Origin of the sequence: Pseudomonas putida, from assembly GCF_028682635.1 — a bacterium.
GTDB lineage: Bacteria > Pseudomonadota > Gammaproteobacteria > Pseudomonadales > Pseudomonadaceae > Aquipseudomonas > Aquipseudomonas putida_AE.
In genome coordinates this window covers 1-53,717 of record NZ_JANHLK010000031.1, presented here as the reverse complement: position 1 = coordinate 53,717, position 53,717 = coordinate 1, and the positions used below count along the sequence as shown (strand labels likewise).

Annotated in this window: 63 protein-coding genes and 2 pseudogenes (1 of these 65 running past the window's edge); 38 read left to right on the top strand and 27 right to left on the bottom strand. The window is 61.5% G+C overall.

Annotated features, from left to right (window positions below):
• On the bottom strand, positions 1 to 709 hold the 5' portion of the coding sequence (locus tag NPS56_RS26910; protein ID WP_274077453.1) for a sensor histidine kinase. The gene continues 686 nt to the left of window position 1, outside the view; 709 of the gene's 1,395 nt are visible here — the first part of the coding sequence; its start codon is at positions 707 to 709; its stop codon lies off the left edge, out of view.
• Positions 687 to 1,370, bottom strand: a complete 684-nt coding sequence (locus NPS56_RS26905; protein ID WP_020796732.1) for a response regulator transcription factor — start codon at positions 1,368 to 1,370, stop codon at positions 687 to 689. Before NPS56_RS26905 ends, NPS56_RS26910 begins: the two co-directional genes overlap by 23 nt.
• Positions 1,371 to 1,689: 319 nt before the next feature.
• On the opposite strand from NPS56_RS26905, the gene NPS56_RS26900 reads away from it, so the two are divergent.
• Positions 1,690 to 2,619: a hypothetical protein gene (locus tag NPS56_RS26900; protein WP_274077452.1), complete on the top strand. Its 930-nt coding sequence runs from the start codon at positions 1,690 to 1,692 to the stop codon at positions 2,617 to 2,619.
• 273 nt (positions 2,620 to 2,892) lie between these two features.
• Here the strand turns inward: NPS56_RS26900 and NPS56_RS26895 are convergent, their stop codons facing one another.
• On the bottom strand, positions 2,893 to 3,507 hold the full coding sequence (locus NPS56_RS26895; protein ID WP_274077451.1) for a glutathione S-transferase: 615 nt from the start codon (positions 3,505 to 3,507) through the stop codon (positions 2,893 to 2,895).
• 362 nt (positions 3,508 to 3,869) lie between these two features.
• On the opposite strand from NPS56_RS26895, the gene NPS56_RS26890 reads away from it, so the two are divergent.
• From NPS56_RS26890 to NPS56_RS26880, 3 genes are all read left to right on the top strand, one after another.
• Positions 3,870 to 4,274, top strand: coding sequence for a TraR/DksA family transcriptional regulator (locus NPS56_RS26890; RefSeq protein ID WP_007935965.1), 405 nt, complete (start codon positions 3,870 to 3,872; stop codon positions 4,272 to 4,274).
• Between the two features lie 181 nt (positions 4,275 to 4,455).
• Positions 4,456 to 6,129 carry a methyl-accepting chemotaxis protein gene (locus NPS56_RS26885; RefSeq protein ID WP_425313650.1) on the top strand — a complete coding sequence of 558 codons (1,674 nt, stop codon included), beginning with the start codon at positions 4,456 to 4,458 and terminating at the stop codon, positions 6,127 to 6,129.
• Positions 6,130 to 6,249: 120 nt separating this feature from the next.
• Complete coding sequence (locus NPS56_RS26880; RefSeq protein ID WP_274077449.1) at positions 6,250 to 6,459, top strand: hypothetical protein; 210 nt, start codon at positions 6,250 to 6,252, stop codon at positions 6,457 to 6,459.
• A 2-nt stretch (positions 6,460 to 6,461) separates the two neighbouring features.
• Here NPS56_RS26880 and NPS56_RS26875 read toward each other — a convergent pair whose 3' ends face one another.
• From NPS56_RS26875 to NPS56_RS26865, 3 genes are all read right to left on the bottom strand, one after another.
• On the bottom strand, positions 6,462 to 6,701 hold the full coding sequence (locus tag NPS56_RS26875; RefSeq protein WP_274077448.1) for a DUF2789 domain-containing protein: 240 nt from the start codon (positions 6,699 to 6,701) through the stop codon (positions 6,462 to 6,464).
• Positions 6,702 to 6,840: 139 nt separating this feature from the next.
• Positions 6,841 to 7,071 (bottom strand): hypothetical protein, encoded by a 231-nt coding sequence (locus NPS56_RS26870; RefSeq protein WP_274077447.1) that lies wholly within the window; start codon positions 7,069 to 7,071, stop codon positions 6,841 to 6,843.
• Positions 7,072 to 7,225: 154 nt separating this feature from the next.
• Positions 7,226 to 7,465: a hypothetical protein gene (locus NPS56_RS26865; RefSeq protein WP_274077466.1), complete on the bottom strand. Its 240-nt coding sequence runs from the start codon at positions 7,463 to 7,465 to the stop codon at positions 7,226 to 7,228.
• Between the two features lie 430 nt (positions 7,466 to 7,895).
• On the opposite strand from NPS56_RS26865, the gene NPS56_RS26860 reads away from it, so the two are divergent.
• The 4 genes from NPS56_RS26860 (at position 7,896) to NPS56_RS26845 (ending at position 10,221) form a co-directional block, all read left to right on the top strand.
• Positions 7,896 to 8,345 (top strand): hypothetical protein, encoded by a 450-nt coding sequence (locus NPS56_RS26860; protein WP_274077465.1) that lies wholly within the window; start codon positions 7,896 to 7,898, stop codon positions 8,343 to 8,345.
• The gene (locus NPS56_RS26855) at positions 8,345 to 8,548 is read left to right on the top strand and encodes a hypothetical protein (protein ID WP_274077446.1); all 204 of its coding nucleotides are present in this window, start codon (positions 8,345 to 8,347) and stop codon (positions 8,546 to 8,548) included. The genes NPS56_RS26860 and NPS56_RS26855 overlap by 1 nt, the downstream gene beginning before the upstream one ends.
• 118 nt (positions 8,549 to 8,666) lie before the next feature.
• A complete protein-coding gene (locus NPS56_RS26850) occupies positions 8,667 to 9,680 on the top strand; it encodes an ABC transporter substrate-binding protein (protein ID WP_274077445.1) in 1,014 nt (337 codons plus the stop codon).
• A 103-nt stretch (positions 9,681 to 9,783) separates the two neighbouring features.
• Positions 9,784 to 10,221 (top strand): DUF3995 domain-containing protein, encoded by a 438-nt coding sequence (locus NPS56_RS26845; protein ID WP_274077444.1) that lies wholly within the window; start codon positions 9,784 to 9,786, stop codon positions 10,219 to 10,221.
• 186 nt (positions 10,222 to 10,407) lie between these two features.
• Here NPS56_RS26845 and NPS56_RS26840 read toward each other — a convergent pair whose 3' ends face one another.
• The 7 genes from NPS56_RS26840 to NPS56_RS26810 all read right to left on the bottom strand — a co-directional run bounded on the left by NPS56_RS26840 (position 10,408) and on the right by NPS56_RS26810 (position 17,741).
• Complete coding sequence (locus NPS56_RS26840) at positions 10,408 to 10,767, bottom strand: Na+/H+ antiporter subunit G (protein WP_274077443.1); 360 nt, start codon at positions 10,765 to 10,767, stop codon at positions 10,408 to 10,410.
• Positions 10,764 to 11,042, bottom strand: a complete 279-nt coding sequence (locus tag NPS56_RS26835) for a K+/H+ antiporter subunit F (protein WP_008063386.1) — start codon at positions 11,040 to 11,042, stop codon at positions 10,764 to 10,766. The genes NPS56_RS26840 and NPS56_RS26835 overlap by 4 nt, the downstream gene beginning before the upstream one ends.
• Positions 11,039 to 11,527, bottom strand: a complete 489-nt coding sequence (locus NPS56_RS26830; RefSeq protein ID WP_274077442.1) for a Na+/H+ antiporter subunit E — start codon at positions 11,525 to 11,527, stop codon at positions 11,039 to 11,041. Before NPS56_RS26830 ends, NPS56_RS26835 begins: the two co-directional genes overlap by 4 nt.
• The gene (locus NPS56_RS26825) at positions 11,524 to 13,209 is read right to left on the bottom strand and encodes a monovalent cation/H+ antiporter subunit D (RefSeq protein ID WP_274077441.1); all 1,686 of its coding nucleotides are present in this window, start codon (positions 13,207 to 13,209) and stop codon (positions 11,524 to 11,526) included. The genes NPS56_RS26830 and NPS56_RS26825 overlap by 4 nt, the downstream gene beginning before the upstream one ends.
• On the bottom strand, positions 13,206 to 13,550 hold the full coding sequence (locus tag NPS56_RS26820) for a Na+/H+ antiporter subunit C (RefSeq protein ID WP_007986256.1): 345 nt from the start codon (positions 13,548 to 13,550) through the stop codon (positions 13,206 to 13,208). The genes NPS56_RS26825 and NPS56_RS26820 overlap by 4 nt, the downstream gene beginning before the upstream one ends.
• Positions 13,550 to 16,468, bottom strand: a complete 2,919-nt coding sequence (locus NPS56_RS26815; protein ID WP_274077440.1) for a monovalent cation/H+ antiporter subunit A — start codon at positions 16,466 to 16,468, stop codon at positions 13,550 to 13,552. Before NPS56_RS26815 ends, NPS56_RS26820 begins: the two co-directional genes overlap by 1 nt.
• Positions 16,469 to 16,715: 247 nt before the next feature.
• Complete coding sequence (locus NPS56_RS26810; protein ID WP_274077439.1) at positions 16,716 to 17,741, bottom strand: DMT family transporter; 1,026 nt, start codon at positions 17,739 to 17,741, stop codon at positions 16,716 to 16,718.
• Here NPS56_RS26810 and NPS56_RS26805 point away from each other — a divergent pair.
• A complete protein-coding gene (locus NPS56_RS26805; RefSeq protein WP_274077438.1) occupies positions 17,736 to 18,299 on the top strand; it encodes a helix-turn-helix domain-containing protein in 564 nt (187 codons plus the stop codon). The genes NPS56_RS26810 and NPS56_RS26805 overlap by 6 nt on opposite strands.
• Positions 18,300 to 18,641: 342 nt before the next feature.
• On the top strand, positions 18,642 to 20,072 hold the full coding sequence (locus NPS56_RS26800; protein WP_274077437.1) for an FAD/NAD(P)-binding protein: 1,431 nt from the start codon (positions 18,642 to 18,644) through the stop codon (positions 20,070 to 20,072).
• 68 nt (positions 20,073 to 20,140) lie between these two features.
• Here the strand turns inward: NPS56_RS26800 and NPS56_RS26795 are convergent, their stop codons facing one another.
• From NPS56_RS26795 to NPS56_RS26780, 4 genes are all read right to left on the bottom strand, one after another.
• Positions 20,141 to 20,353 (bottom strand): hypothetical protein, encoded by a 213-nt coding sequence (locus NPS56_RS26795; protein ID WP_274077436.1) that lies wholly within the window; start codon positions 20,351 to 20,353, stop codon positions 20,141 to 20,143.
• Positions 20,354 to 20,706: 353 nt separating this feature from the next.
• Entirely contained in the window at positions 20,707 to 21,447 is a 741-nt protein-coding gene (locus tag NPS56_RS26790; protein ID WP_274077435.1) for a response regulator, read from the bottom strand.
• Between the two features lie 384 nt (positions 21,448 to 21,831).
• Positions 21,832 to 23,205, bottom strand: a complete 1,374-nt coding sequence (gene ppnN, locus NPS56_RS26785; RefSeq protein WP_274077434.1) for a nucleotide 5'-monophosphate nucleosidase PpnN — start codon at positions 23,203 to 23,205, stop codon at positions 21,832 to 21,834.
• Positions 23,202 to 23,441 (bottom strand): hypothetical protein, encoded by a 240-nt coding sequence (locus NPS56_RS26780; RefSeq protein ID WP_274077433.1) that lies wholly within the window; start codon positions 23,439 to 23,441, stop codon positions 23,202 to 23,204. Before NPS56_RS26780 ends, ppnN begins: the two co-directional genes overlap by 4 nt.
• Here NPS56_RS26780 and NPS56_RS26775 point away from each other — a divergent pair.
• A complete protein-coding gene (locus NPS56_RS26775; protein ID WP_274077432.1) occupies positions 23,440 to 23,967 on the top strand; it encodes a DUF3087 family protein in 528 nt (175 codons plus the stop codon). The genes NPS56_RS26780 and NPS56_RS26775 overlap by 2 nt on opposite strands.
• Positions 23,968 to 23,973: 6 nt before the next feature.
• Here the strand turns inward: NPS56_RS26775 and NPS56_RS26770 are convergent, their stop codons facing one another.
• A complete protein-coding gene (locus tag NPS56_RS26770; RefSeq protein WP_274077431.1) occupies positions 23,974 to 24,927 on the bottom strand; it encodes a LysR substrate-binding domain-containing protein in 954 nt (317 codons plus the stop codon).
• A gap of 132 nt (positions 24,928 to 25,059) precedes the next feature.
• Here NPS56_RS26770 and NPS56_RS26765 point away from each other — a divergent pair, with 132 nt between their 5' ends.
• The 6 genes and pseudogenes from NPS56_RS26765 to NPS56_RS26740 all read left to right on the top strand — a co-directional run bounded on the left by NPS56_RS26765 (position 25,060) and on the right by NPS56_RS26740 (position 30,972).
• A complete protein-coding gene (locus NPS56_RS26765; RefSeq protein ID WP_274077430.1) occupies positions 25,060 to 26,229 on the top strand; it encodes a M20 aminoacylase family protein in 1,170 nt (389 codons plus the stop codon).
• Between the two features lie 60 nt (positions 26,230 to 26,289).
• Positions 26,290 to 27,078 carry an ABC transporter substrate-binding protein gene (locus NPS56_RS26760; protein WP_274077429.1) on the top strand — a complete coding sequence of 263 codons (789 nt, stop codon included), beginning with the start codon at positions 26,290 to 26,292 and terminating at the stop codon, positions 27,076 to 27,078.
• 58 nt (positions 27,079 to 27,136) lie between these two features.
• Positions 27,137 to 27,826 carry an ABC transporter permease gene (locus NPS56_RS26755; protein WP_274077428.1) on the top strand — a complete coding sequence of 230 codons (690 nt, stop codon included), beginning with the start codon at positions 27,137 to 27,139 and terminating at the stop codon, positions 27,824 to 27,826.
• Complete coding sequence (locus tag NPS56_RS26750) at positions 27,823 to 28,536, top strand: ABC transporter permease (protein ID WP_274077427.1); 714 nt, start codon at positions 27,823 to 27,825, stop codon at positions 28,534 to 28,536. The genes NPS56_RS26755 and NPS56_RS26750 overlap by 4 nt, the downstream gene beginning before the upstream one ends.
• Before the next feature lie 20 nt (positions 28,537 to 28,556).
• Positions 28,557 to 29,323, top strand: a pseudogene (locus NPS56_RS26745) (ABC transporter ATP-binding protein).
• 95 nt (positions 29,324 to 29,418) lie between these two features.
• Positions 29,419 to 30,972 carry a sensor domain-containing diguanylate cyclase gene (locus NPS56_RS26740; RefSeq protein ID WP_274077426.1) on the top strand — a complete coding sequence of 518 codons (1,554 nt, stop codon included), beginning with the start codon at positions 29,419 to 29,421 and terminating at the stop codon, positions 30,970 to 30,972.
• A 3-nt stretch (positions 30,973 to 30,975) separates the two neighbouring features.
• Here the strand turns inward: NPS56_RS26740 and NPS56_RS31230 are convergent.
• The 3 genes and pseudogenes from NPS56_RS31230 to dapA all read right to left on the bottom strand — a co-directional run bounded on the left by NPS56_RS31230 (position 30,976) and on the right by dapA (position 32,739).
• A pseudogene (locus NPS56_RS31230) lies at positions 30,976 to 31,405 on the bottom strand (LysR family transcriptional regulator).
• 29 nt (positions 31,406 to 31,434) lie between these two features.
• Positions 31,435 to 31,803 (bottom strand): DUF2784 domain-containing protein, encoded by a 369-nt coding sequence (locus tag NPS56_RS26725; RefSeq protein ID WP_274077424.1) that lies wholly within the window; start codon positions 31,801 to 31,803, stop codon positions 31,435 to 31,437.
• A 60-nt stretch (positions 31,804 to 31,863) separates the two neighbouring features.
• Positions 31,864 to 32,739 (bottom strand): 4-hydroxy-tetrahydrodipicolinate synthase, encoded by an 876-nt coding sequence (dapA, locus tag NPS56_RS26720; RefSeq protein WP_274077423.1) that lies wholly within the window; start codon positions 32,737 to 32,739, stop codon positions 31,864 to 31,866.
• Positions 32,740 to 33,151: 412 nt separating this feature from the next.
• Here dapA and NPS56_RS26715 point away from each other — a divergent pair, with 412 nt between their 5' ends.
• The 3 genes from NPS56_RS26715 (at position 33,152) to NPS56_RS26705 (ending at position 34,378) form a co-directional block, all read left to right on the top strand.
• On the top strand, positions 33,152 to 33,850 hold the full coding sequence (locus NPS56_RS26715) for an AzlC family ABC transporter permease (protein ID WP_274077422.1): 699 nt from the start codon (positions 33,152 to 33,154) through the stop codon (positions 33,848 to 33,850).
• Complete coding sequence (locus tag NPS56_RS26710; RefSeq protein WP_175649005.1) at positions 33,850 to 34,161, top strand: AzlD domain-containing protein; 312 nt, start codon at positions 33,850 to 33,852, stop codon at positions 34,159 to 34,161. Before NPS56_RS26715 ends, NPS56_RS26710 begins: the two co-directional genes overlap by 1 nt.
• Before the next feature lie 70 nt (positions 34,162 to 34,231).
• Complete coding sequence (locus tag NPS56_RS26705) at positions 34,232 to 34,378, top strand: hypothetical protein (RefSeq protein ID WP_274077421.1); 147 nt, start codon at positions 34,232 to 34,234, stop codon at positions 34,376 to 34,378.
• 132 nt (positions 34,379 to 34,510) lie between these two features.
• On the opposite strand, the gene NPS56_RS26700 is transcribed toward NPS56_RS26705, so the two are convergent.
• Positions 34,511 to 34,780 (bottom strand): hypothetical protein, encoded by a 270-nt coding sequence (locus NPS56_RS26700; RefSeq protein WP_274077420.1) that lies wholly within the window; start codon positions 34,778 to 34,780, stop codon positions 34,511 to 34,513.
• Positions 34,781 to 34,958: 178 nt separating this feature from the next.
• The gene (locus NPS56_RS26695) at positions 34,959 to 35,642 is read right to left on the bottom strand and encodes an SOS response-associated peptidase (RefSeq protein ID WP_274077419.1); all 684 of its coding nucleotides are present in this window, start codon (positions 35,640 to 35,642) and stop codon (positions 34,959 to 34,961) included.
• A 229-nt stretch (positions 35,643 to 35,871) separates the two neighbouring features.
• On the opposite strand from NPS56_RS26695, the gene NPS56_RS26690 reads away from it, so the two are divergent.
• Positions 35,872 to 36,771, top strand: coding sequence for a polysaccharide deacetylase family protein (locus tag NPS56_RS26690; RefSeq protein ID WP_274077418.1), 900 nt, complete (start codon positions 35,872 to 35,874; stop codon positions 36,769 to 36,771).
• A gap of 96 nt (positions 36,772 to 36,867) precedes the next feature.
• Positions 36,868 to 37,107 (top strand): DUF1652 domain-containing protein, encoded by a 240-nt coding sequence (locus tag NPS56_RS26685; RefSeq protein WP_274077417.1) that lies wholly within the window; start codon positions 36,868 to 36,870, stop codon positions 37,105 to 37,107.
• Here the strand turns inward: NPS56_RS26685 and NPS56_RS26680 are convergent.
• Positions 37,104 to 38,003: a LysR family transcriptional regulator gene (locus NPS56_RS26680; RefSeq protein WP_274077416.1), complete on the bottom strand. Its 900-nt coding sequence runs from the start codon at positions 38,001 to 38,003 to the stop codon at positions 37,104 to 37,106. The two genes, NPS56_RS26685 and NPS56_RS26680, sit on opposite strands and share 4 nt — an antisense overlap.
• Positions 38,004 to 38,130: 127 nt before the next feature.
• On the opposite strand from NPS56_RS26680, the gene NPS56_RS26675 reads away from it, so the two are divergent.
• The 8 genes from NPS56_RS26675 to NPS56_RS26640 all read left to right on the top strand — a co-directional run bounded on the left by NPS56_RS26675 (position 38,131) and on the right by NPS56_RS26640 (position 45,725).
• On the top strand, positions 38,131 to 39,270 hold the full coding sequence (locus NPS56_RS26675) for a muconate cycloisomerase family protein (RefSeq protein ID WP_274077415.1): 1,140 nt from the start codon (positions 38,131 to 38,133) through the stop codon (positions 39,268 to 39,270).
• 10 nt (positions 39,271 to 39,280) lie between these two features.
• Positions 39,281 to 39,571 (top strand): muconolactone Delta-isomerase, encoded by a 291-nt coding sequence (catC, locus tag NPS56_RS26670; protein ID WP_274077414.1) that lies wholly within the window; start codon positions 39,281 to 39,283, stop codon positions 39,569 to 39,571.
• Positions 39,572 to 39,621: 50 nt separating this feature from the next.
• Entirely contained in the window at positions 39,622 to 40,551 is a 930-nt protein-coding gene (catA, locus tag NPS56_RS26665) for a catechol 1,2-dioxygenase (protein WP_274077413.1), read from the top strand.
• A gap of 198 nt (positions 40,552 to 40,749) precedes the next feature.
• Positions 40,750 to 41,709, top strand: coding sequence for an AraC family transcriptional regulator (locus NPS56_RS26660; protein ID WP_274077412.1), 960 nt, complete (start codon positions 40,750 to 40,752; stop codon positions 41,707 to 41,709).
• 234 nt (positions 41,710 to 41,943) lie between these two features.
• Entirely contained in the window at positions 41,944 to 43,308 is a 1,365-nt protein-coding gene (gene benA, locus NPS56_RS26655) for a benzoate 1,2-dioxygenase large subunit (RefSeq protein WP_274077411.1), read from the top strand.
• Positions 43,305 to 43,793, top strand: coding sequence for a benzoate 1,2-dioxygenase small subunit (gene benB, locus NPS56_RS26650; RefSeq protein ID WP_274077410.1), 489 nt, complete (start codon positions 43,305 to 43,307; stop codon positions 43,791 to 43,793). Before benA ends, benB begins: the two co-directional genes overlap by 4 nt.
• A 10-nt stretch (positions 43,794 to 43,803) precedes the next feature.
• Positions 43,804 to 44,817, top strand: coding sequence for a benzoate 1,2-dioxygenase electron transfer component BenC (benC, locus tag NPS56_RS26645; protein WP_274077409.1), 1,014 nt, complete (start codon positions 43,804 to 43,806; stop codon positions 44,815 to 44,817).
• A gap of 134 nt (positions 44,818 to 44,951) precedes the next feature.
• Complete coding sequence (locus NPS56_RS26640) at positions 44,952 to 45,725, top strand: 1,6-dihydroxycyclohexa-2,4-diene-1-carboxylate dehydrogenase (protein WP_274077408.1); 774 nt, start codon at positions 44,952 to 44,954, stop codon at positions 45,723 to 45,725.
• A 10-nt stretch (positions 45,726 to 45,735) separates the two neighbouring features.
• On the opposite strand, the gene NPS56_RS26635 is transcribed toward NPS56_RS26640, so the two are convergent.
• Positions 45,736 to 46,098: an NUDIX hydrolase gene (locus tag NPS56_RS26635; protein ID WP_274077407.1), complete on the bottom strand. Its 363-nt coding sequence runs from the start codon at positions 46,096 to 46,098 to the stop codon at positions 45,736 to 45,738.
• Positions 46,099 to 46,317: 219 nt separating this feature from the next.
• Here NPS56_RS26635 and NPS56_RS26630 point away from each other — a divergent pair, with 219 nt between their 5' ends.
• From NPS56_RS26630 to NPS56_RS26610, 5 genes are all read left to right on the top strand, one after another.
• Positions 46,318 to 46,515 (top strand): DUF2188 domain-containing protein, encoded by a 198-nt coding sequence (locus tag NPS56_RS26630; protein WP_274077406.1) that lies wholly within the window; start codon positions 46,318 to 46,320, stop codon positions 46,513 to 46,515.
• A 168-nt stretch (positions 46,516 to 46,683) separates the two neighbouring features.
• On the top strand, positions 46,684 to 47,625 hold the full coding sequence (locus tag NPS56_RS26625; protein ID WP_274077405.1) for a fatty acid desaturase: 942 nt from the start codon (positions 46,684 to 46,686) through the stop codon (positions 47,623 to 47,625).
• 134 nt (positions 47,626 to 47,759) lie between these two features.
• A complete protein-coding gene (locus tag NPS56_RS26620; protein ID WP_274077404.1) occupies positions 47,760 to 48,551 on the top strand; it encodes a phosphate/phosphite/phosphonate ABC transporter substrate-binding protein in 792 nt (263 codons plus the stop codon).
• 167 nt (positions 48,552 to 48,718) lie between these two features.
• Positions 48,719 to 49,261, top strand: a complete 543-nt coding sequence (locus NPS56_RS26615) for a sigma-70 family RNA polymerase sigma factor (protein WP_274077403.1) — start codon at positions 48,719 to 48,721, stop codon at positions 49,259 to 49,261.
• A complete protein-coding gene (locus NPS56_RS26610) occupies positions 49,258 to 50,271 on the top strand; it encodes an ABC transporter substrate-binding protein (RefSeq protein WP_274077402.1) in 1,014 nt (337 codons plus the stop codon). The genes NPS56_RS26615 and NPS56_RS26610 overlap by 4 nt, the downstream gene beginning before the upstream one ends.
• Before the next feature lie 92 nt (positions 50,272 to 50,363).
• Here the strand turns inward: NPS56_RS26610 and NPS56_RS26605 are convergent, their stop codons facing one another.
• Entirely contained in the window at positions 50,364 to 50,600 is a 237-nt protein-coding gene (locus NPS56_RS26605; RefSeq protein ID WP_274077401.1) for a hypothetical protein, read from the bottom strand.
• A gap of 180 nt (positions 50,601 to 50,780) precedes the next feature.
• Here NPS56_RS26605 and NPS56_RS26600 point away from each other — a divergent pair, with 180 nt between their 5' ends.
• On the top strand, positions 50,781 to 50,999 hold the full coding sequence (locus NPS56_RS26600; RefSeq protein WP_274077400.1) for a hypothetical protein: 219 nt from the start codon (positions 50,781 to 50,783) through the stop codon (positions 50,997 to 50,999).
• Between the two features lie 73 nt (positions 51,000 to 51,072).
• Complete coding sequence (locus NPS56_RS26595) at positions 51,073 to 51,411, top strand: hypothetical protein (RefSeq protein ID WP_274077399.1); 339 nt, start codon at positions 51,073 to 51,075, stop codon at positions 51,409 to 51,411.
• A 3-nt stretch (positions 51,412 to 51,414) separates the two neighbouring features.
• Here the strand turns inward: NPS56_RS26595 and NPS56_RS26590 are convergent, their stop codons facing one another.
• A complete protein-coding gene (locus NPS56_RS26590; protein ID WP_274077398.1) occupies positions 51,415 to 51,984 on the bottom strand; it encodes an RrF2 family transcriptional regulator in 570 nt (189 codons plus the stop codon).
• Between the two features lie 290 nt (positions 51,985 to 52,274).
• Here NPS56_RS26590 and NPS56_RS26585 point away from each other — a divergent pair, with 290 nt between their 5' ends.
• Positions 52,275 to 53,477, top strand: coding sequence for an NAD(P)/FAD-dependent oxidoreductase (locus NPS56_RS26585; protein WP_274077397.1), 1,203 nt, complete (start codon positions 52,275 to 52,277; stop codon positions 53,475 to 53,477).
• Positions 53,478 to 53,717 lie beyond the last annotated feature (240 nt).

Sequence of the window (53,717 nt, the reverse complement as noted above, 5' to 3'; positions counted from 1 at the left end):
GCATCAGGCGCTCGATGCGTTCGAGCATGGCGTTGACGATGGCGGCGAGCATGTCCAGTTCGTCGCGGCGATTGGACAGCGGCAAGCGTCGGGTCAGGTCACCGTTGACTATCGCCTCGGCGCTGCCCTGAATCGCGCGAATCCGCCGTAGCGGGCGGCGGCGCAACAGGTGCCAGCCGACGATGCCCGGCAGGATGGTCAGGGTCACCCCCCAGAACAGCGCGTGCAAAATGATCCGCGTCACGGCGAACAGCGAGCCATTGTCACGCACCAGCACCAGCCAGAGACCATCGCGGGTCTGGGTCGCCACGGCGTCGCAGCTGTCGTTGGGCAGCGTCGGGTCGTCGGAGTCGGCGCAGTCGCTGAGCATGTGGATCTTGCCATCGAGGGGCAAGCCGCGCGGGATATGGTTCAGCGCACCGCTGAGGTAGCGATGCTGGCGGTCGAACAGGCCATAGGCGTCGATGCCGCGGATGTCGAAGGTCATGCTGACGGCGAGGGCGTCCACCAGTTGTTCGCCCTGGAAACGCGAGAACAGGTGCTGGCGTTGCATCAGCGAATGCTTGGCCAGGTTGTCCAGGTAAGCGGACACCTCGTAGTACATGACCCCCATGAGGATCCCGCTCCACACCACGAACAGCGCACTGTACAGCGCCAGCAAGCGACTGCTGGAGGAGCGCCAGCCTTTAGACGGGTTCGGCAATGACATAACCCGAGCCTCGCACGGTTCGAATCAGTGGGACATTGCCAGGTGGGTCGATCTTTTTGCGCAGGCGGCCGATGTGCACGTCGATCAGGTTGGTGCCGGGGTCGAAGTGATAACCCCAGACCTCTTCGAAGATCATCATCCGCGAAAGGATCTGCCCGGTGTTGCGCATGAGGAATTCCAGCAGCTTGTACTCGGTGGGCAACAGCGTCAGCAACTGACCGTCGCGGCTGGCTTCATGGCTGATCAGGTTCAGTTCCAGGTCCGCCACCCGCAACGTGGTGGCTTGCGCGGTCACGGTGTTCTGGCGGCGCAGGAGGACTTCGACCCGGGCGGCCATTTCATCGGTGGCGAAGGGCTTGGTCAGGTAATCGTCGCCCCCGGCACGCAAGCCACGCACGCGCTCGTCGACGTCGGAGAGGGCGCTGATCATCAGGATCGGCGTGGCCACGCCCATGGTGCGCAACGTGGTGACGATCGCCAGGCCGTCGAGCTCGGGCAGCATGCGGTCGAGGGTGATCAGGTCGTAATTGCCGCTGACCGCACGCTCCAGGCCCTCTCGACCGTTGTCGACCCAATCTACGTCAAGGCCGTGGCTGCTCAGTTCGGCGACAATTTCCCGGGCGGTCACGGCGTCGTCTTCGATGGTCAAGATGCGGGTCATAAGGCTGGCCTGATTAGGTGTTCACAACGTTTGTGCGCCATTTTGCCAAGAAATGATCGCAGGCTTACTAAATAAAAGTTCATTTGAAGCACTATCCACCCCAAGGAGCTGCCGAAGGCTGCGATCTTTTGATCTTTCAAATCAATGCATAAAACCCGCTGAACAGACCCCTACGTTGCATATTGCATGGCCCGTGGAAGTTCAAACTTTGTAACTATATGACGGACAACGATTTATTAAAAAAACGCGACTGGCACGGTGACTGCAATTGCTCTTTCGAGACTTGTAACACCATCTTTCTGCCTGGAGCGATACAACAATGAATAGATCCTCTGAGGGTTTCTATCCCGCCACGGATGAGTCGAGCACAGTGTCCGGCGTGTCCTGGGGTGCGATATTCGCCGGGGCCGCGGCTGCCGCGGCGTTGTCGCTGATCCTGGTACTGCTCGGTTTCGGCCTGGGGTTCTCGGCGGTTTCGCCGTGGGCCAATGAAGGCATGAGCGCCAAGGGGCTGGGCATTTCGACGATTGTCTGGCTGGCCGTCACGCAAATCGTTGCGTCCGGGGCCGGTGGCTACATCGCAGGCCGGCTGCGGGTGAAGTGGGCTTACATGCATGGCGATGAAGTCTACTTTCGCGACACCGCCCACGGCTTTCTCGCCTGGTGCGTGGCGACGCTGGTGACGGCGACACTGGTGGCCGGCTCGGTCAGCAGCATCGTCAGTGGCGGGGTGCAAGCCGGGGCGCAGGTCGCCGGTGGCGCCGCCAACGCCGTGACCCAGGCGGCAGGCACCGCGGCAGCCAATACCGACAGCGATCAGTACGGCTACTACATCGACAGCCTGTTTCGCGATGACCGTCCGGCTGCCGTCAGCGATGACGCCGCCCGCGGCACTGTGACGCGCATTTTCGTGCGTTCCCTGAGCGATGGCCAGTTGTCCCCTGAAGACCGCACTTACCTGGCTCAACTGGTGGCGCAGCGGACCAACCTGACGCAAGCGGACGCGGAGCGTCGTGTGGACGAAGTCTATGCCCGTACGCAAAAAGCCGTGGCCGACGCCAAGCTGGCTGCGCAACAGGCTGCTGACACTGCCGCCAAAGTCGCTGCCTGGACCACCTTGTGGATGTTCGTCGCGCTGTTGGCCGGGGCGTTCTTCGCCAGCCTTGCCGCGACCTTTGGTGGCCGTCGTCGGGATGCCGTGGTGTATGTGGAAACCGACACCTACGTCAGCCCCGCACCGATTCGTTAACCCTGGAGAATCATCATGCGTTCATTATTGTTGTTCTTTCTCGGCGTACCTATCCCGATCATCATCCTGATCGCTCTGTTCATGCACTGATCTCTTGAGGCTTGTGCCTCTGCCGCTCCTGCCTTGCGCAGGAGCGGCGTTTTTATTTTCGGCAGTTACATTGATGTTGGCTGTAATTGCCTCTTCGCGAGCAAGCCCGCTCCCACAGTGTGGACCGCATTCCCCTGTGGGAGCGGGCTTGCTCGCGAAGAGGCCTTATCAGGCGCTATAAATTCATCCATCAATCGGCGTAGCAACAAACGCCTCAAGCCCCTCGGCATAAGCGGTAAACGCAGCAATCAGCGGAAACTGCGCGGCATCAACCTGATCCGGCACTACCAGATTGGTAAAACTCCACGCCACGGCGAGGGTAATGCCATCCTGACCAATCAAGCCGTCACTCGGCAGCGCCTGCTTTTCCAACTCCCGTTCCAGCGCCGAATAAGACGCCGCCAGTTGCCCCACGACGCGTTCGACCCAGGGTTGGAACTGGATCTCTGCCGGGCGCAGGTTGCGCTCATAATAAAGCTGCACCGACTTTTCGCTGGCTGCGAGTGCCAGGCCAATCAGGCGCAATGCACGCAGGCGTTGCTCGATACCCTGGGGCATCAGGCTGCGGCCAGGCCCGGCCAGGGCTTCCAGGTAATCGATGATCAGCGTCGAATCCATCAACACCTCGCCATCGTCGAGCACCAGGGTAGGCGCCTTGACCACCGGGTTGATCTGCTTGAACTGCTCGAAGGTCCTGAACACCGACACCGATTGCTGCTCCAGGTCGATGCCCAGGCGCTTGGCCGAAATGGCGACGCGTCGCACGTAAGGTGAGTCCAGCATGCCGATCAGCTTCATATAACCGCTCCTTGAGATAGCCATTTGCCGAGCCACAACCTTAGCTGAGCCCGATCGACCCGCACAGTGGGGCATGCAGCTCAGCGGTTTGTCATGCATATCCCTGTGCATGATTGAATTTCTTGCTATAAACGCACTCCGATATCCGCCTGGATGCCTGTCATAGAGCATTTTCGAGGCCTTGTCGGACAAATTCGCTGTCTTTTCAGTTGCTGAGGCCTCAAGTCGGCCTTAGACTGCCGCCCCTCTTAAATTGAGTGCCGGGTGGCGCTTGGTATAAACGGCGCCTTTGCGATGACCTTCGATGGTCCGCCGCAACGCTCCCTAATTCGCCTTAATGCACGTTTTTTATAGAGATATCAATGACAAAGGACAAGTTGCTGGCCATGCCGGCGGATGACTACATGAATGCCGAGCAACATGCTTTTTTCTCCGAGCTGTTGCAGAACATGAAAGTCGAAACCCACGAGCGCATCGAACAGAACCGCATCGCCATCGAAAGCCTGGACACCCCGGCCGACCCGGCTGACGCCGCTTCCGTCGAAGAAGAGCGCACCTGGCTGGTGAACGCGATCGATCGTGATCAGCGCATGCTGCCCCAGTTGGAACAAGCCCTGGAACGTATCAAGGAAGACAGCTTCGGCTGGTGCGATGACAGCGGCGAGCCGATCGGCCTCAAGCGCCTGCTGATCAGCCCGACCACCAAGTACTGCATCGAAGCTCAAGAACGTCACGAGCAGATCGACAAGCACCAGCGTCAGGCCTGATTCCCGTGAAGTAGCCCATTAAAGGTGGGCTGCTTGAAAAGATCGCAGCCTTCGGCAACTCCTACAGGTTTAAGCGAACCCCTGTAGGAGCTGCCGCAGGCTGCGATCTTTGCTTTTTGACGTCTACACAAATCCCCGCTGACTTCTATTGATCTGCTGCAACGTCCCCGACTAAAGGCTCATGGATAATGGCCTTGTGCCGGCGTTTAATGCGAAGACAACAACTAGAATATTTTGCGGGGTGACAAATATGACGAGAGACGGATCTCGGGATGCGGCATTGCCTGCACCGGTGCTTTTGCCGAAAAACCGCTGGCTGACGCCGACTCTGCAAAGCATCGCCCTGGTGCTGTTGCTGTGTGGCATGACCCTGGGCGGCTGGTCGCTCTACCTGGGCCTGCCTGTGGCGGTGCTGATCATCTGGCTGCCGCGCCTGCGTACTCGCGCATCGCCCGAAGCGGTACCTGCCAATACCTCCAGCGCGCTTTCGGCGCTGACCCGCGAACTTTCCTACACCACCAGTCATAACGCCCTGTCAGCCGCTGGCGTGGCCTTTTCGGTCAAGCAACTGGCGGACAAGTTGCAATCGCAACTGGGCGCGGCGGCGCAAATCGTCGGCAATGCCGAAGTCATGATCGCCACCGAGCAGGCCACCTCCACCCTCAGTCGCCAGGCGCTCAGTGCCGCGAGCGAAGCACATCAGAGCGGCGTGGCAGGGCGCACCGAATTGATCGAGTCCATCGCCCGCATGCACCAGCTCAGCCAGCGGGCCAGCAACAGCCGTGAACTGATTGAGGCCCTGAGCCTGCGCAGCGATGAGATCCAGCGGGTCACGCTGGTGATCCAGTCCATCGCCAGCCAGACCAACCTGCTGGCCTTGAACGCGGCGATTGAAGCGGCGCGGGCTGGAGAACACGGGCGAGGCTTTGCGGTGGTGGCCGATGAGGTCCGCGGGCTTGCCGCGCGCACTGCCACGGCCACCGGCGAAGTCGGGGAGATGGTGGCCGATATCCAGCAACGCACCGCGCAAGTGGTCGAGCAGATCCGCCAGTTGTCGGGCGACCTCGACACCGGGGTCCAGCAGGTCGAACAGACTGGCCAGCACCTGGAAAATATCGCCCGCCTGGCTGCCAGCGTCGAAAGCCAGGTCGGTGAGATCGCCCGCGGTGCGGAAACCAACCGCGAACAACTCGATAGCCTGTTTCACGCCATCGAGCAGATGCGCAGCGACCTGGCCATCAGCGACCAACAGACCCAGCGCCTGGCCCTGGCAGCGGTGCAGATGGAAGGCCAGGCCGAGACCATCAGCGAGCGCCTCGCCGAAGTCGGCCTGGATGACTACCACCAGCGGATCTACGACCTGGCCCGGGAAGGCGCGAGCCAGATCGCCGCGCGTTTCGAGGCCGACATCGAGGCGGGGCAGATCAGCCTCGAAGACCTGTTCGACCGCCATTACCAGGCGATCCCCGATACCCACCCGACCAAATACCGGACGCGTTTTGATCGCTACACCGATCAGGTCTTGCCAGGGATCCAGGAGCCACTGCTGCCACGCCACGAAGGCCTTGTGTTCGCCATCGCCTGCACCCAGCAGGGCTATGTGCCGACGCATAACAAGGCGTTCAGCCAGCCACTGACCGGCGACGTACAGCGCGATACCCTGCAGAACCGCAGCAAACGCAAATTCGCCGACCGCACGGGGATCCGCTGTGGCAGTCATCAGCAGGCGGTGCTGTTGCAGACCTACACCCGCGACACCGGCGAATTGATGCACGACCTGTCGGTGCCGATCATGCTCAAGGGCCGCCATTGGGGTGGTTTGCGCCTGGGCTACAAACCGGAAAACCCTCGATGATGGAAGGCTATTGTTACAATTTTGGTAACGAAGCTATACAAAGTCGATATTGTTTGCGTGCCTGTGAAGTCGTTACCATACCTCTATTAGTTAGGTAGCTAACGGAATTGGAGGCGCAGCATGCACAATAAAGTTGATGTCGCGGTCATGATCGGCAGCGGAGTACCCGCCAGTCTACGGGCTTTGGGCCAAAGCATCTGCTGGGTGGTGCTGCTCAATGGCGAACGCCGTGGCACTGCCTATTCCAGTCGTTATGAAGCCGAAGAGTGCAAGGCTGCCTGGTTGGCGCAATTGCGCGCCGAAACGGCAGGCAGCCGGCACTGTGCCTGAGGCTAGTGAACCTGATGCATGCGCAGGTTCAGGTCGTCGACCACCCGCGCCCAGTCGGCGTCTTCACGCAATTGTTCTTTGAGGAAGCCTGCCTGTTGCGGGGTCCAGAAATCGGCGTCGATGAGTTTTTTGTCGTCGGGCAGGGGGGAATGGTCGGCAATGAAATCGTCAATGGCTCGCTGGCTGGAGTCCAGGCCGAGCTGGTCGAACAGGCCTTTCAGGTCGTGGGTCGGTGATTCCATCTTGATCTCCTTGCGGTCATCGGTCGTGTCGAGTGAAAGATATGAAGCGCGCCTGCGTTACATCTGAGGGAGGCGGGCTTCAGTAAGTTCGAAAACGATGTTCAAACGCAGCAGTGAGCATAGACCGCAAATTCGCCCGTCAGCTTTTCAAGGCGCCCGCATCGACGGCGTCCTTGAGTTCCCTGGCCGATTGCTGGGCGGCGAGGGCGGCGATGTCGGAGGATTTGAACCAGCGATCTTTCTCGACCTGATGATAGGTCACGGTTTTCAGCGGCGGTTTGGCGCGCATCACGATCACGGCCTGGAATTCGCCGTCGATTTCCCTGGCTTCGCCCCTGATGAAAAACTCGCCGATATCAAATTCCGTCACGTTGCAGCCTTCCCATGAAAAATATTGTTGTTTGACGCGCCCGCCACCGGCAGGCGCGTTTGATTGGTCGGGCAGTATGGCAGCAGTTGCAGGCCGGCGGCTGAGTAAAGTCGCCGGCCTGACGAAAGCTTCAAGGGAAAACGGGACGAATGTGTCACATACGTGACTCAAGTGCGCGGGCGAGGGCGCAGGCCTGGTTATGGTCGCCGCGGAAACCTCTTACGTGTCCCGTGGAAGTTTCCTTGATATGGAAGAAAGCGTTGCCCGCCAGGACCACCTGGAATCGTGGCGGCGCAGCATCGGCTTCGCTGGCAAGAAACACCGCGGGGTGCAGGGAAGATGGGGTGTTGGAGTAAGATGCCTGGGGATGGGCAAAGTGTGTCAGTGTGCACATATGAAGTCCTTTTCGTGGTTTGCCGACGTAATGTTCGTCGTTATGGGTAGTCTCGGTGAGCATCGCTGCTCTAGAATCAGCCTTACTGGTGGGTGGACAAGGGTTATCTAAAGCAATTTTCGCCTGGCGATATGTCAGAAAAGTGCTTTTTTATAAGAGTTTTTTCCCTAAAGTTGATAGTCCGTATTTTTCTGGCCGTTCCGAGGGCTTTTTCCTTCAGCCTTTGTCGAACGCCGGGCGAGACGATGTGAACGGCATCCAGTAATCTGCTCAAGCCTCGAGAGGGATCAGCACTCTGCTCATCCCAGGATCTCAACCCGGGTTATCTGGCTTCACCTCGGCATTGCCGCTTTTTTGGCTGCGCGCTTTTTTCGCGTGCGGCGTCATTTTCAGATGTGGGGATGTTTCCTTGGCAGTAAGTAATCTCGATATGCATGCTTTGTTCGTGCTGGGCGATTTGCGCGCAAAGCTGGTTAAACAGTTTCAGTCACGTTTCGTCTACCTTACCGAACAGAGCGCCGAAGGCATTTATGTTGCCGAAATCGACACCGAAGCCGCGCTGGTGGTGGACGATAAACCGGGGCTCAAGCTCAAGGTCGGCGATCATTTCAGCGCGTCGGTGTTGCCCAGCCGCGAAGGCGGCAAGCTGGAAATCAAGTTCCGCGACATCAAGCTGACGGTCTACGGCCTGGGCGACTACGCCTTCGTGACCACCGCCGATGGCCATGCCATCCTGTTCAAGGAAGGCCATAGCGTGGTGACGGTATTCGCCGCCCACCAGCAGTTGCAGGAAGGCCTGACCAAGACCCTCAAGGCCGTGACCGCCAAGGCCGCGAAATGGCGCAAGGGTGAACTGGTGACGTTCAAGGCCAGTGAGTAGTGAGCCTGCCCCGCGCCGATTTCCACCAGCAGCACCAGGCCAGCGCGCAAGCCGAGGCCCTGCGCCTGTTCGAGCACAAGGCCGTCCTGCAGGGTGCCTGGCTGAACTGGGTGGCTTCGCAGATCTACGCGTTGCAACCCGCGGCGTACGCCAGCATGGTCAGGAGAGAGCTGGCCCGCCTGCAGGAAATATCCGATAACTGATCCCCGTCCCTCGAAAGCAGGAACCTCTACTACAGTCAGTTGACTGAGTATTCAGAGGCTTCGCGGTCTTCTGCCAGGCCATCCTGCTATTGCTGTGAACAGCACGAGGTGCACAAGCATGAAAGGCATTCGCCGGTTGCTGGCCGCTGTCGTGGCCACGTTCGGATTGTTGGCGTCACCCGTTCCGGTGCTGGCTGCCAGCGCACCGATCCACTTTGCCGACCTCAACTGGGAAAGCGGCAGCCTGATCACCGATATCCTGCGGATCATCGTCGAGAAGGGCTATGGACTGCCGACCGACACCTTGCCGGGCACCACCATTACCCTGGAAACCGCACTGGCCAACAATGACATCCAGGTCATTGGCGAAGAGTGGGCCGGACGCAGCACGGTCTGGGTCAAGGCGGAGGCCGAAGGCAAGGTCGCGAGCCTGGGCGACACGGTCAAGGGTGCCACCGAGGGCTGGTGGGTGCCGGAGTACGTGATCAAGGGCGATCCGGCCAAGGGCATCAAGGCGATGGCGCCGGACTTGCGCAGTGTCACGGACTTGCCCAAGTACAAGGACGTGTTCAAGGACCCTGAAGCACCGAGCAAGGGCCGCTTCCTCAACAGCCCCATCGGCTGGACCTCGGAAGTGGTCAACAAGCAGAAGCTCAAGGCCTATGGGCTCGAGGACAGCTATGTGAACTTCCGCAGCGGCTCGGGGGCGGCGCTCGATGCGGAGATCAGCTCGTCGATTCGCCGGGGCAAACCAGTGCTGTTCTATTACTGGTCGCCCACGCCGCTGCTCGGTCGCTTCAAGTTGATCCAGCTGGAGGAACCGCCTTTCGATGCGCAGGCCTGGAAAACCCTGACCGACGCCGACAACCCGAATCCGCAACCGACCCGCTCGCTGCCCTCGAAGCTGTCCATCGGCGTGTCCACGCCGTTCCAGAAGCAGCACCCGGAAATTGCCGAGTTCTTCGCCAAGGTCGATTTCCCCATTGACCCGTTGAACCGGGCTTTGGCCGAGATGAGTGAAAAGCACACGCCACCGCGCCAGGCCGCCGAAGCGTTCATGAAGGCGCATCCGGAGGTCTGGAAGGCGTGGTTGCCGCAAGAGGTGGCGGACAAGGTTTCTGCCGCTCTGTAGGCGCTGGCTGCCTCGTTGGTCGGGTCGCGGGTGTGAGTGCGTGCAGGGCCAAAAAAGCCGACTAGGATGAGTCTGTTCAAATCCCTTTCAAGGATTGCAGACCATGACCTTCGTGTTGGCTCAATGGCTGGCGACGGTAATTGCGGTGATCGCTCTGGTACACCTGTATTGGGCGTTTGGCGGTGAATGGGCCGCCGTGGCGGCGGTGCCGCAGGTGCCGGTGGAGGGCGGTACGCGGTTGCAGCCGGCCTTCCAGCCCCGTGGCTGGATGACGATGCTGGTGGCGGCGGCGTTGCTGATCATTGCCCTGTTGGTGTGCCTGCGGGTTGGCTGGTGGCTGCCGCAGGTTGATCACCGAGGGTTGCAGTGGGTGATCAGCGTCATTGCGCTGTTGCTGTTCGCCCGGGCCATTGGTGATTCGGAGCTGGTGGGGTTTTTCAAGGAGGTCAAGGGGTCGCGATTTGCGCGGCTGGATACCTGGGTCTACTCGCCGTTGTGTGTGGTGTTGGGGGCGGGGTTGTTGGCGGTGGCGTGGGTCTGAAACCCATTTCTCGCGGCCATGCCCGATCTACTGTGGGAGCCGGCCTGCCGGCGATAGCGTCCTGACAGACGACCTATTGTTTGTTGACCGAGCGATGGAGGTCAACGATGACGCGGGAAGCCTGACACCCCGCGGTGCTTTCGGGTTTTTCGCGAGCAAGCTCGCTCCTACAGGAGGTGCACGCGGTCACCCACTTTCCGTACGCCGACTCGACACCTCCGCCGGCACATCATCCCCAGCCATGCGCTTGCGAAACAACGCCGCCCGGGCCAACAGCAATGTGGTCACCGGCACAGTAATCGCCAGCAGGATCGGAATCAGCCAGGCGTGCAGGACGGGGCCTGACTTGAGCGCCGAAAAGAAGATGATCGAGGCCAGGGCCACACACCAGGCGCCCAGGGTCGAGGCCAGGGCCGGTGGGTGCATGCGTTGGAAGTAATCCTTCATCCGCACCAGGCCGATGGCGCCCACCAGGGCAAACAGGCTGCCGAGCACCAGCAGGATGGCCACGGGTATTTCGACCCACAGGGACAAATGCGCATTCATTCGATCACCTCGCCACGCAGGAGGAATTTGGCCAGGGCGAACGAGCCGACGAAGCCGAACAGCGCGATCAGCAACGCGGCCTCGAAGTAAGTGTCACTGGCATAACGAATGCCCAGCGTCAGCATCATCAGCATCGCCACGATGTACAGGTAGTCCAGGGCCAGGACCCGGTCCTGGGCCGACGGTCCCTTGAACAGGCGGATCAGGGTCAGGATCATTGCCACGCAAAACAGGAACAGGCTCAGCAGGATCGCGTTCGACAGCAAGCTGCTCATTCGAAGATCTCCATCAGGGGGCGCTCGTAGGTCGCCTTGAAGTGCTGGATGAACAGCGCTTCGTCATCCAGGTCGAAGACGTGCAGCAGCAGGATGCTGCGGTCCAGCGCCAGTTCCGACCAGACGGTGCCGGGCACCACCGTGCAGATCATCGACAGCGCGGCCAGGCCGTTGGCGTCGCGCAGGTCCAACGGTACCTTGATGAACGCCGAACGCGGTGGTCGGCGGCCAGCAGTGAGCACGCCAACGGCGACCGCCAGGTTGGACACCAGCACATCGCGACCGACCAGCAGGAACAGGCGCAGGATCACCCCGGGCCGGCGGATACGGATCGGCAGCGGGCGCAGCTTGCGCATCATCAACGGCGCGCAAAACCCCAGCAGGGCACCCAACAGCAAGTTGCCGGGGCTCAGCGACAGGTTCAGCAGCAACCACAACAGCCACAGGGCCAGCGATAGCCACGGCGCAGGCAACAGGCGCTTCATGGTTGCACCTCCAGCAACGCCGCCTTGGCCTCAGGGCTTGGCACCGCACGGGTGCCGAGCACGGCCATCACATACTGCTGCGGGTTGTTCAGGGCATTGGCCGCCGCTTGTGTGTAGCGCAACAGCGGTTCTGCCTTGAACGTCAGCAGGATGCTCAGGCACAGCAGGGCGAAAATCGGTAAGCATTCCAGGCGCCGCAGCACAGGCGAGGGGCGTTCTGCCGGGGTCCAGAAACGCTGGATGCCCACACGGGAAAAGGCGATCAGCGACGCCAGTCCCGAGAGAATCAGCAGCGCCAGCAAGCCCCAGGCGGCATTCGAGACCGGCGCGTCGCTGCCGTTGCCCAGGCCCATCGGGTTGAGCAGGGCGCTGAGCAGGCTGAGCTTGCCGATGAACCCGGAAAGCGGCGGCATGCCGATGATCAACAGGGCGCAGGCGATGAAGCTCAGGCCGAGGAACGCCATGGTCCAGGGAATCACCTGGCCGACCACGGCTTTCTGGTCGTCGTCGAGGTTGATGCCCTTGACCGGATGCAACGACTCCAGCGGCCGTGGCAGCATTTCGTTTTCATCCTCCAGGGGGATTTCGTTGGCCGAGCGCGAACGTTCGATCAACTCCGCCAGCAGGAACAGCGCGCTCAGCGCCAGGGTCGAGCTGACCACATAGAACAGGGCCGCACCGATCAGGTTGGGCTGGGCGAAGCCGATGGCCGACAGCAGGATCCCCGCCGACACCAGGATGCTCAGGCTGGCCATGCGTTCCAGGCGTTGCGCCGCGAGGATCGCCAGTGCCGCGCAGACGATGGTGGCCATGCCGCCGTAGATCAGCCAGTCGCCACCGAAGTAGGCCGAGGCGCCGGCCTGGCCGGAAAACAGCAGGGTCCACAGGCGCAGCAAGGTGTAGATGCCGACCTTGGTCATGATCGCGAACATAGCTGCCACCGGCGCGCTGGCCGAGGAGTACGCCGGCACCAGCCAGAAATTCAGCGGCCACATCCCGGCCTTGGCCAGGAACGCCACCGCCAGGATGCCCGCGCCCGCGTGCAGCAGGCCGCGATCGGCCTCCGGCACCAGCGGGATCTTCAGCGCCAGGTCGGCCATGTTCAGGGTGCCGGTGACGCCGTAGATCAGCGCCGCGCCGATCAGGAACAGGGTCGAGGCCAGCAGGTTGATCGAGATGTAGTGCAACCCCGACGATACCCGCGCCCGCCCCGAGCCATGCAGCATCAGGCCGTAGGACGCGGCCAGCAGCACTTCGAAAAACACGAACAGGTTGAACAGGTCCGCCGTGAGGAAGGCGCCGTACAGGCCCATCAACTGGATCTGGAACAGCGCGTGGAAGCTCGAACCGGCACTGTCCCAGCGCGCCATGGCGAACAGCAAGGCGCAGACGCCGATGATGCCGGTCAGCACCAGCATCAGCGCCGACAGGCGATCGACCACCAGCACCAGGCCGAACGGCACTTGCCAGTTGCCGGGCAGGTACACGCCGATGGAGCCGGCGATGTCGGTGCTTTGCGTCCATTGCAGCAGCACGACGGAAATACCGAGCCCGAGCAGGCTGGAGAACAGATTGATTTTCGCCTTGAGCGGGCGGTGTTTCTCGCCGAGCATCAGCATGATCGCGGCGGTCAGCAGCGGCAGGAGGATGGGCGCGACGATCAGGTGCGACAACGGATTCATTCCTTAGGCTCCCGGCCATCCACATGGTCGGTGCCGGTCAGGCCCCGGGAGGCCAGCAAGACCACCAGGAACAGCGCGGTCATGGCGAAACTGATGACGATCGCGGTCAGCACCAGCGCTTGCGGCAGCGGGTCGGTGTAGTGCAGCAGGTCCTGCGGCACGCCGTCCTTGATGATCGGCTCCTTGCCGATGAACAGGCTGCCCATGCTGAAGATGAACAGGTTGACGCCATACGACAGCAGGCACAGGCCCATGACCACCTGGAACGTCCGTGGACGCAGGATCAGCCAGACGCCGGAAGCGGCCAGGACGCCGATGGCGATGGCGATGACTTCTTCCATCAGACAGCCTCCTTCATGACGGCGGGTTTTGGCTGGGCCGCGGTCTTGTGGCCCCGTACCGATTGGTGGGCGAGGGCGGTGAGGATCAACAGCGTCGAACCGACCACCACGGCGTACACGCCAACGTCGAAGAACAGGGCGCTGGCGATGTGGATGTCACCCAGCAACGGCAGCTCGAAGTGCCAGGTGTGGGTGGTCAGGAACGGATAGCCGACGACCATCGCGCCGAGGCCGGTGACGGTGGCGAACAGCAGCCCGACGCTCATCCAGCGCAGCGGTCGCAGGCTCATTTGCGCTTCGACCCACTGGGTGCCGGCGACCATGTATTGCAGGATGAACGCCACGGACATCACCAGGCCCGCGACAAAACCGCCGCCCGGTTGGTTGTGGCCGCGCATGAACAGGTAGAACGAGATCACCAGCGCAACCGGCAGCAGCAGGCGCACCAGCACCGCCGGGACCATCATGAAACCGAGCGCGGTGTCGCTGGCGTGGCGCGGGTTGACCAGGTCGGTGACCACGTCGGGCGCGAGCAAGCGCTGTTGGGCTGGCAGCTGCATGCTTTCTTTCGGCGGGCGGAAACGTCGCAGCAGGGCGAACACGGTCAGGGCCACCGCCACCAGCACGGTGATTTCACCCAGGGTGTCGAAGCCGCGGAAGTCCACGAGCATCACATTGACCACGTTGCTGCCGCCGCCCTCGGGCAGGGCGCGGCTCAGGTAGAAGGAGGAGATGTCGTTTGGCGTCTGCCGGGTCAACATCGCATAGGCCAGCAACGCCATGCCGCCGCCGACCACGGCCGACAGCAGCAGGTCGCGAATACGGCGGATGCGCGCCTTGCGCAGGCTGCTCGGCAGTGGCGAGACCTCTTCGATTCGCCGTGGCAGCCAGCGCAGGCCCAGCAGGATCAGCACCGTGGTCACCACTTCGACCACCAGTTGCGTCAATGCCAGGTCCGGGGCCGAGAACCAGACGAAGGTCACGCAGGTCATCAGGCCGCAGACGCTGACCATGGTCAGGGCGGCCAGGCGGTGATACTTGGCCTGGTACGCGGCACCGAGGGCACAGGCAATCGCCAGTAGCCAGAGGATGACGAACACGATCGAGCCCGGAATCTTCGGCCGATCACCCCAATGCAGGCTGCTGTGCAGCATCGGGATCAACCCGGCCAGCACGGCGGCGAGCACCATCAGGAACAATTGGGTTTGCAGGCGCCGGGTGCTGATCCGTCGCTCAAGACGCCGGGCCAGGCGCATCTTGATCACCAGCAGGTGTTCGAACAGACGCTTGCCGTTGAACCGGCCAATCAGCGGTGGGTAACGGAAACGTCCGCGCTTGAGCTGATTGCGCAGCAGCAGGTACAAGAGAATGCCGCCGGACATGGCGACCAGGCTCATGATCATCGGCGCGTTCAGGCCGTGCCAGATCGCCAGGCTGTACTCCGGCAGGGTGCCGCCCACCACCGGCTGCGCAGCGGCAGCGAGCAACGGGCCGACCACTTGCGCCGGGAAGATCCCCACCACCAGGCAGGTGAACACCAGCAGCTCGACCGGCGCACGCATCCAGCGCGGCGGCTCGTGGGGCGTGTGGGGCAGGTCGGTGGCGGTCGGGCCGAAGAACACGTCCACGGTAAAGCGCAGGGAGTAGGCGACGCTGAAGGTCCCGGCGATGGTCGCAACGATCGGCAGGGTGGCTTCGATCCAGGCCGTGGCGTTGATGAACACGGTCTCGGCGAAGAACATCTCCTTGGACAGGAAGCCGTTGAGCAGCGGTACCCCGGCCATCGAGGCGCTGGCGACCATGGCCAGGGTCGCGGTGAACGGAATCAGTTTGAACAGGCCACTGAGCCTGCGGATATCACGGGTGCCGCTTTCGTGGTCGATGATCCCGGCGGCCATGAACAGCGAGGCCTTGAAGGTGGCATGGTTGAGGATGTGGAACACCGCGGCCACGGCGGCCAGCGGGCTGTTGAGGCCCAGCAGCAGGGTGATCAGGCCCAGGTGGCTGATGGTCGAGTAGGCCAGCAGGCCCTTGAGGTCGTTCTGGAACATCGCGCAATAGGCGCCGAGCAACAGGGTGCAGGCGCCGGCGCCGCTGACGATGTAGAACCATTCTTCGCTGCCGGACAGCGACGGCCACAGCCGGGCCAGCAGGAACACCCCGGCCTTGACCATGGTCGCCGAGTGCAGATAGGCCGATACCGGTGTCGGCGCGGCCATGGCGTGGGGCAGCCAGAAGTGGAAGGGGAATTGCGCACTTTTGCTCAGTGCGCCGATCAGGATCAGGGGTAGCAGGATGGGGTAGAGGGCATGTGCGCGAATCATGTCGCCGGCGGCCAGGACCTTGTCCAGGTCATAGCTGCCGACCACATGGCCAAGCAGCATGACCCCCGCCAGCAGGCACAGGCCACCCGCGCCGGTGACCATCAGCGCCATGTAGGCGCCGCGTCGGGCGTCGGCGCGGTGGTGCCAGTAGCCGATCAACAGGAACGAGAAAAGGCTGGTCAGTTCCCAGAAAAACACGATCTGGATCAAATTGCCGGAGATCACCAGCCCGAGCATGGCGCCCATGAACGCCAGGAAAAACGCGAAGAACCGCGGCACCGGATCGTCCGGCGACATGTAGTAGCGGGCGTACAGCGACACCAGCGTGCCGATGCCCAGCACCAGCATCGAGAACAGCCAGGCGAAGCCGTCCATGCGCAGGACGAAGTTCAGGCCCAGGCTCGGCAGCCAGAAGAATTCTTCGCGGATCACGCCGCCATGGGCGATTTGCGGGTACAGCAGGGCAACCTGGACAGTGCCGATCAAGGCAACCAGGCCCGCCAGAAGTGATTCGGTATTACGCGCGTTGTGTGGCAGCACCGCTGCCAGACAGCTGCCTAAAAAAGGCAGAAGCAGTAGAACTATCAGGGACATAGGCTTCTAATCTGCGGAAGTTTATGAAGCATCATACGTGCCAGCTCCCGGATCGCCAAACGCCAAGCTGTCGCAGAATCCTACAAGGTAGACGGAAAAGTCTTGTTTATCATTGTTTCGAAGGGTGGTAATCAGCAGGTCTGGCCCCTTCGCGAGCAAGCCCGCTCCCACAGGGTGAAACGCGTTCCAAATGTGGGAGCGGGCTTGCTCGCGAAAGCTGTTTATCAAACGCCGCAAATATTGCGGTTCAAGCCTGGGTTTCCCGCTCCAACTCTTCCTCAATAACAACCGCCTTACCCTTGGTCTTCAACTCACTGACAATCACCGCCGCCACGATCAACCCCGCACCGAGCAACGCAATCGCCGGCAGCCGCTCCCCGGCGATCCGCCCGACAATTCCGGCCCACACCGGCTCGCCGGCATAGATCAAGGTCGCCCGGGTCGGCGAAACACTCTTCTGCGCCCAGTTCATCGCCACCTGGATCGCCGCACTCGCCGCGCCCAATCCCAGCGCACTGCACAGCAGCAGCCAGGAGAAGTCCGGAATGTGTTCCTGGGTCGGCACCACCATCAGGAACGACAGCAGCGACGTCACCGCCAATTGCACCACCGTCACCCGTTTCACATCGACCTGGCCGGCAAAGTTGCTGATCAAGATGATCTCGGCCGCAATGGCAATGGCGCTGATCAACGTGGCGATTTCACCGGGGCTGAAGTTCAGCGCCGCGCCGGAAGGCCCCGACAGCAACATCAACCCGGTAAAGGCCAGCATGATGCCGATGCTTGGCATCAGCCCAGGACGACGTCCCAGCACCAGCCATTGCAGCAGCGGCACAAAGGGCACATACAACGCGGTGATGAATGCCGACTGGCTGCTGGGAATGCTCTGCAACCCTACCGTCTGCAAGCCGTAACCGAGCATGATCGCCACGCCGATGAAGGCACCCGCCTTGAGTTCGAACAGGGTCAATTGGCGCAGGCTGCGCCAGGAGAACAGGGCGACGATGATCGCGGCGGCGGCAAAGCGCAGGCCGACAAAAAACATCGGGCCGCTGACGGTCATCGCATGCTGGACCAGCAAAAAGGTGCCACCCCAGACCATGGTGATCAGCACCAGCACGCATTCGGCCTTGCTGAGCCGCAGGAAACGGGAGGAAGCCTGGGAGGAGTTCGCCGACGTCATGATCTTGCACACTATATGAGGGGGACGCACAATGCGTCGCAAGTTGGGCAGTATACTGCGCAGCACCACCAAGTGAGCAATATAGTGCACAAAGATTCCTCGCCCCGGGCTTCGGTCCTGCAGCACGTCAGCCAGAACATTCGTCGGTTGCGCCATGCCGCCGACATGAGCCAGACCGCGTTGGCGGAAAAATCCGGGGTCAGCCGGCGGATGCTGGTGGCCATCGAGGCCGGCGAAAAGAACGTCAGCCTGACCACCCTTGACCGGGTGGCCGAAGCACTGGACGTGGCCTTCAGCGACCTGATCCAGGCCCCCGATGTGCGCGACCACAGCCGCATCAACGAGCTGGCCTGGGCCGGTACGATCCCCGGCAGCAAGGCGGTGCTGCTGGCCAAGGCCAACGCCAGCCGTGAAGTCGAACTCTGGGAATGGCGCCTCGAACCGGGCGAGCATTACCCCTCGGAGCCGGACGCCGATGGCTGGAGCGAACAGTTCTACGTCTTCGAAGGCTGCCTGACGGTGATGGTCGGCGATGTGCCGCACAAGATCGCCGCTGGCGAGTTCTTCATGTTCGCCAGTAACCAGCCCCACTCCTATCGCAACGATGGGCCGGTGGCGGTGCGGTTTGTGCGTAACGTGGTGATCTGACTGTTGGCCAGTCGCCGGGACTGCGGGGGGGCCGAGCCATCGCCAGCAAGCCGGCTCCTACAGGTTCCTGGGTCGTTCACAAATTCTGTGGTCGCCTCAAACCCCCTGTGGGAGCGGGCTTGCTCGCGAAAGCGGTGTGACAGACGAAAACGATGTTGGATGTGCCGGCCTCTTCGCGAGCAAGCCCGCTCCCACATTGGACCGAGGCTCCTGGCGCCGACGCCTGTGGGTTGAACATCCATGACCTCGACCGATGCATCCTACTTTGGTACTGCCCGATGAGCCTTCCATGGGTTTGGCGCCTATTATCGTCGAGGATAAACACTGATCAGTGAGAACGGCATGAGTGAAACCCGAAACGGACCGGCGACCGACGCCATCCGTCACGCAGACATCCTGATCATCGGCGGCGGCCTCAGCGGCGCGATGCTGGCGGCGCAGTTGTTGCGCCTGCCGGGCAAGCGCCAGGTGCTGGTGATCGAACCGCGCGCCGAGCTGGGGCGCGGCGAGGCCTACAGCGCCGTGGAGCTGGGGCATACGCTCAACGGCAACGCGGCGCGCATGAGCGTCGACCCGGACAATGCCGATGACCTGACCCAGTGGCTGACCGACTACATTGCGGCCGGTGGCTGGCCGGAGTCGGATGAGCAGCATGTACCCATCAGTGAGCTGTTCCCGCCGCGGGGGATTTTCGGCCTGTATGTGCAGCAACGCCTGGCCGAGGCGCAAGCGGTGGGGGCATTGAGCGGCTCAACGGTCGAGCATGTGCGGGCCGAGGTGGTTGATCTGCAAACCGATCCGCAGTCGGTGCACTTGACCTTGAGCGACGGCCAGCGACTGCAGGGCTCTTTTGCCGTGCTCGCGACGGGCATGTTCCCGGCTGCGCGCACACCGCAGACTGAGTCCAGCGGCTTGAACGCGGCGGCGCTCGACCCGTGGGATGTGGCGGCGATGCAGCAGCTCGATCCGCAGTCGACGGTGCTGATCATCGGCTCGGGCCTGACCATGGTCGATGCCGTGGTGTCGCTGGAACAGGCCGGTCATCGCGGGCCGATCGAAGTGTTTTCCCGTCACGGCCTGCTGCCCCATGTGCGGCGCCAGCCACCGGCCTGGGTCGATTTCCTCGCCGAGGACCCGAGCATTCGCACGCCGCGACAGCTGGTACGTGAATTGCGCCGACATTGCCGCGACGCCATCGACCAGGGCATCGATTGGCAGGCCCCACTGGACACGGTGCGGGCGCACATCGGGCGCTTGTGGAACCAGGCCAGCGACGTGCAACGCCGTCAGTTCGTCAGGCATGTCCGGCCGTGGTGGGAAAGCCATCACCATCGCTCGCCGCCGCTGAGCGCCGAGCTGGTGGAGCGCTTGCACGGGGAAGGACGGTTGCGGATTCAGGCGGCGTCGTTCAAAGGGCTGGAACCTTCTTTGGGTCAAGCAGTGAGTATTCGTATCCGCCGTCGGGGCGAAGGGCAAACGGTGGTGGTCAGTGGCGCGGCGTTGATCAACTCCAGCGGCATCGAATACGACTGGCGTCGGGTGGCTCGACCGCTGCCCCGGCAACTGCTGGCGCGCGGGCTGATCCAGCCGGGACACCTGGCACTCGGCATCGCCGCAAAGGTCGACGGCGCGGTGCTGGATGCCGATGGCCAGGCTGCCAGCCGCTTGTTTGCCATGGGGCCACCGTTGCGCGGGATGTGGTGGGAGAGCACCGCCGTGACGGACGTGGCCAGTCAGGCCAAGGCGTTGGCCGCGCGTCTGGCATCGCCGTAAAGGTTGCGCAAATGAAGAAACCCCGCAATTGGCGGGGTTTCCTGTTTCAGGCAGCCCAAGGCCGTTGATCAATAACGCTGATATTTGGAGCCGAACTCAGGACGGTTTTCCGCGACGTAGAGTTTGTCTTTGTGGTCAGCGCTGACGGTGTTCATGTTCTGTGAGGCCGGTTGGCTGACTTTCACCGCTGCAACGATGGGCGAGGTGGCGTGTGGGGCGGCGATGGCGCCAGTGCTGCCAAGAACCGCAAGGGCGAAGCCGATACCGATGATGCTTTTCATGATGATGCTCCAGAGCGTGGGAAGAAGATGTGGCCACTGTAGGGCTGGAGCATCGCGATGAAAAAACACCTGTACGCATAGTCGTTATCGAGAACAGTGATCCTTGTACGAAAACTGTGGGAGCGAGCTTGCTCGCGATGGGGACCGGTCAGTCGATAATGATGTTGACTGACACGCCGTCATCGCGAGCAAGCTCGCTCCCACAATGGATATCTGTTGTTTTGGAAACCGCGATCAGTAGCGCTGATATTTCGGTGTATCGCTGATGTGTGCCTGAACGGTCCGAAATGGGCTTGTGCGTATCCAGACCGGGTTTCTATACAAACGGATACAAACCTGCGCAAAGATCCCCATCAACTTTGCGCATCGAGCATTTCCACCGGGTAGGAGAATACGTAGCCTTCGCTGCGCACGGTCTTGATGTAGGTCGGTTCCCGGGAGTCGTCCTTGAGCCGTTGGCGCAGGCGGCTGACCAGCAAGTCGATCGAGCGGTCGAACAGGTCGGCGTCGCGGCCCTGGGTCAGGTTGAGCAACTGGTCGCGACTGAGCACCCGTTGCGGATGATCGAGGAATACCCGCAGCAGCCGGTATTCGGCGCCACTGAGGGCCACCAGGGTATCGTCTTCGTCCAGCAGGTGACGGGCGGTGGTGTCCAGGCGCCAGCGACCGAAGCCGAGCATCCGCCCGCTTTCGCTGATCAGCAGGTTGGGTGGCAGCATGCGGGTACGGCGCAGCACGGCATTGATCCGTGCCAGCAGTTCACGGGCGGCGAAGGGTTTGGTCAGGTAGTCGTCGGCGCCCATTTCCAGACCGAGGATGCGGTCGGTTTCGTCATTGCGTGCGGTGAGCATCAGGATCGGCGTGGCCTTGTGCTTGCCCGCGCGCAGTTCGCGGCACAGGACCAGGCCGTCGTCGCCGGGGAGCATGATGTCGAGCACGATCAGGTCGACCTGGTTGCTTTCGAGGAAGCTGCGCATGTGCCGGCCGTCGGGAACCACGGTGGTGCGCAGGCCGTTTTTCTTCAGGTAGTTGCCGACCAGTTCGCGAATTTCACGGTCGTCGTCGACGATCAGGATGTGGTTGACGTGGTCCATCGGTCGATCCTCTTTTTTTGTCGTTGCCGGCCGCTGGGCCAACCATACATTTTGTAGACGCTGGCTTGTCTGGTCGCCGCATCGCATCGATGACGGCCTTACAGCCAACTAATCACTCACGGCTGTAACCAACCCATTGTGGGAGCTGGCCTGCCGGCGATGGCGGCCTGAGAGACGACCTATTATTTGTTGACTAAGTACACCTGACAGACAATCGTCGGCTCTCAGGACGCCATCGCCGGCAGGCCGGCTCCCACAGTAGATCGGGTACGGCCGCGAGAGAGTGGTCGCCTGTCAGACAGATGCACCGCAGCGGCTGATCCTGGAAACAACAAGCCGAAGCATTTGGCTTCGGCTCGCGTTTAACAATTTACATCAACTTGATCACGCAACCACTCGATAACACGGCACATAAGCCGCCCCACCCGGCAGTTTCATCCGGTGCTGTGCGACAAAGGCCTTGAGCAGTTGATCCAGCGGCTGCATGACCGCCGCATCGCCGCGTATCTGGTACGGGCCGTGTTTTTCGATCAGGCGGATGCCCTTGTCCTTGACGTTGCCGGCGACGATGCCGGAGAACGCGCGGCGCAGGTTGGCGGCCAGTTCGTGGGCCGGCAGGTCGCGGCTCAGCTTGAGGTTGGCCATGTTTTCGTGGGTCGGGTCGAAGGGGCGCTGGAAACCTTCGTCGATCTTCAGCAGCCAGTTGAAATGGAACGCGTCGTTGCGTTCGCGACGGAACTGTTTGACCGCCTTGAGGCCCTGGGTCATCTGCCGGGCGACTTCCGCCGGGTTGTCGATGATGATCTGGTAGTGCTTCTTGGCGGCCTCGCCCAGGGTGGCGCCGACGAACGCGTCGAGCTGTTCGAGGTAGGGCGCGGCATGTTTCGGCCCGGTGAGGATGACCGGGAAGGGCAGGCCCTGGTTGTCCGGATGCATCAGGATGCCGAGCAGGTACAGGAACTCTTCGGCGGTGCCGGCACCGCCGGGGAAGATGATGATGCCGTGGCCGACGCGGACGAAGGCTTCCAGGCGCTTCTCGATGTCCGGCAGGATCACCAGTTCGTTGACGATCGGGTTCGGTGCTTCGGCAGCGATGATCCCGGGTTCAGTCAGGCCCAGGTAGCGCCCGCCGTGGATGCGCTGCTTGGCATGGGCGATGGTGGCGCCTTTCATCGGGCCTTTCATCACGCCGGGGCCGCAACCGGTGCACACGTCCAGGCTGCGCAGGCCCAGTTCGTGGCCGACTTTCTTGGTGTATTTGTATTCTTCGGTGTTGATCGAGTGACCGCCCCAGCACACCACGATCTTTGGCTCGACGCCAGGGCGCAGGGTGCGGGCGTTGCGCAGCAGGTGGAAGACGTAGTCGCTGATGCCCTGGGAGGTGCTCAGGTCGATGCGTTGGCTGTCGAGTTCGTTTTCGGTGTAGACGATGTAGCGCAGGGCGCTGAACAGCATTTCACGGGTGCTGGCAATCATTTCACCGTCGACGAAGGCGTCGGCCGGGGCGTTCAGCAGTTCCAGGCGTACGCCGCGGTCTTGCTGGTGGATGCGGATTTCGAAGTCCTTGTAGGCTTCGAGGATGGTCTTGGCGTTATCGACGTGGGCGCCGGTGTTGAGGATGGCCAGGGCGCACTGGCGGAAGATGTCGTAGGTGCTGCCGGATCCGGCTTCGCTCAGTTGCTGGACTTCCCGTTGAGAGAGTGTTTCCAGGCTGCCTTTCGGGCTGACCGAAGCATTGATTACTTGTCGTTGGGTCATTCAATGATCCTTAAAACGATGTCATTCACGCGCAAACAACGAATGGCATCCGAATAGAGAGTATCCATGAAAGAAGATGGCACGAACTGCGCGGTCTCGCCACGTCCTCCTTTTGATGATGTATAGATGAAAAGGAGCCCCAGCATAGCTAAATCCGTCGCAGAGGCGATAATGACCCGCGGTCTTTTTGTCCTGCGAGCCTTTTTACCATTGAAGCCAAGGAATCCCGACGTCATGTTCGAAATCCAGCCGATGAACGCCGACGACTATCGGCAACGGACGCGGCGCAGCACGGTGATGATCGCGCTGATCTTCCTGGCGCTGGCGATGGCCCTGTCCACCGCGGCGGTGACTTTGTTCGGCGAGCCCGGTGGGGACAACCTGCGCTTCAACATCGGCGGAGTGTTTGCCGCGGTATTGATCATGGCCGGGTTGATGCGCAAGCTGTTCTGGCATCAGGAATGGATGGCACCGGCGGTCTACAGCTGGCAGCTCAAGCGCAGCCTGATGAGCATCACCAACGTCATGCACCACCTCAAGGCCGCCGTGGAGGCGGGGGATCCGGACGCCATGAAGCTGTTGCGCTTCTATCACCTGGGATTGAGCCAGATGCATCAACTGGACGGAAACTCCAGCGATGATGCGCAATTGCACCGGGAAATGCAGCAGCACGAGGCGCGGATGCAGGCCCTGGGCATCGACCCCCGGCAAACCCGATTGAACCCGGCCTGGCTCGAAGCCCTGAAGCAATCACGCAGCTGAGCCCCCTCACACCCGCAGGCGTAGTGTTTCGAATAGTTGCCGGTCTTCCTTCCTGGCCGAACGCGCATGCCGACGAATGACCTGCAGCAGGCACTCGGTGAAACACTGGGCCGAATGGCTTAACGCGCCATTGCGCCGAGTCACGATGCTCAACTGCCGGGATTCGAATTGTTCGTTCAGGTCCAGGACCACCAGGCGCCCAAGGAACGGCGGGGCAATGCTGACGATGGAAGGGCCCCAGGTGCACATGTCCGCCCGTTCGACCAGCATCTGCAAGATGGCCAGTGAATGGGCCCGGACGATGAGGTTCTCGTCGATTTGCGCGCCGTGTTGCCAGAACAATGCCTGCATCAACCCGGCGTGGCCGTCCGGCGCATAGTTCAGGGTCCAGTTCTGGTCCAGCAGTTCGTGGATCGAACGCGCATTTTGTCGCGCATGGCCCTCGCGCACCAGCACCGACGTCTGGTAGTCGAGCAGGGTTTCACAGGCAAACTCCTGGGTGGTCTGCGCCGGGTGCAGCTGGCCGATGGCGAAATCCATGCTGCCGTCGCGCAGCAGTGGTTGGGCCACGGCCATCAGGCTTTCGTACAGTTCCAGCCTGATGTGCGGCATCCGCTCGCGAAATGCCAGGACCACTTCGGGCAGGAATGTCAGGGCGATCCAGGGCGTGACCCCGACGCAAAGCCTGCCCTGGGCCTTGCCACGCATGTGATCGAGTTCGGTTTGCGCATGTTCGAGTTGTTTGATCACCAGGCGCGCGTGGGTCAGCAGGACTTTGCCGTACTCGGTGAAGTTCAGGCCGCTGGGGGTTCGGCTGAACAAGGGCAACTGCTGACTGGTTTCCAGCTCCCGTAGCGCCTTGGTCACGGCCGCCTGGGAGATGTTCAGCGAACGGGCGGCGGCGCGGATGCTGCCGGTCTCGGCGCTGGCGATCAGTGCTTGTAATTGATGCAGTTTCATCTGCTAACCCTTGAGACAACCATTGGTTGTCATCATAACCAAACTGGGCCTCCCCAGCCCAGGGGCCGTTCCCTAAGATCGATTCCAGCAGCGCTTTCCAAGGCGCGCCGCCTCAATCGAAGGAGAACAACAATGGATGCCGGCCAGGTGCTGCCAGGTATTGCAGCGCTACAAGATGAAATGATTGCGTTGCGTCACAAGATTCACGCGCATCCCGAACTGGGTTTTGAGGAGTTTGCTACCAGCGAACTGGTGGCCCGCTGCTTGCGCCAGTGGGGATTCGAGGTCAGCACCGGTGTGGGCAAGACGGGCGTGGTCGGCACCCTGAAAAATGGTGAGGGCCGGTCCATCGGCTTGCGGGCGGACATGGATGCCCTGCCGATTCAGGAAACCACAGGATTGCCCTACGCCAGTCGCAACGACGGGGTCATGCATGCCTGTGGCCACGACGGGCATACGGCAACCCTGCTGACAGCGGCCAGGTACCTGGCGCAAACCCGGGCATTCAAAGGCACGCTGCAGGTGATTTTCCAGCCGGCTGAAGAAGGTCTGGGTGGTGCGCGGAAAATGCTCGAGGACGGCCTGCTCGAACGTTTCCCCTGCGATGCGATTTTCGCCCTGCATAACGTGCCGGGTCATCCCGTCGGGCATCTGGGATTCTACAGCGGGCCGTTCATGGCCTCTGCCGACACGGTCACGATCAAGATCATCGGCACCGGTGGTCACGGTGCGGTACCGCACAAGGCCGTCGACCCGGTGGTGGTCTGCGCTTCGATCGTGATCGCCCTGCAAAGCATCGTCTCGCGCAACGTCAACCCGCAAGACACGGCGATCATCACCGTCGGCTCCATTCATGCCGGCAGCGCCTCGAATGTCATCCCGGCCAGCGCCGAGATGAGCCTGAGCGTGCGCGCACTGACCCCCGAGATTCGCCAGTTGCTCGAATCGCGGATTACCGCGCTGGTCACTGCACAGGCCGCCAGTTTCGGCGCCCAGGCGCATATCGATTACCAGCATTGCCATCCGGTACTGATCAACGATCCCGCGTCGACCGCGTTTGCCCGGGCCGTCGCCCGTGACTGGTTAGGCGACGAGCAGATGATCGACGACCTGCGCCCCTTCACCGCCAGTGAAGACTTTGCCTTCATCCTCGAGCAATGCCCCGGCAGCTACCTGGTGATCGGCAACGGCGATGGGAACAGCGGCTGCCTGCTGCACAACCCCGGCTACGACTTCAATGATGCGTGCCTGCCGATCGGCGCGAGTTACTGGGTCAAGTTGGTGGAAAGCTTTTTGCGTTGAAACACCGTCATTTCAAGCGCCTGTCATTACAAAAACAACTGCGGCCTGGAGAAGCAGGACATGAACAAGATACTTGCAGCGGTTTCACTGCTGGCAATCACGGCATCGAGCCTTGCGGGGGCGGCCGACTGGTCTGGAAAAACCCTGAGACTGGGGGTGGACCCCACCTATCCGCCGCTGGAATACAAGCAGCGGGACGGCACGCTGACCGGTTTCGGGGTCGACATTGCCGAGGCGCTTTGCGCGCAGTTGCAGGCGCATTGCGTCTGGGTGGAGAGCAGCTGGGACGGGATGATCCCGGGCTTGCTGGCGCGCAAGTTCGACGCGGTGGCGTCTTCGATGACGGTCACGCCCAAGCGAATGGAGCAGATTGCGTTCACCGACAAGGTGTCGAATGCGCCGGCTCGCCTGGTGGTCAAGCGCGGCTCGGGTTTGCTGCCAACCCTTGAATCGCTCAAGGGCAAACGCATCGGTGTGGAGCAGGGCTCGACGCAGGAGGCCTATGCCAAGGCCGTGTGGGGTTCAAAAGGCGTGGAAGTCCTGTCCTATCAGAACCAGGACCAGGTGTATGCCGATCTGGTGGTGGGACGCCTCGACGCTTCGCTGCAGGGCTCTATCCAGGCCAGTTACGGATTCTTGAACACGGCCGTGGGCAAGGATTACGAGTTCGCCGGCGCCACCCTGGACGATCCGCAGTTTTTCGGCGTGGGCGATGGCATCGGTGTGCGCAAGAACGATGTCGAGTTGCGCGAGGACTTGAACAAGGCCCTGGCGGCGATTCTCGCCGACGGCACTTACGAACGGATCAACAAGAAGTACTTCGATTTCGACGTCTACGGCGCGAAATGACCGGCATGCCCGTTCAGCCCATCCAATAAGAACACTCAATAAGAAGAAGGAGAGTGAAATGCTTCTGGAAGGCTTTGGCCCGCAGATTCTGCTGGGCACCCTGGCCACCATCAAACTGGCGCTCTGGTCGCTGCTGATCGCGGTCCTGGCAGGGCTGCTCGGGGCCAGTTCCAAGCTGTCGTCCAATCGCTTGTTGCGAGCGCTGGCCACCGGCTACACGACGGTTATCCGCAGCATGCCGGACCTGGTGATCATGCTGCTGCTGTTCTTCAGCCTGCAGATGCTGCTCAACCGCATGACCGACTGGCTGGGCATCGGGCAAATCGAGATCGACCCCTTCCTGGCAGGCGTGGTGACGCTGGCGTTCATCTACGGGGCCTACTTTACCGAGACCTTCCGGGGGGCGTTCCAGGCCGTGCCGGCAGGCCAGGTCGAGGCGGCGCGGGCCTACGGCATGAGCCGTGGGCAAACCTTTCGCAAGGTGCTCCTGCCGCAAATGCTGCGCCACGCACTACCAGGCATCGGCAACAACTGGCAGGTGTTGATCAAGTCCACGGCGCTGGTATCGATCATCGGCCTGACCGATGTGGTCAAGGCCACCCAGGATGCGGGCAAGGGCTCGATGCAATTCTTTTACTTCACCCTGGTGGGCGGCCTGATCTACCTGGCGATCACCAGTGTGTCCAACGTCGTCCTGCTGTGGCTGGAGCACCGCTACTCGGTCGGTGTCAGGAAGGCCGCGCTATGAACGGTATTCTCGAAGAGTATTGGCAGGCTTACCTGTGGAGCGACGGGCCACACTTTTCCGGGTTGGCGGTGACCTTGTGGCTGCTGATTCTTTCGGTGGTGATCGGGTTTGTGCTGGCGGTTCCGTTGTCGATCGCGCGCGTCAGTCGCAATCCGCTGCTGCGCTTGCCGGTCTGGTGCTACACCTACGTGTTTCGCGGCACGCCTTTGTACATCCAGCTGCTGTTCTTCTACACCGGGGTGTACAGCCTGCATGTGGTCCGCTCCCAGGACTTTCTCAACGCGTTCTTCCGTGACGGATTCAACTGCACGGTGCTGGCGTTCGGGCTCAATACCTGTGCCTACATGACCGAAATCTTTGCCGGCGCCATCCGGGCCACGCCCCATGGCGAAATCGAGGCGGCCAGGGCCTACGGGATGGGGCGGTGGACCCTCTATCGGCGCATCGTATTGCCGTCGGCCCTGCGTCGGGCACTGCCGTTCTTCAGCAACGAAGTGATCCTGATGCTGCATTCCACCTCAGTGGCATTTACCGCCACGGTCCCCGACTTGCTGAAGATTGCCCGTGACGTCAATTCGGCGACCTACGCCTCCTTTACCGCTTTCGGCATTGCCGGGCTGCTGTATGCCGCCAGCGCATTTTTGCTGATCTGGCTGTTTCGTCGTGGCGAACTGCATTGGCTGGCCTACCTCAAGCCGCGCACGCACTGACCCCTATTGGACTTGCTCGAATGTATAAATTGATCGTTGAAGATGTGCACAAGAACTACGGCAGCCATGAAGTCCTGAAGGGGGTATCGCTCAAGCCCGCGCCGGCGACGTGATCAGCATCATCGGCTCCTCGGGATCCGGCAAAAGCACGTTTCTGCGCTGCATCAACCATCTCGAACAGCCATCGGCCGGGCGCATCATCGTCAATGCCGAAGAACTGCGGACCCGCCGCGATGCCAGGGGACAGCTGTGCGTGGTCGATCCCGGACAATTGCGGGTCATGCGCAGCCAGCTGTCGATGGTGTTCCAGCACTTCAATCTGTGGAGCCACATGACGGTGCTGGACAACATCATCGAGTGCCCGATGAGCGTGCTCGGCGTCGGTCGGGCGCAGGCCACGGAGCGGGCGCGGCATTACCTCGCCAAGGTCGGCCTGCCCGCCAAGGTGGAAGGGCAGTATCCGGTGCATCTATCCGGCGGCCAGCAACAGCGGGTGGCCATTGCCCGGGCGCTGGCCATGGAGCCGCAGGTGATGCTGTTCGACGAGCCGACGTCCGCGCTGGATCCCGAACTGGTCGGTGAAGTGCTCAAGGTCATGCAGCAACTGGCCGAGGAGGGCCGGACCATGGTGGTGGTCACCCATGAAATGGCGTTCGCCCGGCAGGTCTCCAACCACGTCATGTTTCTGCATCAGGGCCGGGTGGAGGAGCAGGGCGCACCGGCCAGCGTCCTGGAGTATCCGCGAAGCGAGCGGCTGCAGCAGTTCCTGGCGGGGAGCCTGAAGTAACGCTGCACGGAATGTCGCAACAGCCCATGTATACTGGTCGTGGTTAAAATGGCGAATGGGACAATTCGCCATGGCATGAGTATCCAGGGAGTTTCATGGGGCATCCGTCTAACAACGAGCGTATCGAAAAAAACCGCTACGGCGTCGCCAGGCTCAAGACTCGCTCGGCCGTGACGCTGATGATCGCCGTCTGCCTGTCGATGGTAGTGATCGTGAGCTGGGAAACCTGGAGCTCGCGTCAGTACCATCTGCATGACAAGGAAGTGGCGATGTCCAACCTTGCGCAGACCCTGGCCTCCCAGGCACAGGCGTCGATCAAGCAGGCCGACACGCTGCTGTTCACCCTGGTCGATCGCCTGGAGAACGACGGCATCGAACAGGGCCGGCTCGATCGCCTGCAACGCTTGCTGCGCGCCCAGCGCAGTGAGTTGCGTCAGCTCCATGGGCTGTTCGTCTATGACGAAACCGGCAAGTGGATCGCCAACTCCAATGGTGCCGAGGTGGGGGGCGCGAACAACTCCGACCGTGAGTACTTCATCTATCATCGCGACCATCCCGACCGCGGCCCGCACATCGGCCCATCGATCAAGAGCCGCTCCAGCGGCGAATGGATAATGACGGTGTCACGGCGGATCAATTATCCGGACGGCCGTTTTGCCGGCGTGGCCCTGGCCACGATCTACCTCAGCCATTTCCTGCAGCTTTACGACGGCATCGACATGGGCAGGAACGGCGTGATCAACCTGATCGCCGACGATGCCAGCATCGTCGTGCGCCGGCCGTTCCACGAGGCGGAGATCGGCACCAGCCTGGCCAAGAGCCCATTGTTCACCCGCCTGTTGCCACAGGGCAGTTCGGGGACGGCAACGATGCGATCGATCGTGGATGGCGTGGAGCGAGTCGTGGGCTTTCGCCGGGTCGAGGGGTATCCGCTGATCGTCTTTACCGCGCTGAACAAGGATGAAGTCTTGGCCAGCTGGCGCCAAGAGTCCTTGCTCAGTGCGGGCATCGTCGCGCTCCTGCTCGGGGGACTGGGGGTGCTCGGTTATCGCCTGATCCGGTTGATGAAGAAGCAGGACCGCATCCAGGGCGAATTGCTTGGCACCCAGGAGCGGCTGCTGGAGCTCAATCGCAACCTTGAGTTGCTGGCGCTGGAGGACGCGCTCACGGGCCTGGCCAATCGACGCCAGTTCGACCTGTTCATCCAGGCCGAAATGAGCCGCGCCCGCCATAATGTGACGGGGCTGGCCTTGCTGATGATCGACGTCGATCACTTCAAGCCTTTCAACGATCGCTACGGCCACCTGGCCGGCGATGAGTGCCTGCGCAAGATCGCCGGGATCATTACCGAGCACATCAAGCGCCCTGGCGATCTGGCTGCGCGTTTTGGCGGCGAGGAGTTTGCCGTGGTGCTGCCGGGGACTGACTACGTCGGCGCTTTCCTGCTGGCGGAGAAAATCCGCCATGCGGTGCAGGCCGCCAGCTTGCCGCACAGTGAAAGTCCGGATGGCAAGGTCACGGTCAGCGTGGGGGTCTGCGGTTACGATCCGGCGTCTCAAGCCCAGACCGGCGAGCTGATCGGCGCGGCCGACAAGGCGCTGTACGTGGCCAAGGCCAGCGGGCGCAACATGAGCGTGATTGCCAACTGAGGCTCAGGCAAAGCGGTCGCTGCCCTGTACCAGCCGGGTGCACAGATAGGATTGCTTGAGCTTTTCCAGCCACCAGCCCAAAGCACGCCCGTCGTGATCACCGCGCCAGCCGGCATACAGGATGTTCGGCTCGCGCGGGTCGGCCATCTGCTTTTCAACCAGCGAGCCATTGCTCAGTAACGAGCCGACCCGGTGCCTGGGTAGCTACGTCCTGCATCAGGCGCGCCGCCTCGTTGACCAGCAATTCACCCGCCGGGGTGAGTTGCAGGCGGTAGCGCCGGCGATCGAACAGCAGGGCATCGAAGCGTTCTTCCAGTTGCCGCGCGGCATAGGACACCGTCGAGGGCGCCTTGCCGAGGTAGGCGGCGGCCCGCGACAGGCTGCCGGTCTCGCGGATCGCTTGCAGCAGCGTCAGGTCTTCAGTCGACAGGATGGACTGGGTCCTCGTGTTTGCCGTAGGCGTTACAGTCGGCGTTTCCTCTGCCGGATCAATCGAAGATAGACCAGTACGTTCACCAGCAGTACCGCACCGCCCAGTCCGAGCTGGATGGCCGGCGTCAGCCCTGCCGGGTAAATGATCGGCCACACGTAGTGTTCGATGAAGCCAGCGCCGTAGCCCGTTTCCCCTGCGGCCTGGCGCATGCTGTTTTCCCAGCGTGTCAGCGGGCAGGGCAGGTGGAACAGCTCCACCGCCACGCCCCAGGTGGCGGCAGGCAGGTGCCACATCATCAGGCGCGGCCATTTGAGCACCAGCAGGCCGCCGCCCACCACGAACACAATGAACGCCAGGTGCAACAACACCAGGCCATCGGCGGCGATTCGATAGAGCATGTCGACCTCCTGGCGCGTCGGTCCAATCGCACCATGGTACGCGGGCGGCGGCCTGGCGCTCTATCGATTGTCGCTGGCCAGCGCGCCGAGCACCTCCTTCAAACGCGTGACCATGGCCTCGCTGCTGCGTTGCATCGGCGCGCGCAGCTCATCGCCGATCAAACCTTGCAGGGCCAGCGCGGTTTTCACCGGCGCGGGATTGGGTTCGATGAACAGGCTCTGGATCAGCGGCAGCAGCTGGAAGAACGTGGCACGGGCGGCCGCCAGCTGGTGGTCGCGAACTTGTCGGTACAAGGTCACGAAACGATCGGTATGGACATGCGCCGATGCGGCAATCACGCCGGTGGCGCCCAGGCACAGGGCATTGAAGATCTGGTTGTCTTCACCGCACAGCACGTCGACCTTGCCGCTGGCCAGCAATGCCAGGGTGTTGTTCAGGTTGCCGCCACAGTCCTTGATCGCGACGATGCGCTCATGGGCGACGATGTTCAACAAGGTCCCCTGGTCGAAGGTCACGCCAGTGCGGTAGGGGATGTCGTACAGGATCAGCGGCACGCTGGAGGCATCGGCGACCGTCTGGAAAAACCTTTCGAGCCCGGCCTGGGACGGCCGGATGTAATAGGGCGGCGGCACCAGCAGGCCGGCCACCGGGCGCTTGAGAATCTCCTCCTGAAAGTGCAGCAGCTCGATCAGGTTGTTGCCGGCGAGGCCCATGACCACCTGCTCAGCCGGCACCTGCTCCAGCACCGCATCGAGCACCGCCAGCTGCTCGTGCTTGCCCATGGCCGCCGGTTCGCCGGTGGTGCCACAGACAATCAGGCCGTCGACGCCGCTTTCCAGCAGATGGCTGACCAGCCGGCGCAAACCGATGAAATCGATGGCGCCATGGTGGAACGGCGTAACGAGGGGAACCCAGATACCTTGGAACGATGACATGCACTTTCTCCTGATGGTCGACCGATTTCGTCACCGTCAGAAGGGCAGGAGGAGGTAAGCAAGGGGCGGGTGGTCCGTCGCGCTCAATGTCCTGTCAGCTCATCTGACGGGACAGCGCGCCCCGGTCACATGAGCGACTGTTTCTTCGATTTGAGGGTGCGCGCAACACGAGCCTGGGCCTTGGCAGTCAAGCCAATGACACGAGCGTCGAGATTGAAGGTTGCGGACATCTTTGTTTACACCCTGAATGAGGCGCCCAGTTTTAAAAGCCGGCGGGTGGTTTGTCAATCAGGAAAATGCGGCATCGTCATGTTGAGCGAGGCAGCAGCCAGTGCAAACTGCGCAAGATTGTTCAAGCCATCGGCCGTGACTGCTGGCAAAGTCTGCGGTCTTTCCCTGGTTGCAGAGCGTTATGTCCAACTCACTCATGCCGCGCAGCGCGTTTTTACGTGGCGCCGTGGCGATCATGCCGTTATCCCTGGCGACCGCCCCCTGGGGCTTGCTGGCCGGGTCCATGGCCATCGAAGCCAACCTCACACCCCTGCAAGGCCAGGGCTTGTCGAGCATCGTGTTTGCCGGCGCCGCGCAATTGGTGGCGATCGGCATGCTCAAGGGCGGGGCCGGGATCTTTTCGATCCTGCTGACCACTTTGCTGCTGACCTCCCAGCATCTGCTCTACGGCATGAGCCTGCGTTCGGTGATCTCGCCGTTGCCGGGGCGCTGGCGAGCGGGCCTGGGCTTCTTGCTCACCGATGAACTGTTCGCCCTGGTCAGCCAGCACGACAGGCAACAGTTCAATCGCTGGTACGCCCTGGGTGTGGGCCTGACGTTCTACATCGCCTGGAACCTCTTCACCCTGGCGGGCATCGTGCTGGGCAGCAGCATTCCGGGCCTGGAACACCTGGGGCTGGACTTCTCCATCGCGGCCACCTTCATCGCCCTGATCACCCCGGTGGTGCGCAACGTGCCGACCGTGGTCTGCGTCGCGGTCTCGCTGTTCTGCTCGGTGCTGTTCAGCTACTGGCAATGGGGCTCGGCCCTGGTGCTGTCGGGGCTGGCCGGCATGACCGCCGGGTTTATCTGCAACAAATTCCATGGAGCACGCACATGATGGTCTGGGCAGTTATTTTCGGCATGGGCGTGCTGGTGTTTCTCAACCGCTATGTGTTCCTCGAACCGCGTCTGCCGGTGCGCCTGAGCAGCAATGCCCGGCAGTTCCTCGGCTTCGCCGTGCCGGGCATGCTGACCGCGATCTGCGGGCCGATCGTGTTCATGCCGGACAAGCAACTGAACCTGCAATGGGACAACCCCTACCTGATCAGTTCGCTGGTGGCCGTCGGCCTGGTGCTGTACACCCGCAACACCTTGCTCAGCATGTTGTTGAGCATGGGCTTTTTCTTTTTGCTGCGTTGGTGGCTGTAAGTCGGGCGCGGGAAATTGTTCTACGCTTCAAGTTGATGACCAATCCCTTTTCAGGAAGAGAGGTGAGCACATGGCAACAGAGCAAAAACAACCGGATCCGGATGTAGACGAGGATGAACCGACGGAAGAAGAAATCGAACAGCAGAAGCGTTCGACTCCGGACTGGAAACATCCCGACGATGGCAAGGATTTGTCGGAACCTGACCGCAAGTTCTAAGCAACCTGCGAACACTGCAACTGTGTAGGAGCGAGCTTGCTCGCGAAAAACTCGAGAACGCCGCGGGGCATCAGGTACCCCGCGTCATCGTTGACGACCATCGCGAGCAAGCCCGCTCCTACAGGGTTGCGTTTATTCCAGCAACGGCGGGAAATCAGGGTGCGTGGCCCGATAACCCAGCTTCCTGTCAATCCAGGCGTTCAGTTCGTTGACCATCACCGGGGGCTTGCCCGGATAGCTTTCGAGTATTGAACTCAGGACTTCTTTGATATTGGGAATGGAAAGCAAGTTACGGGTCTGTATGTATTGCCCGATGAAACAGTCGAGTTGGTAGTGCTCTGTCTTTGTAAGATAAATGCACGCCAGACTCGCGACTTGATCAATTGTAAAATCGTCGCGCAATTGAGTTCTCTGCAAGGCTTGATGTATGGGATTTCCTTAGTTGTTGACTCTTTGGTCAATTGGTATGCCACTCGGCAATACGGCGCGAATCCTAGCGGCAGCGCCGACAAATGTATGTAAGACCATGACGTTGTCTGACAAGCGGTGGAAGCATCAAAGTGCCATGATTTTACAGGTGTTATTCCTTCAAAGCGTCAATCAATCCGGGCCCCTGATTCCTGACATTGCCCACCGCCTTGTCGACCCGGTACCACTCAAAAGCGTCACTGTCTTCGCCCTGTAGCAGCGCCATCTGCTCGGCACGTTCCCTGGGCGTCGCCGGGTCCAGCCATTCCCGCGCCAGTTCGGCGTTGAACACCACCGGTCGACGATCATGCACGTCCAGCATGCCGCCCGCGCTGTCGGCGGTGATGATGACAAAGCCGTCGTCGTCCCTCGGGGCTGCACCGCCCATCGGGAATTGCCCGATCGCCGCACAGAAGACCGGCCCCTGGTCGCGCCGGCGAATCAGCCAGGGTTGCCGGGTGCCGTCCCCGGCATCGACCCATTCGAACCAGTTGTCCACCGGGCAGATGGCGCGATGGGGCCAGATCGCTCGAAAGAACGGGCCGTGGGCGACTTTCTCGACCCGCGCATTGATCGGCGCCGCCCGATCCTTCGCCCAGTGCGGTCGCCAGCCCCAGCGCTGCGAGTCGGCGTGCAGGCCGTCGTTCTCCAGGTGCAACAGCGCGAGCTGGGTGGTGGGCGCGGCGTTGTAGCGCCCAAGCGGCTGATCGCCGACCTGGTTGAGCAAGGCATCGGGAATGCTCAGCACCGCCACGAAATCGTGGATGCCCCGGTATTGCGACAATCGTCCACACATCGATCGAACCCTCCGGCTGGATTATTGAGCATAGATGTTTGAACAATCTGCGTTCAGCCGAGCGCTGTAGGAGCCGGCTTGCTGGCGATGCGATGGTGGCCGTAATGCCGTCATCGCGGGCTGGCCGTGGCGAACTGAGCCAACGCCCGGGCGAGCACCGGAACCAAACACTGTGTACCTTATCCAACCTCGGCCCGCCGCTGTGTGCGGGTCTGCCCCAAGGCGAAACATGAAACAGCTGCTCAAGGTTCTATCGGTGTGCACCCTGGCAGTCGGTCTGCTGGGCTGTATCGCCGCTCCCATCGAAATGACCCCGCAAACCGAACAGGCTTTGCGCGCGCAACCACCGATCCGCTTTCTGCTGACGTTCGACGACGGGCCCAGCGCCTCGAGTTTCTGGAACCCGACCGAGACCGTGCTCGACAGCCTGGCGATCAATCCTGTGCAACCCGGGATCAAGGCGGTATTTTTCGTCCAGACCCGCGCCCCACGGGCCGGCGCCAGTGACATCGGGCGGGCGGTCATGCACCGCGAACGTGATGCCGGGCATATCCTGGCCTTCCACACGGCCACGCCTTCGCACACCAATCATCGCTCCCTCGACGATCAGGAACTGGAGCAGGCGCTCAACGAGGGGTGTGCCGACATCGCCGCGATCACCGGCGCGCCGCCGACCCTGTTGCGCCCGCCATTCTGGAGCTACGACAAACGTACGTTCGCCGCCTATCAGCAGCATGGCCTGCATGTGCTGCTGACCGACCTGAGCGCCAACGACGGCAAGATCTGGGGCTTCAACGCCAGCCCCCGGCGCCGCGCCCATATGCTGCGTTCGATGTCCGAGGTGCGCGAGCGCATTGCCCGCGGCGAGCTACCGGTGGTGGATGGGGTGATTCCGGTGGTGGTGACTTTCCACGACCTCAATCGCTATACCGCCCGGCATGCCCGCGAGTACCTGCAGATCCTGCTCGACAGTGCACGGGCGACAGGGGTGAGCGTCGCCCCGATGGCGTTTTACGACGACACCGCCGCGCTGCAACGGGCCGCCATGGCGCGCACGCTGCGCGACAGTTCACAGCCGGCGCAATTACCGGGGATCTGGAACTGGATCTGGAAAGACAACAGTCATTGATGAAGTGGATATCACTAATGGACTGGCGCACATTTGGCCAAACGCATCTATTCTGATTGGATCCGTTCTGATCAACCCGCCACGGAGGCAACGGCCATGGTCGCCCTTTCAGCCCTTTGCAACATTCTGGAGTCCGGTTTTAAGCCCCTGGCCTGTCAATGCACGGAGAGCGGCGGGCTGCTGCGGATCGAGGTCTTTGATCCCGCCAGCGGGCAAGTCAAGCTGATGCTTGCCGGCGTATCGACCGAGCAGTTGACCAGCATGCGGGCCATCTCCGACTTCATCGGTGAACTGCGCACCGAGATGAGCGCCGGGCGCCGCGCCTTCGCCGGTTAAACACCGCGCGTGATCGTATGTGGCAATAGTTCGTCGATCACCCGCAAACAATGGTTCAACCCCGGTGACACGTCGCCCACCCGCCGACTGAGAATGATCGGCGAGGTGGCGTTGTCTTCCAGCAGAGGGGTGAAACCGATGTCGTCACGGTGCAGCAACTGCACCGAGGCCGGCACCAGGGTGATGCCTATCCCGGCCCCCACCAGCCCGATCGCCGTCTGCAGCTCGTTGGTCCATTGCGCCACATGGATGCTCACCCCATAGGATTCAAACAGCGCGATCACGTGGTCGGCGTAGCTGGGGCGCGGGTTGCCGGGGTACAGCACGAAGGGCTCCTTGGCCAGGTCGCGCAGGCTGACAGGGCCCGCCAGCAACGGGTGACCGGCGGGCAGGGCGGCCACCAGGCGGTCTTCGGTTAGCACGGTCTGGACGATGGCCGGGTCGTCGATGCGGATGCGGCCGAAACCGACGTCGATGCGCCCGGCCTTGAGCGCCTGGACCTGCTGCAGCGTGGTCATCTCCGACAGCCCGAGTTCCAGCTCCAGCGGCTCGCCGCTGCGCAAGCGGCGAATCAATTGCGGCAGCACGCCGTAGAGCGTCGATGGCGCAAAGCCGATACCCAGCCAGGTCTTTTCCCCCAGGCCAATGCGTCGCGTGTTGTCGCAGACCTTGTGCAACTGGTCGAGCAGGGCGGTGGAGTGCTCATGGAAAAAACGCCCGGCGTCGGTCAGCTTCAGCGGCCGGCCGCGCTCGAGCAGCATCACCCCCAGTTCATCTTCCAGTTGCTGGATCTGTCGGCTCAAGGGCGGCTGGGCGATGTGCAGCCGTTCAGCGGCGCGGGTGAAATTGAGGGTTTGAGCCAACACCTGAAAGTAACGCAGGTGACGCAGTTCCATGGAGCCTCCGGATCTTCAACGGTTGCATACCTTGAAGGTATCAAGCCAGACCAATTCTATATTGGCCGCCCGGAAAAAGCCGTATGAGAATCGGGCTCAGAACTTCAAGAACCTGACGGGTATCGAAATGCTTGCTACAGCCATTGAATCGATCGAGACGATCATCGTCGATCTGCCGACCATCCGCCCGCACAAGCTGGCGATGCACACCATGCAGAACCAGACCCTGGTGGTGATTCGCGTGCGCTGTGCCGATGGCATCGAAGGCATCGGCGAATCCACCACCATCGGTGGCCTGGCCTATGGCAACGAAAGCCCCGACAGCATCAAGACCAACATCGACAAACACTTCGCGCCTTTGCTGATCGGCCAGGACAGCAGCAATGTGAATGCCGCGATGTTGCGCCTCGAGCGCAGCATCCGTGGCAACACCTTCGCCAAGTCCGGCCTGGAAACCGCGCTGCTCGACGCCCTGGGCAAACGCCTGGGCCTGCCGGTCAGCGAGTTGCTGGGCGGCCGTGTGCGTGACTCGCTGCCCGTGGCCTGGACCCTGGCCAGCGGCGACACCGAGAAGGACATCGCCGAAGCGGAAAAAATGCTCGACCTGCGCCGCCACCGCATCTTCAAGCTGAAGATCGGTGCCGGCGAGGTCAATCGCGACCTGGCCCACGTGATCGCGATCAAGAAAGCCCTCGGCGATCGCGCGAGCGTTCGGGTCGACGTCAACCAGGCCTGGGACGAAGCGGTGGCCTTGCGTGCCTGCCGAATCCTGGGCACCAATGGCATCGACCTGATCGAACAGCCGATCTCGCGCAACAACCGCGCGGGCATGGCACGCCTGAATGCCATGAGCCCGGCGCCGATCATGGCCGACGAATCCATCGAGTGCGTGGAAGATGCCTTCAACCTGGCACGTGAAGGCGCGGCCTCGGTGTTTGCCCTGAAGATCGCCAAGAACGGCGGCCCACGCGCCGTGTTGCGCACCGCCTCGATCGCCGAAGCGGCCGGGATCGCCCTGTACGGCGGCACCATGCTCGAAGGCGGAATCGGCACCATGGCCTCGGCCCATGCGTTTGTCACCCTGAACAAACTGGCGTGGGACACCGAGCTGTTCGGCCCGCTGCTGCTGACCGAGGACATCCTCAGCGAGCCGCTGGTCTATCGCGATTTCGAACTGCATGTCCCCAACACGCCGGGCCTGGGCCTGAGCCTGGATGAGGAGCGCCTGGCGTTCTTCCGTCGCGACAAGACTATTCATCAAGCCTGAGGAGAGCATTATGCTGTTCCACGTAAAAATGACCGTGAACCTGCCGGTCGACATGAATCCCGAAGCGGCGGCCAGGCTCAAGGCCGACGAAAAGGCCCTGGCCCAGCGCCTGCAGGAGCAGGGCAAGTGGCGTCATCTGTGGCGCATCGCCGGGCACTATGCCAACTACAGCGTGTTCGATGTCGACAGCGTCCAGGAACTGCATGACCTGCTGATGCAACTGCCGCTGTTTCCGTACATGGCCATCGAGATCGATCCGATGTGCCGGCATCCTTCTTCCATCCGTGACGACGACCGCTGAGCCCTGCCTGCCCAGCGCTACGCTAATAATTACAAGATGAGGAACCCCTGATGAACGTAAAGATTTCCCACACTGCCGAAGTCCAGAAATTTCTCGAAGAGGCCAGCGGCCTGCACAACGATGCCGGCAGCCCACGCACCAAGGCCTTGATCTACCGCATCCTGCGTGACTCGGTGAACATCATCGAAGACCTGGCCGTGACCCCGGAAGAGTTCTGGAAAGCGGTCAACTACCTGAACGTGCTGGGTGCGCGCCAGGAAGCCGGGCTGGTGGTGGCCGGTCTTGGCCTTGAGCACTATCTTGACCTGCTGATGGACGCCGAAGACGAGCAGGCCGGCAAGTCCGGCGGCACCCCGCGCACCATCGAAGGCCCGCTGTACGTGGCCGGTGCACCGCTGTCCCAAGGCGAAGCCCGCCTGGATGACGGCGTCGACCCGGGTGTGACCCTGTTCATGCAAGGCCGCGTGTTCAACACCGCTGGCGAGCCCCTGGCCGGTGCCGTGGTCGACGTGTGGCACGCCAACACCGGTGGTACCTACTCGTACTTCGACCCTACGCAATCGGATTTCAACCTGCGTCGCCGCATCGTCACCGATGCCGAAGGCCGCTACCGTTTCCGCAGCATCGTGCCGTCGGGTTATGGCTGCCCACCGGACGGTCCGACCCAGCAACTGCTCGATCAACTGGGCCGTCATGGCCAGCGCCCGGCGCACGTGCACTTCTTCATTTCCGCGCCGGACCATCGCCACCTGACCACCCAGATCAACCTGGATGGTGAGAAATACCTGCATGACGATTTCGCCTACGCCACCCGTGACGAGCTGATCGCCAAGATCACTTTCAGCGACGATCAACAGCGCGCGGCGGCCCATGGTGTGAGCGGTCGTTTTGCCGAAATCGAGTTCGATTTCACCCTGCAGTCGACCGCCCAGCCTGAAGAGCAGCAGCGCCACGAGCGGGTTCGCGCACTGGAAGACTGATAGCAACCCCCCTTGTGGGAGCGGGCTTGCTCGCGAAGGCGGTTTAACATTCAACACTTATGTTGACTGTCACTCCGCCTTCGCGAGCAAGCCCGCTCCCACAAGGGGTTTCGGTTAACGGTCTGGATTATCCCGAGCGAATGACCCAGTGTTCTAGAATGTCCCGACGCAAACCATAATAACAACGAGAGTGACCCGATGATGCAAACTCAACTGTTGAGTCAGCGCAGCAGAGTATTCGACCAGGCCGACCCCTACGCGGTGTCCGGCTACGTCAATCAGCACGTCGGTAATCACTGCATCCTCATGCCCCGAGCCGGCCGCCCGCTGGCCAGCCTCGATCATCGTAAATTCGCCAGTCTCGACCTGTGCCGCATCAGCTACGGCGCCAGTGTGCGGGTGACCTCCGGTGCGCTGGAGAGCATTTACCACCTGCAAGTGCTGCTGCGCGGCAACTGCCTGTGGCGCGGTCACGGCCAGGAGCACTACTTCGCCCCCGGCGAACTGTTGCTGATCAACCCCGACGATCCGGTGGACCTGACGTATTCCGCCGATTGCGAAAAATTCATCCTCAAAGTCCCCACCCGTTTGTTCGAGTCCGTCTGCGATGAGCAGCGCTGGCGCTATCCGGGGCAGGGCGTGCGGTTCCTGGAAAACCGTTATCAGCTCAATGAACTGGAAGGCTTCGTCAATCTGCTGGCGATGATCTGCCAGGAGGCCGAATCCAGCGAGCAGATTCCCAGGGTGCAGGAGCATTACACGCAAATCATCGTCAGCAAGATGCTCAGTCTGATGAAGACCAACGTCTGTCGCCTTGAACTGGGCTCGCAAACGGCCACCTTCGAGGCGATTGCCGACTACATCGCCAATAACCTCAAGCAGGACATCGACAGCGAAGAGCTGGCGCGCCAGGCGCACATGAGCTTGCGCTCGTTGTACGGACTGTTCGAACGCAACGCCGGCCTGACGCCAAAAAACTACCTGCGCCAGAAACGCCTGGAACGCATCAACGCCTGCCTGAGCGACCCGACCTGCAACGTGCGCAACGTCACCGAAGTGGCGATGGACTACGGCTTCCTGCACCTGGGCCGGTTCTCCGACAGCTACCGCAAGCAGTTCGGCGAGTTGCCATCGGACACCCTCAAGCGCCGCCACTGAGTCAACCCGACCCCCTGTAGGAGCTGGCTTGCCAGCGAAGGCGGCGTATCAGGCGACATTGAAGTTGCCTGACCCACCGCTTTCGCTGGCAAGCCAGCTCCTACAAGGGGGGGGCGGTGTCCATCCCAAGCCCCTGCACAAAACGGATAAAGGTCTGCACCCCGCGGATAGTCCGCCCCATCGCCCCGTCCTAGCATGACCCCTGCCTGGACAATAACAATGGAGGCGGCGGCCATGACCCTGCGACCCGAATATTTGCAATCCCTGCTTGAAGACGATCCAGAGCAGGGCCTCTATCGCTGCAAACGCGAGATGTTCACCGACCCCCGGTTGTTCGATCTGGAGATGGAACACATCTTCGAAGGCAACTGGCTGTACCTGGCGCACGAAAGCCAGATCCCCAACATCAACGATTTCTACACCACCACCATGGGGCGCCAGTCGATCTTCATCGCGCGCAACAAGGACGGTGTGCTCAACGCCTTCATCAACGCCTGCAGTCATCGCGGCGCGACCCTGTGCCGGCACAAGTCCGGCAACAAAAGCTCGTACACCTGCCCGTTCCACGGCTGGACGTTCAACAACTCCGGCAAGCTGCTCAAGGTCAAGGACCCGGCCAACGCCGGCTACCCGTCGAGCTTCAACTGCGAAGGCTCCCACGACCTGACCAAGGTGGCGCGCTTCGAATCCTATCGCGGTTTCCTGTTCGGCAGCCTCAAGGCCGATGTGCTGCCGCTGGTCGAGCACCTGGGCGAGTCGGCGAAGATCATCGACATGATCGTCGACCAGTCCACCGACGGCCTGGAAGTGCTGCGCGGTTCTTCCAGCTACATCTACGAAGGCAACTGGAAACTCACCGCCGAAAACGGTGCCGACGGTTACCACGTCAGCTCCGTGCACTGGAACTACGCCGCCACCCAGAACCAGCGCAAACAGCGCGAAGCCGGTGACACCAACCCGACCATGAGCGCCGGCAGCTGGGCCAAGCAGGGCGGTGGTTTCTACTCCTTCGACAAGGGCCACATGCTACTCTGGACCCGCTGGGCCAACCCCGAGGACCGTCCGCTGTACGAGCGTCGCGATGAGCTGGCGCAAGATTTCGGCAAGGCCCGCGCCGACTGGATGATCGAGAACTCGCGCAACCTGTGCCTGTACCCCAACGTCTACCTGATGGACCAGTTCAGCTCGCAGATCCGTATCGCCCGGCCGATCTCGGTCAACCGCACCGAAATCACCATCTACTGCATCGCCCCCAAGGGCGAAAGCGATCACGCGCGTTCGAGCCGGATTCGTCAGTACGAAGACTTCTTCAACGTCAGCGGCATGGCCACGCCGGACGACCTGGAAGAGTTCCGCTCCTGCCAGACCAGCTACCAGGGCAGCGTTACCACCTGGAACGACATGTCCCGTGGCGCCGAACACTGGATCGAAGGCGCTGATGACGCGGCCAAGGAAATCGACCTGCACCCGCTGCTCAGCGGCGTGCGCACCGAAGACGAAGGCCTGTTCGTGCTGCAACACAAGTATTGGCAGCAGACCATGCTCAAGGCCCTGGCGGCCGAGCAGTCGAAACTGATCGTCGTGGAGGATGTGTTATGACCATTTCCTATGAAGCGGTGCGCGATTTCCTCTATCGCGAAGCACGCTACCTCGATGACCGCCAGTGGGACGAGTGGCTGGAACTGTATGCCCCCGACGCGACCTACTGGATGCCGTCCTGGGACGACAACGACGAACTGACCGAAGACCCGCAGCGGGAAATCTCGCTGATCTGGTACGGCAACCGCACCGGCCTCGAAGACCGCATCTTCCGCATCAAGACCGAGCGTTCCAGTGCCACCGTGCCGGACACCCGCACCTCCCACAACATCAGCAACATCGAGCTGCTGGAACAAGCCGACGGCCTGTGCAAGGTGCGCTTCAACTGGCACACCCTGAGCTTTCGCTACAAGACCGTCGACAGCTATTTCGGCAGCAGTTTCTACACCCTTGACGTACGCGGTGAAAACCCGCTGATCAAGGCCAAGAAAGTGATCCTGAAGAACGACTACGTTCGCCAGGTCATCGATGTTTACCACTTGTGAGGCTGCCGTCATGACCCATTCCATTGCGTTCAACTTCGAAGACGGCGTCACCCGGTTCATCGACGCCAATGCCGGCGAAACCGTGGCCGATGCCGCGTACCGCCAGGGCATCAATATTCCGCTGGACTGCCGTGACGGCGCCTGCGGCACCTGCAAGTGTTTTGCCGAAGCGGGCAGCTACGACCTGGGCGATGAGTACATCGAAGACGCCTTAAGCCCCGAAGAAGCCGGGCAAGGTTATGTCCTCACCTGCCAGATGCGCGCCAAGAGCGATTGCGTGGTGCGGGTGCCGGTGTCCTCGGATGTCTGCCGCACCAGCCAGGCCAGCTATGACGCTACCATCAGCGCCGTGCGCCAGTTGTCCGACAGCACCATAGCCCTGTCGATCAAGGGCGAGTCCTTGAGCAAACTGGCGTTCCTGCCAGGCCAGTATGTGAACCTGGGCATTCCCGGCAGCGAGCAGACCCGCGCCTATTCGTTCAGCTCGTTGCAGCGCGACGGTGAGGTCAGCTTCCTGATTCGCAACGTGCCCGGCGGCCTGATGAGCAGCTTCCTCACCGGCATGGCCAAGGCCGGCGACAGCATGAGCCTGGCCGGGCCCCTGGGCAGTTTCTATCTGCGCGATATCCGCCGGCCGTTGTTGCTGCTGGCGGGCGGTACCGGGCTGGCGCCGTTCACCGCGATGCTGGAAAAGATCGCCGAGCAGGGCAGTGAACACCCGCTGCACCTGATCTACGGCGTGACCCACGACTTCGACCTGGTGGAACTCGACCGCCTGGAAGCCTTCGCCGCCCGCATCCCCAACTTCACCTACAGCGCCTGCGTGGCCAGCCCCGACAGCCAGCACCCGCGCAAGGGCTACGTGACCCAGCACATCGAACCCAAGCACTTGAACGATGGCGACGTAGATCTGTACCTGTGCGGCCCGCCGCCGATGGTCGAAGCGGTCAGCCAGTTCATCCGTGAGCAGGGCATTGCGCCGGCCAATTTCTACTACGAGAAATTCGCCGCCAGCGCGGCCTGAACCCACTCCATACGACGACGCCTCCCCTGTAGGAACTGCCGCAGGCTGCGATCTTTTGATTTTGTTTTTTACAATCAAGATCAAACGATCACAGCCTGCGGCAGCTCCTACAGGGGGCGGCGTGTGAGGTACACATGAACAGATTCCACGACAAAGTCGCGCTGATCACCGGGGCGGCCCAGGGCATCGGGCGGTGCGTTGCCGAGCGCATGGCCGCTGAAGGCGCGAAGCTGATCCTGGTCGATCGCTCGGACCTGGTGTTCGAAGTGCAGCAACAACTGGCCCCGCACAGCCAGGTCCTGGCCCTGACCGCCGACCTTGAGCAATACGAGGAATGCAACCGGGTCATGCAAACCGCCATCGAGCGTTTCGCTCGTCTCGACGTGCTGGTCAACAACGTCGGCGGGACCATCTGGGCCAAGCCGTTCGAGCACTACGAAGCGGCGCAGATCGAGGCCGAGGTGCGCCGTTCGCTGTTCCCGACCCTGTGGTGCTGCCATGCCGCCTTGCCGTACATGTTGGAGCAGGGCAGTGGCGCGATCGTCAACGTGTCGTCGATCGCCACCCGCAGCGTCAACCGTGTGCCCTACGGCGCAGCAAAGGGCGGGGTGAATGCGCTGACCGCGTGCCTGGCGTTCGAAACCGCCGGTCGCGGCGTTCGGGTCAACGCCACAGCACCCGGCGGCACCGAGGCACCGCCGCGGCGAGTGCCGCGCAATGCGGCCGAGCAGACTGAGCAAGAGAAGGTCTGGTACCAGCAGATCGTCGATCAGACCCTCGACAGCAGTTTGATGAAGCGTTACGGCACGCTGGATGAGCAGGCCGGCGCCATTCTGTTCCTCGCCAGCGACGAGGCGTCCTACATCACCGGCATGGTCATGCCGGTGGGCGGTGGCGATCAGGGCTGAGGCGGGTGAGCTACAGGCGACGCCGAAATGCGCTGATGATCCGCAGCGTGGCGTCGCTGGGGTTGAGGTTTTGCACCGAATCCAGCGGGTACCAGAGGCAATCGAAAATCTCGTTTAGCGGTCGCGCCTGCTCCGCATCGAGCAACGATGCTTCGTAGACATAGTGTCGGGTGCCCCCTGTTTCGAGTTCCATCAGGTACAGCATATCCTCGGCGCCCAGCCCTGTTTCTTCCTGCAACTCGCGCAATGCAGCATCCTGCACGGTCTCACCGCGCTCGACCTTGCCGCCGGGCAACATCCAGCGACTTCTGGCCTTGCGCACCATGAGGATATGGCGGTCGTGCTCGCAAATGACGGTTGCACGTACTTTCATCTGTTCATTCAATCCAGGCTGTCACATAAGTGTAACAAAAATGCAATATTCGGGCCGTAATCCATTGCAAGCTTTCCTGGACATTTTGAACAACAAAGGTGTCTAAAAGTGCAATCTCGCTGCCACTGGCCTGACTCGACGTCTGGTCGGCCTCTTCACGGCAGGGGGGTGTAAGGTAGGCAAGTCAACCCTGTGATCACTGCCAAGATGGAGGTGACTATGAGCGTTCCGATGTTGAACAAGATGCACATGAACGGCTATGACGTACTGAGTGTGAACAACGGCCCATGGCGGGTCTGCACCCAGGGCGACCGGCTGGGCTCGTTTGCCAGTCGGGAAGAGGCGCTGGCCTTTGCGGCTGCGCTGCCGGGTTATAAAGCCCGCTCAACCAAGCCTCGCAATCAGCAAGCGACATGAAGGCAGGCTCAAGGCCCAGGTCCTATGGAAACCGGGTCTTGATTGCGCAACCAATGTGGGAGCGAACAGCTCCCACAATTGATCCCTGTAGAACTCGACAAAAATAATCTGCAAGAAAACCCGGCGCCGTTGCACAGAAGGGGACTGGTCCCCGATCCGAGCAACGCCATGCCCCATTACTTCGACAACGCCCACCGTGTAGAAATCGACACCTTGCGCCAACGCCTGACCGCTCGCACCGAGTGGCCGACCTGGTTGCTGCTGATCGGCGTGTACGCCGGCTGGTTCGGCATCATGCTGGGCAGTCACTGGTTGGGCCTGTGGTGCAGCACCTTGTTGTTGATCCCTTTGCTGGTGCTCTGGTTGTCGCTGCAGCACGAACTGCTGCACGGTCATCCCACCCGCTGGGTATGGCTGAACAAGATCCTCGGCTACGCGCCGTTCGCCGTGTGGTATCCCTACACCCTGTATCGCGACAGCCATCTGTTGCATCACCGCGATGAAGACCTGACCCTGCCGGGCCGTGATCCGGAAAGCCGCTACCTGAGCGCCGGGCAGTGGCAGGGCAGTTCAGTGTTCGAGCAAGGCCTGCACTGGCTGAACAAAACCGTGCTGGGGCGTTTCCTCCTGGGCGCTCCGCTGGCTTTGCTGGCGCTGGCAAGGGAAGAACTGCAGCGTTTGAAGGCGGGTGAGCGACAGGCCTGGTTGATGTGGTTGAGCCACGGCACGTTGACCCTGTTGATGTTGCTGTTCATCGCCCGCTACAGCGTGCTGCCGGTGTGGCATTACCTGTTGCTGGTCAGCGTGCCGGCGCTGTCGATTGCCATGATTCGCTCCTACTACGAACACCGGCCCCATGCCGCGCCCGAGCACAGGACGGTCCTCAATGAAGCCGCCTGGCCGTGGCGCTGGCTGTTCCTGAACCTCAACCTGCACCTGGTGCACCACGATTTGCCGGGGCTGCCCTGGTACGACTTGCCCCGCGCTTATCAGGCGCGTCGCGAGCAATGGCTGGCGCGCAGCGGCGGGTTCCTGGTGCAGGGTTATGGCCAGTTATGGCGCCGGCACGGGGTGAAGGCCATCGACAGCCCGCGGCACCCTTTTCACTGATTGCGAATGAATTCCCTGTGGGAGCGAGCTTGCTCGCGAAGAGGCCATGACATCCAACATTGATGTGCCTGCCACGCCGCTATCGCGAGCAAGCTCGCTCCCACATTTGAATGTCGTTGTATTGGAATATTTCGATGACACAACACCTGGCTGAATTACTGATGTACGTCGCCCCCGAACCGGTCCGCCAAGCCAACGAACGCTGGCTGGCACTCATCCTCCAGCAACTGGGCGGCACGCGCCGCGATGCCGAGGGCCTTGCGCTGATGGACCTGTGGCTGTCGCCGCACTTGCTGCTGACGCAAACCTGCGGCTACCCGCTGATGACCGTGTTGCGTGGGCGAGTGCGGGTCATCGGTCGTCCTCGTTACGAACTGCCGGACGCCAGCGGCGGCAATCATTGCAGCCTGTTGCTCAGTCGCGCCGATGATCCACGGCGCAGCCTGCCGGCTTTTCGCGGCAGCCGTGGCGTGATCAACGGCGAAGATTCCAACAGCGGCATGAACCTGCTGCGTCACCGCCTGGCTGCGCTGCAGCGAGAGGGGCAGTTTTTTGCCCGTGTCGGAATCAGCGGCAGCCACCGGGAAAGCCTGCGCTGGGTGCGTGAAGACAAAGCGGACCTGGCGGCCATCGACAGCGTGACCTTTGCCTATCTGGCGCGACACGCCGAAGACGAAGTGGCTGGCTTGCGAATAGTCGGTCGCAGTGCATTCAGCCCGACCTTGCCGTTCATTACGGCCGCGAGCGCCACCGATGCACAGGTCGCGGAGATGCAGCAGGTAATGAACATGACGCTGCAGCAATTGCCCGAAGTCAGGGAAATCCTGAGACTGCAGGAGGTTTTGCCGGCCAGCGAAAGCGACTATCAAATCGTTCTCGACTATCAGCGAGAGGCCGAGGATTTGGGGTACGGACGATTAAGGTAGGCAGGATCTTCACCTGTAGGAGTTGTCTCGCGAAGCGAGGCTGCGATCTTTTGACCTTAAAAGGAATATAAAAATTCTTTTTTAGTATTATTAATGAATAAGGCTCCTTGCTAGGATCGCGCCACCGGATCACCGGACATTCTGCGACCCCTAACCTTGGAGCCTCTATGTCCGGCACCGACCTTTCCCATCGCAACGACGTGGGCGCATTGTTCCGCGACCATCACCCTTGGCTGTGCGCTCGGTTGCGCCGGCACCTGGGCGCCAGTTCCAGCGTCGAAGACATTGCGGCCGAGACCTTCCTGCAGTTGCTCGAATCGCCAGCACTGACCCCGATCCGCGAGCCCCGCGCCTTGCTCACCACCATTGCCCAGCGCTTGCTCTATCAGCTGTGGCGCCGTCGCGACCTGGAACGCCAGCACCTCGAACAGTTGCAACAGGTTGATCAACAGCAAGCGATCTCGCCTGAAGAACAGGCGCAACTGACCCAAACATTGCATGGCCTCGACCGCACCCTTGAACGCTTGCCGGGCAAGGTTCGGGCGACCTTCCTGTTGTCGCGAGTCGACGGCCTGTCCTACCCGCAGATTGCCGCCCGATTGGGCATTTCCCAACGCTCGGTCAGCGATTACATGACGCGCTCCCAAGCCCTGTGTGCCCGGCACAGCGCCAACCAACCCTTGAATTCCCTGAACTGGAGGTCTGCATGAAATCGCTCAAAACCTTGCTCGGCAGTTCGCTGCTGGCCCTGAGCCTGGTGGCAACCCAGGTTCCCGCCGCAGAAAAAGCCGCGCCGATCCACTTCGGCGACATCACCTGGGAAAGCGGCAGCCTGATCACCGAAATCCTGCGCTTGATCGTCGAGAAAGGTTACGGCTACCCGACCGATACCTTGCCGGGCAGCACCGTCAGCCTCGAAGCGGCACTGGCCAAAAACGATATCCAGGTGATCGGCGAAGAATGGGCCGGGCGCAGTCCGGCGTGGGTCAAAGCCGCTGCGCAGGGCAAAGTGTTCGGTCTGGGCGACACGGTCAAAGGCGCCACCGAAGGCTGGTGGGTGCCGGAATACGTGATCAAGGGCGACCCTGAACGTGGCATCAAGCCCCTGGCCCCGGAACTGAAATCCGTCGCCGACCTGACCCGCTACAAGGACGTGTTCCGCGACCCGGAAGACCCGGGCCGTGGACGCTTCCTCAACAGCCCGACCGGCTGGACCTCGGAGATCGTCAACAGCCAGAAACTCAAGGCCTATGGCCTGACCGACAGCTTCGTCAACTTCCGCACCGGATCGGGTGCGGCACTGGATGCCGAGGTGGCGTCATCGATCCGTCGCGGCAAACCGGTGCTGTTCTACTACTGGTCGCCCACGCCGCTGCTGGGGCGTTTCAAACTGGTGAAACTCGACGAGCCGGCGTTCGACGCCGAAGCCTGGAAGACCCTGGCCGACGCCAACAACCCGCATCCAAAGGGCACCCGGTCAATGCCGGCGAGCCTGGCGATCGGCGTGTCCGCGCCTTTCAAGGCGCAGTACCCGGACCTGGTGGCGTTCTTCGAAAAGGTCGACCTGCCGATCGACCTGCTCAACCATACTCTCGGCCAAATGAGCGAAAAGCGCCTGCAACCGCGTCAGGTGGCAGAAGCCTTCCTGCGGGATCAGCCGCAGGTCTGGAAGGGCTGGGTGCCGGAGGAGGTGGCTGAGCGTGTCACCGCGAAATTGTAAGCGGGTTTTCTGAATCGGTGCTGCAGCCCGCCAGCACCGTGATCAGGGTAGCGAGGATGCAGAGTGCCCTTTTCACCCCATGCCCCCCGCTATTAGGCCTTGTGTCGACTGATGATCTTGGCCTTCACTTCCTCGGCATAACCCGACAGCCGTTGTTCATCGCCCTGGAACAAATCGCACAGGCGCTTCACGGCTTCGGCGTCGACCTCGTTGCCTGACAGGCGCAATCGTTCGGCGATGCGCAACAGCTCAACCGCCGACCAGCGCAGGTCCGATGCCAGCCCTTGCAGATCACGCCGAAGCGTTTGTTCATGTTCGTTAAGCCACATGACTGATCTCCCGTAACTTCGTGCTACGAAATTTTAGACCCATTCCCGCGGCGGGGCGTAGTGTTCTTCTGATGCCAAAGGGCTACCTTTGGTCGGGAATTCTGCGCCCTTCGCAAGATTCGCTGTTGTTTGCTGTCGTATTGAAGTGCCGACATTTTACCAGGGCAGGGTCCATTCAAAATGACGACAACCGATGACTTCCGGGCGCATGCCCAGGAACTGAAGGCCGATCTGGATGCGGCCACCAGCGAAATGATGAAGCTGATTTCCGAGCACCAGTTCAGCGGGGCGGAATGGGAGCGGGTCAGTTTATGGCAACACGAAGCCTTCGAACGATGGACGACTTATCTCAACGAGCGAACCTACCCGGACACCGGCGATCAAAGCGTCGGTCACTGAGGCTCGATGCAACAAAATGGCTGTCAGCGCGGCAACAGGCTACATTTTATTTTTTCAGGTTTAAGGATGCTTCATGAGTCGAGTGTTGATGGGGGGAGTGGTAATGGCGTTGCTGGCGGGGTGTTCGTTGCCCGCGTCCCTGGTGCCAGGGGAGCCGAACTACAATAAGCCGAGCGACAAATTACCCAAGGAAGTAGCAGCGTGTGTCTTGCCGGCATGGCAAAAAGAGATCGCCAAGACGACCCAGACATCTATTTCCAACGGCTACCGGATCACCGCGCCTAGCATCATAACCGCCGATGAAGTGCTGGATATCGTCAAGTACAAGGACGGCAGTCGGGTTTCGCTTTACCAGGGGCCGCCGTGGGCAAAGTCAGGGGTCATGCGCCAGGCGGTGCGGGACTGCCTGTAGGGTTCAGCCGTCGATCTCGGTGACCTGGATAAGCTGATCGACATTGCCCTGGGCACTCGCGGTGCCTTTCTTTTCCCGCCGATCATTCATCCAGCTCTCGACCTGCGCATTGAACTGCGCCGGTGCTTTTCGCCCGACCCTCCTGGCGATGTCCAGGATGGTCTGCTGGGCGAGGGCTTCTTCCATGCGCTTCTGCGCAGTCAACATGGCGCCGTGCACCGAGCAATGGCCGTCCACTGCCCATTCGGGCACCTCGCCTGCAAATAACGCACAACGACCGCGGATTTCCCGACATTCGAAAATGGCCTTGGCCCCGTCGATGGCATTGACGATGTCCAGCAGGCTGATCTCATCGGCGGGCCGCGCCAGCTTGAAGCCGCCACGCACGCCTTCGGTGGCCACCACCAGTTTTGCCTTGGCCAGTTTGGTGAAGATTTTTGCCAGATAGTCCAGCGGCACGCCTTGCAACTCTGCAAGGTCCCGCACGCTCGCCTCGCGGGTCTCACCACCATTGCCCACCAGGAAAATCAGGCAGTGAATGCCGTACTCGACACCCGCGCTGTAAAGAGACATATCGATCTCCGACTAATGTAGTCGCAAATATTAGCAGCTGACCCTTAGCCGGGCAACGATCGCGATTTTCCTCCAGACGCTGCAAACGCCTTCCAGGCTGCAGATTCAGTGCGGTTTGGCCGCTGTATCGATGGGATCGATTCGAACCATTGAGAAAAACATCTTGCTCGATTTAACTACGATCAATAAAGTCGTAGTTATCAGGTCGGGAGCGAAAGCCGCATCCAAGCGAATGCGAGTGCCAACCCCCTGAGCCCATTTCATTGCCTGTTTTTCCCCTGGAGTTAAAAATGAAACAACGCATCCTGGTAATTGGCGCAGGTTTTGGTGGTATGTGGACCGCTTTGAGCGCTACTCGCCTGTTCGATATCCACGGCCACAATGACGTTGAGGTGACGGTGCTGGCGCCTCAAGCCGAACTGCGTGTGCGTCCACGCTTCTACGAGCCGAACGCCCACCAACTGGCCGCGCCGATCGGCGAACTGTTCGATGAGATCGGCGTGCGGTTCATCAAGGGCGCCGCCGAGACCATCGACGTCGAGCAGAAACGTGTCGGGTATGTTGATGCCCAGGGCGAAAAACAGGTCTGCATCTACGACAAACTCGTTCTGGCCACCGGCAGCCGTCTCGCCCTGCCGGACACCCCGGGTGTGGTCGAGCATGCGTTCGACGTCGACCAGATCGAACAGGCCATGCGCCTGGAAGCCCACCTCAAGTCCCTGGTCAACCAGCCGCAGAGCCAGTCTCGCAACACGGTCGTGGTCGCCGGCGGTGGCTTCACCGGCATCGAAACGGCGACTGAAATGCCCACCCGTTTGCGCGCTATCCTGGGGGAGGGGGCGGACATCAACGTGATCATCGTCGATCGTGGGAATAAGGTCGGCGGCTCCATGGGACCGCAAATCGCCGAGAAGATTGCCGAAGCCAGTGAGGAAACCGGGGTGAAATGGCAGCTCAACGCCTCAGTGGTCGGCGTCGATGAAAACGGCGTGACCCTGTCCGACGGCCAGCGCATCGACGCCAGGACCGTGATCTGGACCACCGGCGTGCGTGCCAGCTCGCTGACCGAGCAGATCCCCGCCGAACGCGACCACCTGGGCCGACTGCACGTCGACGCTCACCTGCAAGTCATCGGCCAGCCCGACATCTTCGCCACCGGCGACGTGGCCTACGCGGCCAGCGATGACATCGGCAACCATGCACTGATGACCTGCCAGCACGCCATCGTGCTGGGCCGTCATGCCGGCAACAACGTCGCCGCACAGATCCTCGGCGTGGACCCGACACCGTACAGCCAGCCGAAATACGTGACCTGCCTGGACCTGGGTGCCTGGGGAGCGGTGTACACCGAAGGTTGGGACCGACAGGTCAAGCTGACCCGGCAGGAAGGCAAGTCGCTGAAGACCCAGATCAACACCGTGTGGATCTACCCACCGGCGGCGAACCGTGAAAGCGCCTGGGCGGCAGCGGATCCGTTGATTCCGATCGCGTGAATGGGGTGAGGTTGTGTGATTGAAAAAATCCCGTCCGGAATATCCGGGCGGGATTTTTAAATGCAAATGGACATTTCTCCGTAGGAGCCGGCTTGCTGGCGATGCGAGGGTGGCCGTTATGCCGCCATCGCTGCGATGCGGCGACCCGACAAGCCAGCTCCTTCAGGTTTTCGGGTGCATGCGGATTGTGGGGCAGTACACAAATCTGTAGGAGCCGGCTTGCTGGCGATGCGAGGGTGG

Coding starts and splice junctions, on each gene's coding strand:
- NPS56_RS26690 (WP_274077418.1), top strand. CDS start 35,872: ATGAAACAGCTGCTCAAGGTTCTATCGGTGTGCACCCTGGCAGTCGGT.
- NPS56_RS26680 (WP_274077416.1), bottom strand. CDS start 38,003: ATGGAACTGCGTCACCTGCGTTACTTTCAGGTGTTGGCTCAAACCCTC.
- benB (WP_274077410.1), top strand. CDS start 43,305: ATGACCATTTCCTATGAAGCGGTGCGCGATTTCCTCTATCGCGAAGCA.
- dapA (WP_274077423.1), bottom strand. CDS start 32,739: ATGTCATCGTTCCAAGGTATCTGGGTTCCCCTCGTTACGCCGTTCCAC.
- NPS56_RS26800 (WP_274077437.1), top strand. CDS start 18,642: ATGAGTGAAACCCGAAACGGACCGGCGACCGACGCCATCCGTCACGCA.
- ppnN (WP_274077434.1), bottom strand. CDS start 23,205: ATGACCCAACGACAAGTAATCAATGCTTCGGTCAGCCCGAAAGGCAGC.
- catA (WP_274077413.1), top strand. CDS start 39,622: ATGAACGTAAAGATTTCCCACACTGCCGAAGTCCAGAAATTTCTCGAA.
- NPS56_RS26615 (WP_274077403.1), top strand. CDS start 48,719: ATGTCCGGCACCGACCTTTCCCATCGCAACGACGTGGGCGCATTGTTC.
- catC (WP_274077414.1), top strand. CDS start 39,281: ATGCTGTTCCACGTAAAAATGACCGTGAACCTGCCGGTCGACATGAAT.
- NPS56_RS26620 (WP_274077404.1), top strand. CDS start 47,760: ATGACACAACACCTGGCTGAATTACTGATGTACGTCGCCCCCGAACCG.
- NPS56_RS26695 (WP_274077419.1), bottom strand. CDS start 35,642: ATGTGTGGACGATTGTCGCAATACCGGGGCATCCACGATTTCGTGGCG.
- NPS56_RS26865 (WP_274077466.1), bottom strand. CDS start 7,465: ATGTGCACACTGACACACTTTGCCCATCCCCAGGCATCTTACTCCAAC.
- NPS56_RS26590 (WP_274077398.1), bottom strand. CDS start 51,984: ATGTCTCTTTACAGCGCGGGTGTCGAGTACGGCATTCACTGCCTGATT.
- NPS56_RS26760 (WP_274077429.1), top strand. CDS start 26,290: ATGAACAAGATACTTGCAGCGGTTTCACTGCTGGCAATCACGGCATCG.
- NPS56_RS26625 (WP_274077405.1), top strand. CDS start 46,684: ATGCCCCATTACTTCGACAACGCCCACCGTGTAGAAATCGACACCTTG.
- NPS56_RS26890 (WP_007935965.1), top strand. CDS start 3,870: ATGACAAAGGACAAGTTGCTGGCCATGCCGGCGGATGACTACATGAAT.
- NPS56_RS26715 (WP_274077422.1), top strand. CDS start 33,152: ATGTCCAACTCACTCATGCCGCGCAGCGCGTTTTTACGTGGCGCCGTG.
- NPS56_RS26610 (WP_274077402.1), top strand. CDS start 49,258: ATGAAATCGCTCAAAACCTTGCTCGGCAGTTCGCTGCTGGCCCTGAGC.
- NPS56_RS26710 (WP_175649005.1), top strand. CDS start 33,850: ATGGTCTGGGCAGTTATTTTCGGCATGGGCGTGCTGGTGTTTCTCAAC.
- NPS56_RS26725 (WP_274077424.1), bottom strand. CDS start 31,803: ATGCTCTATCGAATCGCCGCCGATGGCCTGGTGTTGTTGCACCTGGCG.
- NPS56_RS26895 (WP_274077451.1), bottom strand. CDS start 3,507: ATGAAGCTGATCGGCATGCTGGACTCACCTTACGTGCGACGCGTCGCC.
- NPS56_RS26765 (WP_274077430.1), top strand. CDS start 25,060: ATGGATGCCGGCCAGGTGCTGCCAGGTATTGCAGCGCTACAAGATGAA.
- benA (WP_274077411.1), top strand. CDS start 41,944: ATGACCCTGCGACCCGAATATTTGCAATCCCTGCTTGAAGACGATCCA.
- NPS56_RS26840 (WP_274077443.1), bottom strand. CDS start 10,767: ATGAATGCGCATTTGTCCCTGTGGGTCGAAATACCCGTGGCCATCCTG.
- NPS56_RS26880 (WP_274077449.1), top strand. CDS start 6,250: ATGCACAATAAAGTTGATGTCGCGGTCATGATCGGCAGCGGAGTACCC.
- NPS56_RS26685 (WP_274077417.1), top strand. CDS start 36,868: ATGGTCGCCCTTTCAGCCCTTTGCAACATTCTGGAGTCCGGTTTTAAG.
- NPS56_RS26845 (WP_274077444.1), top strand. CDS start 9,784: ATGACCTTCGTGTTGGCTCAATGGCTGGCGACGGTAATTGCGGTGATC.
- NPS56_RS26755 (WP_274077428.1), top strand. CDS start 27,137: ATGCTTCTGGAAGGCTTTGGCCCGCAGATTCTGCTGGGCACCCTGGCC.
- NPS56_RS26775 (WP_274077432.1), top strand. CDS start 23,440: ATGTTCGAAATCCAGCCGATGAACGCCGACGACTATCGGCAACGGACG.
- NPS56_RS26795 (WP_274077436.1), bottom strand. CDS start 20,353: ATGAAAAGCATCATCGGTATCGGCTTCGCCCTTGCGGTTCTTGGCAGC.
- NPS56_RS26815 (WP_274077440.1), bottom strand. CDS start 16,468: ATGTCCCTGATAGTTCTACTGCTTCTGCCTTTTTTAGGCAGCTGTCTG.
- NPS56_RS26660 (WP_274077412.1), top strand. CDS start 40,750: ATGATGCAAACTCAACTGTTGAGTCAGCGCAGCAGAGTATTCGACCAG.
- NPS56_RS26850 (WP_274077445.1), top strand. CDS start 8,667: ATGAAAGGCATTCGCCGGTTGCTGGCCGCTGTCGTGGCCACGTTCGGA.
- NPS56_RS26770 (WP_274077431.1), bottom strand. CDS start 24,927: ATGAAACTGCATCAATTACAAGCACTGATCGCCAGCGCCGAGACCGGC.
- NPS56_RS26825 (WP_274077441.1), bottom strand. CDS start 13,209: ATGAATCCGTTGTCGCACCTGATCGTCGCGCCCATCCTCCTGCCGCTG.
- NPS56_RS26705 (WP_274077421.1), top strand. CDS start 34,232: ATGGCAACAGAGCAAAAACAACCGGATCCGGATGTAGACGAGGATGAA.
- NPS56_RS26740 (WP_274077426.1), top strand. CDS start 29,419: ATGGGGCATCCGTCTAACAACGAGCGTATCGAAAAAAACCGCTACGGC.
- benC (WP_274077409.1), top strand. CDS start 43,804: ATGACCCATTCCATTGCGTTCAACTTCGAAGACGGCGTCACCCGGTTC.
- NPS56_RS26875 (WP_274077448.1), bottom strand. CDS start 6,701: ATGGAATCACCGACCCACGACCTGAAAGGCCTGTTCGACCAGCTCGGC.
- NPS56_RS26595 (WP_274077399.1), top strand. CDS start 51,073: ATGAGTCGAGTGTTGATGGGGGGAGTGGTAATGGCGTTGCTGGCGGGG.
- NPS56_RS26675 (WP_274077415.1), top strand. CDS start 38,131: ATGCTTGCTACAGCCATTGAATCGATCGAGACGATCATCGTCGATCTG.
- NPS56_RS26820 (WP_007986256.1), bottom strand. CDS start 13,550: ATGGAAGAAGTCATCGCCATCGCCATCGGCGTCCTGGCCGCTTCCGGC.
- NPS56_RS26635 (WP_274077407.1), bottom strand. CDS start 46,098: ATGAAAGTACGTGCAACCGTCATTTGCGAGCACGACCGCCATATCCTC.
- NPS56_RS26585 (WP_274077397.1), top strand. CDS start 52,275: ATGAAACAACGCATCCTGGTAATTGGCGCAGGTTTTGGTGGTATGTGG.
- NPS56_RS26830 (WP_274077442.1), bottom strand. CDS start 11,527: ATGAAGCGCCTGTTGCCTGCGCCGTGGCTATCGCTGGCCCTGTGGCTG.
- NPS56_RS26630 (WP_274077406.1), top strand. CDS start 46,318: ATGAGCGTTCCGATGTTGAACAAGATGCACATGAACGGCTATGACGTA.
- NPS56_RS26835 (WP_008063386.1), bottom strand. CDS start 11,042: ATGAGCAGCTTGCTGTCGAACGCGATCCTGCTGAGCCTGTTCCTGTTT.
- NPS56_RS26885 (WP_425313650.1), top strand. CDS start 4,456: ATGGATAATGGCCTTGTGCCGGCGTTTAATGCGAAGACAACAACTAGA.
- NPS56_RS26605 (WP_274077401.1), bottom strand. CDS start 50,600: ATGTGGCTTAACGAACATGAACAAACGCTTCGGCGTGATCTGCAAGGG.
- NPS56_RS26600 (WP_274077400.1), top strand. CDS start 50,781: ATGACGACAACCGATGACTTCCGGGCGCATGCCCAGGAACTGAAGGCC.
- NPS56_RS26640 (WP_274077408.1), top strand. CDS start 44,952: ATGAACAGATTCCACGACAAAGTCGCGCTGATCACCGGGGCGGCCCAG.
- NPS56_RS26780 (WP_274077433.1), bottom strand. CDS start 23,441: ATGACGTCGGGATTCCTTGGCTTCAATGGTAAAAAGGCTCGCAGGACA.
- NPS56_RS26900 (WP_274077452.1), top strand. CDS start 1,690: ATGAATAGATCCTCTGAGGGTTTCTATCCCGCCACGGATGAGTCGAGC.
- NPS56_RS26790 (WP_274077435.1), bottom strand. CDS start 21,447: ATGGACCACGTCAACCACATCCTGATCGTCGACGACGACCGTGAAATT.
- NPS56_RS26905 (WP_020796732.1), bottom strand. CDS start 1,370: ATGACCCGCATCTTGACCATCGAAGACGACGCCGTGACCGCCCGGGAA.
- NPS56_RS26750 (WP_274077427.1), top strand. CDS start 27,823: ATGAACGGTATTCTCGAAGAGTATTGGCAGGCTTACCTGTGGAGCGAC.
- NPS56_RS26860 (WP_274077465.1), top strand. CDS start 7,896: ATGCATGCTTTGTTCGTGCTGGGCGATTTGCGCGCAAAGCTGGTTAAA.